Genomic DNA, 57,295 nt, shown 5'->3' with positions numbered 1-57,295 from the left:
CTGTAGTCGCCACCGCAGGTGGTCCCCCAATCGGGGCCGAGGCCGCAAGGGCCGTTACCGCGGTGGCTACCAAACGGTATTACGCCGAACCCGTTAGGGTCCCCTGTGGGCGGGAAATGCCAGAACGGCGCGACAACTAGAGGGGATCGAGCAGTTGAGCAGCGCAAGCCTTGAGTGGAGTGACCTCGACCGGCAGGCGGTCGACGTCGTGCGGGCCCTGGCGATGGACGCCGTGGAGAAGGCGGGATCGGGTCACCCCGGCACCGCGATGAGCCTCGCCCCCGCCGCCTACCTTCTTTTCCAGCGGGTCCTGCGTCACGACCCCTCGGATCCCAAGTGGGCGGGACGGGACAGGTTCGTCCTCTCCTGCGGGCATTCGAGCCTGACGCTTTACATCCAGCTCTACCTGTCCGGCTACGGACTGACCTTGGACGACCTGAAGGCGCTCCGGCAGTGGGACAGCCTCACCCCGGGGCACCCCGAGTACGGCCACACGGCCGGGGTGGAGACCACGACCGGCCCCCTCGGCCAGGGCATCGGCAACGCGGTCGGCATGGCGATGGCGGCCCGCCGCGAGCGTGGCCTGTTCGACCCGGACGCCGCGCCCGGCGCCTCGCCGTTCGACCACATGATCTGGTGCTTCGCCTCGGAGGGCGACCTCGAGGAGGGCATCAGCCACGAGGTCAGCGCCCTCGCGGGTCACCAGAAGCTCGGCAACCTGGCCGTGGTCTTCGACTCCAACCACATCTCCATCGAGGACGACACGCAGATCGCCCTGTCCGAGGACATCGCCAAGCGCTACGAGGCGTACGGCTGGCACGTCCTGGAGGTCGACTGGACCGCCACCGGGGAGTACAAGGAGGACGTCCAGGCGCTGTACGCCGCGCTGGAGGCGGCCCGCGCCGAGACCGAGCGGCCGACGTTCATCAAGCTCCGCACGATCATCGGCTGGCCGGCGCCGAACAAGCAGAACACCGGCAAGATCCACGGCTCGGCCCTGGGCGCCGACGAGGTCGCCGCGACCAAGCGCGTCCTCGGCATGGACCCCGACAAGAGCTTCGTGGTCCCCGCCGACGTGCTCGACCATGCGCGTGATGTCGTCGCGCGCGGCCGCGCCCTGCGCGCCGAGTGGGACAAGGGCTACCAGAGCTGGCGCGAGGCCAACCCCGAGCGGGCGGAGCTGTTCGACCGGATCTCCAAGCGCAAGCTGCCCGAGGGCTGGGACAAGGCGCTGCCGTCGTTCGAGATCGGCTCGCAGGTCGCCACCCGCAAGGCGTCCGGCGAGGTGCTGAGCGCGCTCGCGCCGGTGCTGCCGGAGCTGTGGGGCGGCTCGGCCGACCTGGCGGAGTCCAACAACACCACGATGAAGGGCGAGCCGTCCTTCATCCCGGACGAGTACCAGACCAAGGAGTTCCCCGGCAACCGGTACGGCCGGACGCTCCACTTCGGCATCCGCGAGCACGGCATGGGCGCGATCCTCAACGGCATCGCGCTGCACAACGGCACCCGTCCCTACGGCGGCACGTTCCTGGTGTTCAGCGACTACATGCGGCCGTCGGTGCGCCTCGCCGCGCTGATGAAGCTGCCGGTGACCTACGTCTGGACGCACGACTCGATCGGCCTCGGCGAGGACGGCCCGACCCACCAGCCGGTCGAGCACCTGTGGGCGCTGCGCGCGATCCCCGGCCTGGACGTCGTCCGCCCGGCCGACGCCAACGAGACGGCGGCCGCGTGGAAGGCCGTCCTGGAGCACAACGACCGCCCGGCGGGCCTCGCCCTGACGAGGCAGAACGTCCCCACCCTGGAGGGCGCCGGCGACCCGGACGCCGTCGCGAAGGGCGGCTACGTCCTGCAGGACGCGTCCAACGGCCAGCCGGCCGTCGTGATCATCGGCACCGGCAGCGAGGTCCAGCTCGCCGTCGAGGCCCGCACGATCCTGGAGTCGCAGGGCATCCCGACCCGCGTGGTCTCGATGCCGTGCGTCGAGTGGTTCCGCGAGCAGGACGCCGCCTACAAGCAGACCGTGCTGCCCCCCGCCGTCAAGGCCCGGGTCGCCGTCGAGGCGGGAATCACGTTCGGCTGGCGCGAGTTCGTGGGAGATGCGGGCGAGGTGCTCGGTCTCGACCACTTCGGCGCCTCCGCGCCGTACAAGACGATCTACGAGCAGTTCGGCCTCACCGCCGACCGCGTCGTCGCCGCCGCCAAGGCCAGCCTGGCCAAGACGGGCGCCGACAAGGGCGAGACGACCGGAAACTGAGGGACGAAGGATGAATGAGAATCTGAAGCGGCTGACCGACGCCGGAGTCTCCATCTGGCTCGACGACATCAGCCGGGAGCGGCTGCGCTCCGGCAACCTCGCCGCCCTGATCCGCGACAAGAACGTCACCGGGGTCACCTCCAACCCCACGATCTTCGCCTCCGCCCTGAGCAAGGGCGACGCCTACGACGCGCAGCTGCGCGACCTCGCCACCCGCGGGGTGACGGTCGAGGAGGCCGTCCGCGCGATCACCACGTTCGACATCCGCTGGGCGGCCGACGTGATGCGGCCGGTCTTCGACGCCACCCGCGGCGTCGACGGCCGCGTGTCGATCGAGGTGGACCCGCGCCTGGCCCGCAAGACCGAGGCGACGATCGCCGAGGCCCGCGCGCTGTGGTGGCTGGTCGACCGGCCCAACGTGCACATCAAGATCCCGGCGACGGTCGAGGGCCTGCCGGCGATCACCCAGGCCATCTCCGAGGGCATCAGCGTCAACGTCACGCTGATCTTCTCGCTCGAGCGGTACCGCCAGGTGATGGACGCCTGGCTGAGCGGGCTCGAGAAGGCCAAGGCCAACGGCCTCAACCTGGCCACGATCGAGTCGGTCGCGTCGTTCTTCGTCAGCCGCGTCGACACCGAGATCGACAAGCGCCTCGACAAGATCGGCACGCCGGAGGCCGCCGAGCTGAAGGGCAAGGCCGCCGTGGCCAACGCCCGCCTGGCGTACGCCGCGTACGAGGAGGTCATGAACTCGCCGCGCTGGCAGGCGCTGCGCGCGGCCGGCGCGCACCCGCAGCGCCCGCTGTGGGCCTCCACCGGCGTGAAGAACCCCGACTTCCCCGACACGCTGTACGTCGAGCAGCTGGTCACGGCCGGGGTGGTCAACACCATGCCGGAGAAGACGCTGGACGCCTCGGCCGACCACGGCCGGATCTCGGGCGACACCATCCGCCCCTTCTACCAGCAGGCGTGGGACGTCATGGCCTCGCTCAAGCAGGCCGGCATCGACTACGACGACGTCGTCCGCGCGCTGGAGGAGGAGGGCGTCGACAAGTTCGAGACGTCCTGGAGCGAGCTTCTCGAGACCGTCGACGGCGAGCTGCGGAAGGCCTGAGCTACAGATGACAATCGAGGTGACCCTCGGCGACGAGGCGGACGCCGTCAAGGCGGTCAAGGACAAGCTCGTGGCCGAGGGGGTGCCCGCGGCCCTCGCCGCGGGCGACTCCACGCTGTGGGGCCCGCAGGCGCAGTCCGAGGCCGCGATCCGGCTGGGCTGGCTGGGCCTGCACCGCGCCAGCCGGGAGCTGCTGCCGGAGATCGCCACGCTGGTGGAGCGGGCCCGCGCCGCGGGCCTTGACCACGTGGTGCTCGCCGGCATGGGCGGCTCCTCCCTCGCCCCCGAGGTGATCTGCGCCACCGAGGACGTGCCGCTGACCGTCCTCGACACCACCGATCCGCACCAGGTCCGGCGCGCGCTCGCCGACCGGCTCGACCGCACGATCGTGGTGGTGGCGAGCAAGAGCGGCGGCACGATCGAGACCGACAGCCACCGGCGCGTCTACGAGCAGGCGTTCCGGGACGCGGGCATCGACCCGGCCGAGCGGATCGTGGTCGTCACCGACCCCGGCTCGCCGCTGGAGCGGACGGCCATCGAGGCCGGATACCCGGTCGTGCTGGCCGACCCGAACGTGGGCGGCCGCTACAGCGCGCTCACCGCGTTCGGCCTGGTGCCGAGCGCCCTCGCGGGCGCCGACGTGGCCAAGCTGCTCGACGACGCCGCCGCGGTGGCGCCGCTGCTCGCGCAGGACGAGGGCAACCCGGGCCTGGAGCTCGGCGCGCTGCTCGGCGCGCGGGCGCTGCAGGGGCGCGACAAGCTCATCCTGCGCGACGCGCCCTCCGACATCACCGGCCTGCCCGACTGGATCGAGCAGCTCATCGCCGAGTCGACCGGCAAGGAGGGCAAGGGCATCCTGCCCGTCGTCGGCGCCGAGGCGGCCGAGGCCGGCGACCAGTTCCTCGTCACCATCGGCCCCGACAGCGGCACGACCGTCGACGGCCCGCTCGGCGCGCAGTTCCTCGTCTGGGAGTACGCCACGGCGATCGCCGGCCGGGTGCTCGGGATCAACCCGTTCGACCAGCCGAACGTCGCCGAGTCGAAGGAGAACACCACCAGGATCCTGCAGGAGGCCGGCGACGGCCCGCTGCCGACCGGCACGCCGATGCTCACCGACGGCCCGGTCGAGGTGTACGGCGACGTGCCCGGCGACCTGAAGAACCTGGCCGACGTCCTCACCTGGCTGCTGCGCGCGATCCCCGAGCGCGGCTACCTGGCGATCATGGCGTACCTCGACCGCGAGGCCGCGTTCGACGCCGCGGTGGTCGGCGACGCCTCCTTCGAGGAGATGACCGAGACGTGGGCGAGCGCCGACGTCGCCACCTTGCGGGCACTGCTCGACTACCGCACCGACCACGCGGTCACGTTCGGCTGGGGCCCGCGTTTCCTGCACTCCACCGGCCAGTACCACAAGGGCGGGCCGGAGGCCGGCGTGTTCCTGCAGGTCACCGGGGCCGTGACCGACGACGTCGAGGTCCCCGGCAAGCCGTACACGCTGGGCAGGCTGCAGCTCGCGCAGGCGCTGGGCGACCTGGGAGCCCTGACCTCCCGCGGCCGTCCGGCGGTCCGCCTGCACCTCACCGACCGCGTCGCCGGCGTCCGGCATCTGCTCTCCGTGGCGGAGGAGCTCTGAAAATGCGATGCGTTACAGGCGTAGGGCCCGTCCGCAGGGAGGACACATGACGGAGCAACAGGAGCCGCAGGCCCCCGCCGACGACGCCCGGCAGGCGGGAGGCGAGCTGCCGCAGCCGGCCGTGGACGACCTGACGGCCGCCGAGCGGGCGGTCCTGGCCGCCGCGCAGGCGGCCACGACGGGGACGACCGAGCTGACCATGGCCGCCAACCCGCTGCGCGACCCGCGCGACCGGCGCCTGCCCCGGGTGGCCGGGCCGTGCGTGCTCGTGCTGTTCGGCGTCACGGGTGACCTCGCCAAGCGCAAGCTGCTGCCGGCGATCTACGACCTGGGGAACCGGGGGCTGCTGCCCCCGGGCTTCTCCCTGGTCGGCTTCGCCCGCCGCGACTGGGCGCACGAGGACTTCGCCCAGGTCACGTACGAGGCGGTCAAGGAGCACGCGCGGACGCCGTTCCGCGACGAGGTCTGGAAGCAGCTCAGCGAGGGCATCCACTTCTGCCCCGGCGAGTTCGGCGACGACGGCGCCTTCGACGTGCTCGCCATGATGCTCAAGGAGATCGACGAGACCCGGGGCACCGGCGGCAACTACGCCTTCTACCTGTCGGTGCCGCCGAAGTTCTTCCCGCTCGTGATCGAGCAGCTCAAGCGGACGAACCTGGCCAAGGGGCCCGAGGGCTCCTGGCGCCGGGTCGTCATCGAGAAGCCGTTCGGGCACGACCTGAAGAGCGCGCAGGAGCTCAACGCGATCACCAGCGCGGTGTTCCCGGAGAGCTCGGTCTTCCGGATCGACCACTACCTCGGCAAGGAGACCGTCCAGAACATCCTGGCGCTCCGTTTCGCCAACACGCTGTACGAGCCGATCTGGAACCGCGGCTACGTCGACCACGTCCAGATCACGATGGCCGAGGACATCGGCATCGGCGGCCGGGCCGGCTACTACGACGGCATCGGCGCGGCCCGTGACGTGATCCAGAACCACCTGCTCCAGCTCCTCGCGCTGGTCGCGATGGAGGACCCCACGTCCTTCGACGCCGACGCGCTGCGCCGGGAGAAGGAGAAGGTCCTGCGGGCGGTCAAGCTGCCCGCCGACCTGGCCACCGGCACCGCCCGCGGCCAGTACACGCGGGGCTGGCAGGGCGGCGAGCCGGTCGTCGGCTACCTGGAGGAGCAGGGCATCTCCTCCGACTCCGCGACCGAGACGTACGCCGCGGTGAAGCTGGAGGTGGCCAACCGCCGGTGGGCGGGCGTGCCGTTCTACCTGCGGACGGGCAAGCGGCTCAGCCGCCGGATGACCGAGGTGGCCGTCGTCTTCCAGCGGGCGCCGCACCTGCCGTTCAGCAAGGACGACACCGAGATCCTCGGGCACAACGCACTGGTCATCCGCGTGCAGCCGGACGAGGGCATCACGGTGCGCTTCGGCTCCAAGGTGCCGGGCACGGCCATGGAGGTCAGGGACGTCAACATGGACTTCGCCTACGGCGAGTCGTTCATGGAGTCCTCCCCCGAGGCGTACGAGCGGCTGCTGCTCGACGTGCTCATCGGCGATCCGCCGCTGTTCCCGCACCAGCGGGAGGTGGAGCTGTCGTGGCAGATCCTCGACCCGATCGAGGAGTTCTGGGCCTCCGAGGGCAAGCCCGAGGGGTACGAGTCCGGCTCCTGGGGGCCCGCCTCGGCCGACGCGATGCTGGCCAGGGACGGACGCGCCTGGAGGCGGCTGTGAGCGCGGCTTCCGGCGAGGCGCGTTCCGGGCGGATCGAGCGGAGAGCGGTGTGACGACCTTCAACCTGACCGAGACGACCGCGTCGAAGATCTCTTCGACGCTCACCCGCCTGCGGCACCAGATGGGCGCGCCCGCCGTCGGCATGGTGCTGACGCTCGTCGTGGTGGTGGACGAGGCGGGGCAGTACGACGCCCTGCGCGCGGCCACCGAGGCGGCGCGCGAGCACCCCTCGCGCATCCTCATCGTGATCAGCCGCGACCCGGCCGAGCCCAACCGGCTGGACGCGGAGATCCGCGTGGGCGAGTCGGCGCCGGGCGAGGTCGTGCTGCTGCGCCTGTACGGCGAGCTGACCGAGCACGCCGACTCGGTGATCACGCCGCTGCTGCTCACCGACACGCCGGTGGTGGTGTGGTGGCCGGGCGACTGCCCGGACGTCCCCGCCAAGACCGCGATCGGGCACCTCGGCAGCCGCCGCATCACCGACGCCAGGTCGGCTCAGGACGGCGTGTCGGCGATCGCCGCCCGGGCCGGCCAGTACGTGCCCGGCGACACCGACCTGGCCTGGACGCGGCTCACGCCGTGGCGCAGCCTGCTGGCCGCCGCCTTCGACCAGCCCATCGGGAAGGTCACCGGAGGCGTGGTGGAGGCCGCGGCGGGCAACCCCAGCGCGCCGCTGCTGGCCGCCTGGCTGTGTGACCGGCTGGAGGTGCCGATCGAGGTCGCCGACTCCGCCGGCCCCGGCCTGACGGGCGTGCGGCTGTCCCTCGAGGACGGCGGCGAGCTGACGGTGAGCAGGAGCGACGCGAGGCTCGCCACGCTGTCGCGCCCCGGCAACCCCGACCGCCGGGTCGCCCTGGCCCGCAGGCCGACCTCGGAGCTGCTGGCCGAGGAGCTGCGCAGGCTGGACCCCGACGACATCTACGCCGCCGCGATCCGTCGCCTGGCGGAGATGAAGGGGCGGGGACGGGCGTGAGCGGCGTTCCCACCGTCATCGTCCACCGGGACGCCGAACTGCTGGCCCAGGCCGTGGCCGCCCGCCTCATCACGCGGCTGGTGGACACCCAGGCGGCCCGCGGTTCTGCGCACCTGGTGCTGACCGGCGGCAGCGTGGGCATCGCGACGCTCGCCGCCCTCGCGGGGACGGCGGCGCGCGACGCCATCGACTGGCGGGCGCTCGACATTTGGTGGGGCGACGAGCGGTTCCTGCCGACCGGCGATCCGGAGCGCAACGAGACCGGTGCCCGGCAGGCCCTGCTCGACCACGTCGACGTGGACCCGAGCCGGGTCCACCCGATGCCCGGCCCCGACTCGGGGATGACCGCCGAGGAGGCCGCCGACGCGTACGCGGTCGAGCTGGCCAAGGCGGCCAGGCCCGAGGACCACGGGCCGGTGCCCTCGTTCGACGTGCTTCTGCTCGGCATGGGACCGGACGCGCACGTCGCCTCGTTGTTCCCGGACAAACCCGCGGTCTACGAGGAGGAGCGCTCGGTGGTGGCGGTGCACGGCTCCCCCAAGCCGCCGCCGACCCGGCTGTCGCTGACGTTCCCCGCGCTGCGGGCCGCCAGGGAGATCTGGATCGTCGCCGCGGGCGAGGACAAGGCGCAGGCGGTCCGGATGGCCCTGTCCGACGCCGGGCCGTTCCAGGTCCCGGCCGCGGGGGCGCGCGGGCGGCAGCGCACGCTGTTCCTGCTCGACCGCGCCGCCGCGCACAAGATCCCGCCCAGCCTGGGCAGGATCGCCTCCCCCTGACCGGGAGTCCGCAGCACGTGACGGCCGGGCCGGGCACTCCCCCGCCCGGCCGTTCCACGTCCGCCGTGGCTTCAATCGTGGCCTGATCGGGCCTCGTCCAGGGCGGTGCGGGCCTCATCGGCGCGTACGCGGGCCGAGCGGGCGGCGCGTTCGGCGTTCGTCTCCTCCCGGCGGGCGACCTCCAGCCGGTGTTCGGCCGCGCTCAGCTTGTCCTTGGCCTTGGCCAGCTTGGCCGCGAGCGTCTCGACCTTGGCCGTGCGCCGCTCGTGCTCGCGCACGGCCTCGGCCCGCTCGGCCTCCCAGTCGGCACGGCCCCGCTCCGCCTCCGTCGCGGCTCGTTCGGCCTCGGCGAGCGCGTTCTCGAGGTTCTCGATCCGGCGACGGCGCTCGGCCTCCCGTCGCTCGGCCTCGCGCCGTTCGCGTTCCCGCCGTTCCTCCTCGCCGTCGTGGTGCTTGGGCTTCCCCACGGTTTTCGCGGGTTTCCGCTCCGCAGGCGCGGCCGGTTCGGGGGCGGGCCGTACGACGGGGGCGGGGGTGAAGCCGCTGTAGCTCAGGGGGCGGGTCAGCGTGCCCCGGCGCACCCGCTCGGCCGCGTCCTCGTCCACCACGGCGGCGTCGAGGGTCTGCTCGATCTCCAGGTCGGCCGCGGGGGCCAGGGGATGTCCGGCCGCCTCGGCCTCCTCGCGTACGGACCGGACGAGACGGGCGATGAGCGGGGTCCTGTCCCTGCCGATCTCGGCCAGGGCGTCCGCGTCCTGGGCGCGCCAGGCCTCCCGCAGCCGCCGCCCGAGGTCGAGCAGCCGGCCGAGTTCGTCCCCGCGCTCCCGCGCCGTCCGGTTGACGGCCCAGGCCACCACGGTGGGCCTGCGCAGCGCCTTGATCCGCTTGGCCAGCGCGGCGTCCCCGGCCGCCTTCACTTCCTTCGCCAGCGCGTCGCGGGCCGTGGTGAACTCCTCGGGCACCATGCCGTAGAGCCGCTCGGCCGCCTCGTCGAAGTCCACAGACCACCTGTACCTGAATTCTTCGTCCCGCTCCACCGGCACCGGCGGCATCCTCGGCGGCCGGTGCTCAGCCGCCGACCCTCTCGACCACCAGGAGGACGCCGACGATGACCATTCCGGCTCCGGACAGCCGGTGCACGGCCTGTGCCGCGGCGGGGCGGGGTATCAGGATCGTCCGCGTCACCGAGCCGAGGGCCAGGTAGAAGGCGGCGCAGGTGATCATGAAGACCAGCCCCAGGGCGCCCATCTGCACGGGCAGGGGCCAGTCCCGGTCAGGGCTGGTGAACTGCGGGAGCAGGGCGACGAAGATGAGCAGTCCCTTGGGGTTGAGCCCGCTGACTCCGATGCCCTGCGTGAGCGTCGCCCAGCCGGTTCCCGACGGTGCCTCTGCCGGCCCGCCGACGGTCCCGACGGGCGTGAACGAGGAGGTGAGCGTCCGCGCTCCGTGCCACAGCAGATAGCCGCCGCCGAGGACGGTCAGCGCCGTGAGGGCCATGACGCTCTCCGCGACCAGGGCGCCGACACCCGCCGCGACGACGACGGTCATGCCCGCGTAGCCGAGCACGAGCCCGCCCACGGCCGGGACCACGCGGCCGCGCAGCCCCGCGCCGAGGGTGAACGCCCAGTCCGCTCCCGGCACGACGATGAGCAGCAGGGCGACACCCCAGAAGGCGACGACGGAGCCGACGGGCATGGCATCTCTCCTCGGAGCACGGTTCCGCCGAGGAAACTACCTGCGATCAGCTGGAAAGTGGTGCCGACTTCTTGTCCGCACGGTCACCGGAGTAGAAGGATCCACCCCGTGGACGCCATCGACCGGAAAATCCTTGCCGCGCTCCAAGAAGACGGTCGCCTCACGGTCACCGAGCTCGCCGCACACGTCGGGCTCAGCGTGTCGCCGTGTCACCGCCGGCTTCGCGCACTGGAGCGCAGCAAAGTGATCCGCGGCTACCGGGCGATCGTCGCCCCCGAAGCGGTCGGGCTGCCCTTCCAGGCCCTCGTCTTCGTGACCATGCTGCAGGAGGACCGCGACACCCTTCTGGGCTTCGAGGATGCCGTCGCGAGAATCCCGCAGGTCGTCCAGGCCCAGCGCCTGTTCGGCGACCCCGACTACCTCCTCCGCGTCCTCACCGCCGATCTCGCCGCCTACCAACGCCTGGAGGACGACCACCTCGCCACGCTGCCCGGCATCCAGCGCCTGACGTCCACCCTCGTCATGAAAAGCATCGTCGACGGCCGCCCCGTGCTCGGCCCCGCGGGCTGAGCATCGGCGGCGGCGCGCGCCTGCGGCGACCCGTCCTGGTCCGGTGCCCTGAGCTACACCGGACCAGGAGGACCACCCGTGAGGACGTCAGCTCGGGGTTGCCGTCGCCATCACGCCCACGGCGAGCCGCGCCTCCATCACACCGGGGTCCTCGGTGTGGGTGAGCGTCGCGCCGAGGGAGCCGAGCAGCCTGCGCATGCGCGTGTTGTCGTACAGGAGGGTCGCCCGCACCTCGGCGAAGCCGAGGTCCCTGGCCTGTGCGAGGAGCATGCGGGCCAGGTGGGCACCGAGCCCCCGGCCCTGCCAGCGGTCCTCCACGAGCAGGGCCATCTCCGCTGTGCCCGGGTCCGCCGTGAACATCAACGAGGCGAGTCCGACGACCTGGCCGTCGTGGCCCGCGACGAGCGACTGCCCGCGGGCCCGGTCGCACAGCCGGTCGAACATGTGGGGCGGCAGGGTGGGGTTGGCGGTGAAGTAGCGGAACCTGCGCGTCTCCGGCGAGCAGCGCTCGTGCAGGTCGCGCAGCGCCTCGCGATAGAGCGAAGTCAGCGGCTTGACCTGCACCTCCGCGCCGTCGGCGAGCCGCACCGGCCCCTCGGCCGCGGACGGCTCGGCCGGCGGCTGCGCCAGCCTCACCATCGCGGCGGCGCGGGCCGCCTCGGTCAGGGTGAACGGCAGGCCCGAGCGGCGCAGCCGGATCGACCGCCGCGGCGCCACGGGCACCACCAGCAGGGTCGGGTCGGGCAGCTCCGGCGCCTCCCCCTCGTCCCGCTCGCCGTCCTCGTTCCGCGGGCGTACGGCGGCCGCGCCGTACACCCAGCGGGCGTCGTCGGCGCGCAGCAGCTCGCCCAGGATCTCCGGCAGGCGCCAGGGAGCCGAGCGCAGCCGGGCGGCGAGCAGCAGCGTCCGCGTCGGCTCGTCGGTCAGCTCGTGCGCCGTGGCGGGGACGATCCGCACCCGTCTTCCGCCGGCCGCCTCCAGCGCCTCGCGTACGGCCTCGGGGGAGGCGGGGATGTCGGTGACGAACTCGTCGACCGTGCCGTCGGTGTCGGGCTGCACCGACAGGCCGAGGATGTTGCCGCCCTTGTCGGCCAAGGCCGTGGCCAGCGACGCCAGCCGCCCCGGCCGCTCGTCCACGGTCGTCCGAATCCGGAAGAACCCCATCGGTATCCGCTCCCTCCGTTGCGCTGGTCTTCAGGGTGGCGGAGTGCTGTTACACCTTTGCTACACAGCGGTGAGCCGATCGTTTCCTGTCGATGCGCCACGTTACGACTACGGTTATCCGCATGTGTTCCATCGGATCTCCACGACATCCGTCGCCGAATGGCGAGATGAGCACGGATATAGCAGGATGTGCACCATGACCGCTCCCCTGTCCCCTGACTTCGTCAACGGTGAGGTGTCCTTCTGGTATCGGTCGCTCGGCGTGCCCGATACCGGAGAACCGCTGGGCGGCGACCTGCGGGCCGACGTCGCCGTGGTCGGCGCGGGCTACACCGGGCTGTGGACCGCCTACTACCTGAAGAAGGCGGACCCGTCGCTGCGGGTGGTCGTGCTGGAGAAGGAGTTCGCCGGGTTCGGCGCGTCGGGACGCAACGGCGGCTGGCTGACCGGCGCGCTGGCCGGCTCGCCCGAGCGGTACGCGAAGACCCACGGCCGGGACGCGGCCCGGCGGTTGCAGCGCGCGATGTTCGAGGCCGTGGACGAGGTCATCCGCGTCGCCCGCGAGGAGGACATCGACGCCGACATCGTCAAGGGCGGCCTGCTCACGGTCGCCCGCGGCCCGGCGCAGGCGCTGCGGTTGCGCGAGGAGCTGGCGGCGCAGCGCGAGTGGGGCTGGGACCGCGACGACGTCCGGCTGCTGACCACCGGCGAGATGAACGAGCGGCTGCGGGTGGCGGGGGCGACGGGAGCCACCTGGAGCCCGCACTGCGCCAGGATCCAGCCGGCCAAGCTCGTCCGCGGCCTCGCGCGGGCCGTACGGGACCTCGGCGTCGAGATCTACGAGCGGACGCCCGTCACCGAGATCGCGCCGGGCCGGGCGGTCACGCCGTACGGGACGGTGAGGGCGGACCACGTCCTGCGCTGCACCGAGGGGTTCACCGCGACCATCGCCGGCCACCACCGCGACTGGCTGCCGATGAACAGCTCGCTGATCGTCACCGCGCCGCTGCCGGAGAAGGTCTGGGCGGAGATCGGCTGGCAGGGCCGCGAACTGCTCGGCGACATGGCGCACTACTACATGTACGCCCAGCGGACGGCCGACGACCGCATCGCCTTCGGCGGCCGCGGCAGGCCGTACCTGTACGGGTCGAGGGTCGACGAGCGGGGGCACACGCACACCTGGACCGTCGACGCCCTGTGGGACCTGCTGGTCGCGTTCTTCCCCGCCGTCGCCGGGTCGCGGGTGGAGCACGCCTGGTCGGGGGTGCTCGGCGTGCCGCGCGACTGGTGCTCGGCCGTCCACGTGGACCCCGCGACCGGCCTCGGCTGGGCGGGCGGCTACACGGGCCACGGCGTGACCACCACGAACCTCGCCGGGCGCACGCTGCGCGACCTGGTGCTGCGCCGCGACACCGGCCTGACCCGCATGCCGTGGGTGGACCGGCGGGTGCGCGCCTGGGAGCCGGAGCCGCTGCGCTGGCTCGGCGTCCACTCGATGTACCGTCTCTACCGCCTGGCCGACGCCCGTGAGGGCAGGGGCATGGCCAGGACGTCCGTACTGGCCAGGATCGCCGACAGGATCACCGGCCACTAGCCCCCGTGATCTCGCGCTGTTCGCGGGACACCCGTACATCTCGAAGAAGGACACGACACCCTTGAGCTCCACCATCTTGTTCCGCGGCGGCCGCGTCTTCGTCCCCGGCGGCTTCGCCGAGGCGGTCCTCGTCCGCGACGGCGTCATCGCCGCCGTCGGCGCCGAGGCCGACCTCGTACGGCTGGCGCCGGGCGCCGAGCCGGTGGACCTCGGCGGCGGCCTGCTGACGCCGGGGTTCACCGACGCCCACGTCCACCCGGTGCAGGCCGGGCTGGAGCGGGCCAAGTGCGACCTGTCCGAGGTGTACGGCCTCGACGCCTACACCACGGTGATCGCCGGCTACGCGGCGAACAATCCGGGCAGGGAGTGGATCGACGGCGGCGGCTGGGACATGTCGGCCTTCCCCGGCGGCCTCCCCCACCGGTCCCAGCTCGACTTCCTCGACCGCCCCGCGTACTTCGTGCAGCGCGACCACCACGCCGCCTGGGTCAACACGCGGGCCCTGGAGGTCGCCGGGATCACCAAGGACACCCCCGACCCCGCGGACGGCCGCATCGAGCGCGACCCCGACGGAACGCCGAGCGGCGTGCTGCACGAGGGCGCGATGGACCTCGTCGGCCTGCTCACCCCGCGCCCCACCCCGGCCGACGTCGACGCCGCCCTGATGGACGCGCAGTCCCACCTGTTCTCGCTGGGCATCACCGGCTGGCAGGACGCCATCGTCGGGTCGTACGCCGGGTCGGACGACCAGCTGCCCGCCTACCTGTCCGCCGCCTCCTCGGGACGCCTGCGGGCGCGGGTCGTCGGCGCCCTGTGGTGGGACCGCACCCGCGGCGCCGAGCAGATCCCCGAGCTGGTCGAGCGGCGCGCGACGGCCAAGGGCCTGGACCGTTTCCGGGCGACGTCGGTGAAGATCATGCAGGACGGCATCCCGGAGAACTTCACCGCCGCCGTCATCGAGCCCTACTGCCGCTGCGGCGGCACCGGCCTGTCGTACGTCGACCCGGCGCTGCTCGACGGGTACGTCAAGGAGCTCGACGCCCTGGGCTTCCAGGTGCACTTCCACGCCATCGGCGAGCGGGCCGTGCGCGAGGCGCTCGACGCGCTGACCGGCACCGACCCCGACAACCGGCACCACATCGCGCACGTGCAGATCATCACACCGCAGGACGTGCCGCGCTTCGCCGAGCTCGGTGTGACGGCCAACCTGCAGGCGCTGTGGGCCACCCACCACCTGCAGATGGACGAGCTGTGCATCCCCTACCTCGGCGAGGAGCGCGCGTCCTGGCAGTACCCCTTCGCCGACCTGGTACGGCACGGCACCCGCTTCGCCGGGGGCTCGGACTGGCCGGTCTCCTCGGCCGACCCCCTGGAGGCCATGCACGTGGCGGTCAACCGCACCGAGCCGGGCGGCTCCGTCCACGCGACGTACCCCACGGCCCAGACGCCGTTCCTGCCCGAGCAGAGCCTCGACCTACGGACGATCATGACGGCCTACACCGAGGGCTCGGCCTGGATCAACCGCTCCCCCGCCGGGGTGATCGAGGAGGGCCGCCCGGCCGACCTCGTCGTCCTCGACCGCGACCCCTTCACGCTCGACCCGAAGGACATCTGGACCACCAAGGTCGTCATGACGTTCCTCGACGGCGAGCAGGTGCACGGCTGACGGGGACGGTGCTTGCGCGGCGGTGAGGAGGCCGGCCTGGGCCGGCCGGTACGGCAGGCGCGCCGGGATCGCCCACCGGCGCCGCCGCCCGGCGACGGCGGTCGCCGTGGTGATCGTGGTCACCCTGGTCGAGGTCGTCGCCTCCCCGCAGGCCGGCACGCCCGGAGGAAGGGCGGCCTGGGGCGAGGATCTCGCGTGCGGCGCTCAGGCCCGCGACGAGCGGCCACGTCGCCGCGTACGCGCCGAGCGAGTACGCGGCGACCACGATGGCGAGGAACGCCGGAGCCGTGGACAGGCCGACGCCGCGCGAGACGGAGGTCCGGAGGCTGACGGCCCGGAGGTCTGTCGAACACCGAGATCGCCGCCGAACTGTTCGTCGGCGAGGCCACCGTGAAGACGCATGTCTCCCGGGTCATGGCCGAGCTCGGGGCCCGCGACGGATCCAGGCCGTGGTGCCGGCCTACGGATGCGGCCTCTGGACCCGCTCCCCCGCAGGCCCGCCGGGTGCGCGTCACGCGGGGTGCTCGGCGCACAGGCAGCCGACACCCTTCTCGATCCATTCCCGGCCGGCCCACTCCGGGTGCCGCTCGATCATGAGCGCCCTCACCTCCTCGACGATCGTCTGCTCGCCCACGGCCGAGTCCCGGCGCGCCCAGGTCTCGTCGCGCAGCAGTTCGAGGTAGTCGCGGACGTCGGCGATCAGCCGCGGGCCGCCGACGTCGCCGTGACCGGGCAGCACCACGCGCGGCGACGCGTCGGCCAGCCTCCGCATCACGCTGATCCAGCGGGTGCCCGACACGTCGGTGTCGTACGGCGGGAACCACGGGAAGATGGCGAACTGCCCGGCCTCCACGAGGTCGCCGGTGAACATCACCCCGGCGTCGGGGACCGTGATCACCTGGTCGCCCCTGCTGTGCGCCCGGCCGGCGGCCCGCGGGCGCACCACCCTGCCGCCCAGGTCGAGGTCGTACGCGTCGTCGTAGACGACGTCCGGGGTGGCGATCTCGACGCCCTCAAGCTGCCGGGCGACCGGCTCGCCGAGGCCCCGGAACATGTCGAGGTAGGCGGCGCCCTTCGCGGTCAGGTCCTCGGCCTGCGCCCGGTTGACCAGGAACGTCGCCTCTCCGGCGAACACCTGCGCCCCGAACGCGTGCTCCGGGTGGAAGTGCGTCGTGGTCAGGTACAGCCTGCGGCCGGCCGCGTGCTCCGCCGCGAACGCGAGCACGGTCTCGGCGTTCCGCGGGCCCATTCCGGTCTCGACGACCAGCACGGAATGCGTGCCGCCGATGAGGCCGATGTTGGGCACCAGCTGCACCCGGCGGTTGGGGATCACCACCAGGTCGCGGGCGAGCTCCCGCACCTCCTCGATCCGCACGACGGGCTCGGGCAGCACGTGTTCAGACATGGCATCCACTTCTCGGAGAGCCCGATGATCGGGCCGCTCCAGTCCATTGCCGGATGCTCCGCCGCGTCCAACACCGGTTGCGCACGGCCGATACCGTGCCGGCATCGTCGCCGATGATGGACCTACGCTCGCTGCGCTACTTCGTGGCGGTCGCCGAGGAGCGCCACTTCGGGCGGGCCGCCGCACGCCTGCACATGACCCAGCCGCCGCTGAGCCGTGCCGTCCGGCAGTTGGAAGCCGACCTCGGCGCCCTCCTGCTGCGCCGCTCGCCCACCGGCGTCACGCTGACCGCCGCCGGGGCCGCGCTCTACGACGAGGCACGCGCGCTGCTGGAGCAGGCCGAGCGGGTGCGCGCCCGGGTCGCCGCCGCGGCCGGCGCCCTGACCATCGGCACTCTCGCGGACAGCGCCGAGCAGGCCGGAGCCCGGCTCGCCGCGGCCTTTCGCCGGCGTCACCCGCAAGTGCGGGTTCCGGATCACCGTGTACCGCTCCGCCGACCGGAGGCCCGCGCATACATGAAGGCCCTCCCCGCCTGAGCGGGAAGGGCCTGCACAGTTGCCCGGATCGGTGAACCGGGCGTCCGGATCAGTAGATCGGGCGGGAGGAGGAGCGCAGCCGCTCCAGCGCCTCGGCGAGGATCTGCGCGCCGTCCTTGTCGCTACGGCGCTCCTTCACGTACGCGAGGTGCGTCTTGTACGGCTCGTTCTTCGGCGGAGCGGGCGGGTTCGACTGGTCCTGCCCGGCCGGCAGTCCGCACCGCGGGCAGTCCCAGAACTCGGGAACGGCCGCGTCGCTGGCGAAGCTCGGGCGCGTCTCGTGCATGTTCGCGCACCAGAACGAGACCCGCACACGGGGGGCGGCCTCGCCGCGTTCGGCCTCTCCCATGGGGCCAGCGCCGACTCGGCTGCCACGGATCGCGTTGCCACTACCCACCGAAGAACTCCTTGCTCGATCGCCCCGCGGACGGGGGGAGGTGAATCTCTGTCACGCGTGGCCGGAGGCCGTCCGCTACGGCTTGAGCAGCAGGCCCAGCGCGATGATGCAGACGAACCAGACGATGCCCGTGATGATGGTGAGGCGGTCCAGGTTGCGCTCCACCACCGACGAACCGCCGAAGGACGACGAGAACCCGCCTCCGAACAGGTCCGACAGACCGCCGCCCTTGCCCTTGTGGAGCAGGACGAGCAGCACCATCAGAGCGCTCGACAGGATGAGGGCGATGGAGATTCCGATTGTCACCGTAGACCTGTTCCTATGTCCGGGCGTGCACGACGCGTTGTGCACGATGCCATCGGCGTGACGATTCAATTGTGTTCTTCGAGGGTACGACCTGTTGTCAAGTCGCACCCCCCAAACGGCTCAGCTAGCCGGCGGTCTCGCCGAATCGGCAGATCTTGGCGAATTCTCCCGCGTCGAGGCTGGCCCCTCCCACGAGGGCGCCGTCGATGTCGGCCTCCGCCATGATGCCGGCGACGTTGTCCGACTTCACCGAGCCACCGTAAAGGATACGGACAACAGAGGCCACATCGTCACCGTAGAGCTCGGCGAGTCGCGTCCTGATGGCGCCGCAGACCTCCTGGGCGTCCTTCGGGGTGGCGACCTCGCCGGTGCCGATCGCCCAGACCGGCTCGTACGCGATCACGATGGACTTCACCTGCTCGGCGGGGACGCCCTCCAGCGCGCCGTCGAGCTGCGCCAGCGTGTGCTCGACGTGGCGGCCCTCCTGACGCACCGGCAGCCCCTCGCCCACGCACAGGATGGGCGTCAGCGAGTGCCGGTAGGCGGCCTTGACCTTGGCGTTGCACAGCGCCTCGTCCTCGGCGTGGTACTGCCGCCGCTCCGAGTGCCCCACGAGCACGTAGGTGCAGCCGAGCTTGCCCAGCATGCCCCCGGAGATCTCCCCGGTGTACGCCCCGGAGTCCTGGGCCGACAGGTCCTGGGCGCCGTAGGCGATGCGGAGCTTGTCCGCGTCCACCAGCGTCTGCACGCTACGCAGGTCGGTGAACGGCGGAATGACCGCCACGTCCGCCTTGTCGTAGTCGCGGTCGGTCAACGTGAACGCCAGCTTCTGCACCAGGTTGATGGCCTCGAGATGATTGAGGTTCATCTTCCAGTTGCCGGCGAACAGCGGCTTGCGAGCCATCTACTCCTCCAGCGCCGCGAGTCCGGGCAGCGTCTTGCCTTCGAGGTACTCGAGGCTCGCGCCACCACCGGTGGAAATGTGCGAGAAACCGTCCTCGGGCAGGCCGAGCTTGCGCACGGCCGCCGCCGAGTCGCCGCCGCCGACCACGGTGAACGCCTCGGAGCTCACCAGCGCCTCGGCCACCGCGCGGGTGCCGCCGGAGAACGCCTCGAACTCGAACACGCCCATCGGGCCGTTCCAGAACACCGTCTGGGCGTCGGCCAGCTTCGAGGCGAACAGCTCCCGGGTGCGGGGGCCGATGTCCAGGCCCTCGCGGTCGGCCGGGATCGCGGTCGCGTCCACGACCTCGTACGGCGCGTCGGCGCCGAACTCCGTGGCGGCGAGCACGTCCACCGGCAGCACCAGCTCGACCCCGCGGGAGGCCGCCTCGTCGAGGAAGCCCTTGACCTGGTCGATCTGGTCCTCCTGCAGCAGCGACTTGCCCACCTCGTGGCCCTGCGACTTCAGGAAGGTGTAGGCCATGCCGCCGCCGACGAGCAGGCGGTCCACCTTGGACAGCAGGTTCGCGATCACGCCGAGCTTGTCGGAGACCTTCGCGCCGCCCAGCACGACGACGTACGGCCTGGCCGGGTCCTCGGTGAGCTTGCGCAGCACCTCGACCTCGGCGAGGACCAGGTCGCCCGCCGCGTGCGGCAGCCGCTTGGGCAGGTCGTAGACGCTGGCGTGCTTGCGGTGCACCGCGCCGAAGCCGTCGCCGACGTAGAGCTCGGCGAGGGCGGCCAGCTTGTCGGCGAACTCGCCCCTGACCGCGTCGTCCTTGGACTCCTCGCCCGGCTCGAAGCGCAGGTTCTCCAGGAGGGCGACCTGCCCGTCCTGCAGGCCCGCCACCACGCTCTGCGCGGACTCGCCCACCACGTCGGCGGCGAAGGCCACGTCCTCGCCGAGCAGCTCGGCCAGCCGCCGGGAGACCGGGGCGAGCGAGTACTTCGGCGTGACCGAGCCCTTGGGACGGCCGAGGTGGGCGGCGACGACGACCCTCGCGCCGCGCTCGACCAGCTTCCTGATCGTCGGCACCGACGCCCGGATGCGGCCGTCGTCGGTGATCGTCTCCCCGTCGAGGGGGACGTTGAGGTCGGCGCGCACGAACACGCGCCGGCCCTTCACGTCGAGCTCGTCGATTCCGATCATCAGAGGGAGGCGCCCACGTACTCGATGAGGTCCACGAGGCGGTTGGAGTAGCCCCACTCGTTGTCGTACCAGCCGACGACCTTGACCTGGTTGCCGATGACCTTGGTGAGGCCGGCGTCGAAGATGCAGGACGACGGGTCGGTGACGATGTCGCTGGAGACGATCTCGTCCTCGGTGTAGCTGAGGTAGCCCTTGAGCGCGCCCTCGGCGGCGGCCTTCAGCGCGGCGTTGACCTCCTCGACGGTGGTCTCGCGGCCGACCTCGACCGTGAGGTCGGTGGCCGAGCCCGTCGGGATCGGCACGCGCAGCGCGTAGCCGTCGAGCTTGCCCTTCAGCTCCGGCAGCACCAGGCCGATGGCCTTGGCGGCGCCGGTGGAGGTCGGGACGATGTTCAGCGCGGCGGCGCGGGCGCGGCGCAGGTCCTTGTGCGGGCCGTCCTGCAGGTTCTGGTCCTGCGTGTAGGCGTGGATGGTGGTCATCAGACCCTTCTCGATACCGAAGGTGTCGTTGATGACCTTGGCCATCGGGGCCAGGCAGTTGGTGGTGCAGGAGGCGTTCGAGATGATCGTGTGAGCGGCCGGGTCGTACTTGTCGTGGTTCACGCCCATGACGATCGTCACGTCTTCGTTCTTCGCCGGAGCGGAGATGATGACCTTCTTCGCGCCGTTGTCGGCGTGCACCTTGGCCTTGGTGGCGTCGGTGAACAGACCGGTCGACTCGACGACGACGTCCACGCCGAGGTCGCCCCAGGGCAGCTTGGCGGGGTCGCGCTCGGCGAACGCCTTGATCGCCTTGCCGTCAACGGTGATCTCGTCCGCCGAGGCCTTGACCTCGTACGGCAGGCGGCCCAGGATGCTGTCGTACTTCAGCAGGTGGGCCAGCGTGGCGTTGTCGGTGAGGTCGTTGACGGCGACGACCTCGATGTCCTTGCCGCTGGCCGCCACAGCGCGCCAGAAGTTGCGGCCGATACGGCCGAAGCCGTTGACGCCTACGCGGATGCTCACGGAACCGATCTCCTCGTACGTCGTGCGCCGGACTACCGGCGCCAGGGCTGTGTTAAACCTCAATGACAGACCTTATCGGACCCAAATTGGTGTAGACCACCGGGCCGCACTTTGACGGCGTGTCAGGCCGGACACGCCGGTGAGCGGGTCCTTTCCCATGGCGCGGACCCCGCCGTCCCCCCGTTTCCCGGGACCGCGGGGCCTGCCTCCGCGACGCGCGATCGGGCCGCCGGGGACGGCACGGCGACGCCGTCCCCGGCGTCCGGGGACGGAATCGAACGGGGACCGCTACTGGGCGAGCATGTCGGCGGTGAGGTTGGCCTCGGTGTTGGCGATGCCGAGGTCCTGGGCGCGCTTGTCGGCCATGGCGAGCAGGCGCCGGATGCGCCCGGCGATGGCGTCCTTGGTCAGCGGCGGGTCGGCGATCTGGCCGAGCTCCTCCAAGGACGCCTGCTTGTGCTCGACCCGCAGCCGGCCGGCGATCACGAGGTGCTCGGGGGCGTCGTCGCCGAGGATCTCCAGCGCCCGCTGCACCCTCGCCCCCGCGGCGACGGCCGCCCGGGCCGACCTGCGCAGGTTCGCGTCGTCGAAGTTGGCCAGGCGGTTGGCGGTGGCCCGCACCTCGCGGCGCATCCGCCGCTCCTCCCAGGCCAGCACGCTGTCGTGGGCGCCGAGCCGGGTCAGCAGCGCGCTGATCGCGTCGCCGTCGCGCACCACCACGCGGTCGACGCCGCGCACCTCGCGGGCCTTGGCGTGGATCTTGAGCCGCCGGGCCGAGCCGACCAGGGCCAGCGCCGCCTCGGGGCCGGGGCAGGTCACCTCCAGCGACATCGACCGGCCCGGCTCGGTCAGCGATCCGTGCGCGAGGAACGCGCCCCGCCAGGCCGCCTCCGCGTCACAGGTGGCCCCCGAGACCACCTGCCGGGGCAGCCCCCGCACGGGACGCCCGTGGTTGTCGATCAGACCGGTCTGCCGGGCCAGCGCCTCGCCGTCCTTGTAGACGCGCACGACGTAGCGTGAGCCCTTGCGCAGCCCCGCGGGGGCCAGGACCAGCACCTCGGCCTTGTGCCCGAAGACCTCGCCGATGTCCTTGATCAGCCTGCGGGCGGTGGCGTTGGTGTCGAGCTCGGCCTCGATCACGATGCGCCCGCCCACCAGGTGCAGCCCGCTGGCGAAGCGCAGCAGCGTGGACACCTCCGCCTTCCGGCAGCAGGGCTTGAGCACCGGAAGGCGGCTCAGCTCGTCTTTCACCACACCCGTCATGGCCATCAGCGCGTGTCCTCCCCCAAACAGACTCTGCCCGCCAGTCTCTCGCACCTTGTGCGCACGCAATCACCGCTTCTCGCGGAAAATCTCATCCAGGACAGCGGCAAGACGTGGTCCGTCGTGCCGCGCGGATCCGTCAGAGGCGGCCACATCGGCCAAAACGACCCGGCCGCCCATCGACGACGCCGCCTTCTCCAGCGCCCCCGGGTCGGCGACCACGGCGCCGTCCGCGACCACGGCGTCGACGAGCAGCGCGGGGGCGTGCTCCCTGAGCACCTCCAGGTGCCGTTCGGGCGAGAAGCCGTCGGTCTCCCCCACCTGCGGTGCGAGGTTGAGGATCACCAGCCGCCTGGCGCTCGTCTCGTGCAGCGCCCGGGCGAGCCCGGGCACCTTGAGATGCGGCAGCACGCTGGTGAACCAGGAGCCCGGCCCGAACACCACCCAGTCGGCCGCCTCGATCGCCTCGATCGCCTGTGGGCAGGCGGGCGGGTCGGGCGGCAGCAGCGAGATGGAGCGAACCCGCCCTGGCGTCAGCGCGCAGGCGACCTGCCCGCGCACCGTCGTGATCAGCCCGTCCAGTTCGACCTCGGCCTGGATGTCGAGCGGCACGGAGGCCATGGGCAGCACGCGGCCGTGCGCGCCGAGCAGCCGGCCCACCCACTCCAGGCCGACGACGGGATCCTCCAGCAGCTCCCAGAGCGCGACGATGAGGAGGTTGCCGACGGCGTGGCCGTGCAGCTCGCCCTCGCTCCTGAAACGGTGCTGGACGACCTCGCTCCAGGTCTTGCCCCACTCGTCGTCGCCGCACAGGGCCGCGAGCGCCATCCGCAGGTCACCGGGCGGCAGCACCCCCAGTTCGCGCCTGAGGCGCCCGCTGGAGCCGCCGTCGTCGGCCACCGTCACCACCGCCGTCAGGTCGTCGGTGACGGTCCTGAGGGCCGACAGGGAGGCGTAGAGGCCGTGGCCGCCGCCGAGGGCGACGACCTTGGGACCGCTCGCGGCGGTCTCGGACTGGTGGGGGAACATCGGTCTGCCGGGGGTGGGGGACGTCGGGGGATGTCGGGGGACGGGGGGTTCCGCGGCTTCCGCGGCGGGGTCCTTCATCGTCCTCCTCGCCGCGCCACGAGCGCCGCTCTGCGGAGCCGTGGCGCTCACGTCGTGCTGATCGGTCGCGCCCTTCCGGCCGCCGCGGCCGGGACCGGGCGCGCTCCTCGGCGGCCGCGGTGCGGGCCCGGACCCGTCACGGGCCGGTGCCCGCCACCGTACGCCCTGAGGGGACCGCCTCCGCCGCGCGGCGGCCGGAAGCCGTCACTCGCGGCCCACGTCCCGGTGGCTGACCTGGACGTCCATGCCGCGCTCGCGCAGGCGCGCGCCGAGCTGCTCGGCCATCGCGACGCTGCGGTGCTTGCCTCCGGTGCAGCCCACCGCGAGGGTGGCGTAGCCCTTGCCCTCGCGGGTGTATCCGGCGGCCACGACGCCGAGGACCTCCTCGTATCCGTCGAGGAACTCCTTGGCGCCCGGCTGGCTGAGCACGTAGTCGCGCACGGGGGCGTCGAGCCCGTTCATGGGCCGCAGTTCCGGCACCCAGTGGGGGTTGGGCAGGAACCGGCAGTCCACGACGAGGTCGGCGTCGACCGGCAGGCCGTACTTGTAGCCGAAGGACACCACGTTGACCTTCAGCCCGGGCCGGTCCTCGCCGCCGAAGAACGACACGATCTTCTTGCGCAGTTCGTGGACGTTCAGCAGTGACGTGTCGATGACGAGATCGGCGTTGGCGCGGACCTCGCGCAGGATGCCGCGCTCACGGTCGATGCCGTCGACGAGCCGCCCGTCGCCCTGCAGCGGGTGGGGCCGCCTGACGTTCTCGAACCTGCGGACCAGTTCCTCGTCGCTGGCCTCCAGGAACACCACCCGGACGCCGACGCCGCGCCCGTCGAGCTCCTCGATCGCCGCGTTGAGGTCGGTGGTGAAGGCGAGGCTGCGCACGTCGACCACGGCCGCGACCCGGTCGGTCGCCATGTTCACCCGGCCCGCCTCCTCGGCGAGCGAGGACAGCAGCCCCGGCGGCAGGTTGTCGATCACGTACCAGCCGAGATCCTCCAGAGACTTCGCGGCGGTGCTCCGCCCCGCCCCCGACATTCCAGTGATCACCACGAATGCCGGCTCAGTCGTGCTCATCGCCCGCTCACCGCCTTGCCGCCCATGTCAGCTCGCCCAACGTCAGCCCCGCCCTCGTCCGGCGCCCGCGCCGGGACGGCCGCCGGGACCTGGCGTGCCCCGCGGGGACTCTCTGGTGCCGGAGCATGACACCTCTTCACCTGATCGCGCCACCGCCACGCCGGGCAACTCCCATGGTGCCCTCCCTGCTGCCCCTGCCCTGGTCCGGCTGGGGACGGGACATGCCGCGATGCTCGCGCGGGCACGTCACGACCCCTGCCCGGCCGGGGACGGGCTCTCACCGCGCAGCGCCGCGACGATGGCCTCGGCGGTCGCGCGGCCGATGCCGGGGACCTCGCGGATCTCCTCCGCGCTCGCCTCCCGCAGCCGCTTCACCGAGCCGAAGTGACGCAGCAGGGCCTGACGGCGTGCCGGGCCCAGGCCCGGCACCTGGTCGAGCGCGCTCTCTTTGAGCGATTTCGACCTCTTCGTCCGATGGTAGGTGATGGCGAACCTGTGCGCTTCGTCACGGACGCGCTGTAACAGGTAAAGCCCCTCGCTGCTGCGCGGCAGGATCACGGGCTGGTCGTCGCCGGGCAGCCACACCTCCTCCAGCCGCTTGGCCAGGCCGCACACGGCGACGTCGTCGATGCCGAGCTCGTCCAGGGCACGCTGGGCGGCCGCCGCCTGCGCCGGGCCGCCGTCCACCACCACGAGGTTGGGCGGGTAGGCGAACTTGCGGGGACGGCCGGTCTCCGGGTCGATGGGCGTCCCGGCTCCGTGCCCGGCCTCGCGCTCGCCCGCGTCGTCCGCGTCGGCGTCCAATTCGCCCGTCTCCGCCCGCTCCTCCAGGTAGCGCTTGAACCGCCGGCAGATCACCTCGTAGATCGAGGCGACGTCGCCTTCCGCGGTCCTGATGGAGAAGCGGCGGTACTCGCTCTTGCGGACCAGGCCGTCCTCGAAGACCACCATCGAGGCCACGACGTTCTCGCCCTGGATGTGCGACACGTCGTAGCACTCGATCCGCAGCGGCGCCTGGTCGAGATCGAGGGCGTCGGCGATCTCCTGCAGGGCCCGGCTGCGCGTGGTCAGGTCGCTGGCGCGGCGCAGCTTGTGCTGGGCGAGCGACTCCTTGGCGTTGCGCTCCACCGTCTCCATGAGGCTCTTCTTGTCACCGCGCTGGGGAACGCGCAGGTCGACCCGGGAGCCCCGCTGCTCGCTCAACAGCTCGATCAGCGCGGTCTCGTCCGGGGGCCGCGCCGGCACGAGGATCTCGCGGGGAATCGTCGCCTCGCCGTACATCTGGAGCAGGAACTGCTCCACCAGCTCGCCGGGGGTGGCCTCCTCCACCTTGTCCACCACCCAGCCGCGCTGTCCGCGGATGCGGCCGCCGCGCACGTAGAAGACCTGGACCGCCGCCTCCAGCGGATCCTCCGCGAGGGCGATCACGTCGCAGTCGGTGCCGTCGCCGAGCACGACCGTCTGCTTCTCCAGAGCCCGTTGCAGCGCCTGGATGTCGTCCCGCAGCCGCGCGGCCCGCTCGTACTCCTCCACGGCCGCCGCGTCGCGCATATCGCGTTCCAGCCGCTTGATGAAGCGCCCGGTGTTGCCGGCCATGAAGTCGCAGAAGTCCTCGGCGAGGGCGCGATGCTCCTCGGGGGTGACCCGGCCGACGCAGGGCGCCGAGCACTTGTCGATGTATCCCAGCAGGCAGGGACGGCCGATCTGCCCCGCCCGCTTGAAGACCCCGGCCGAGCACGTCCGCACGGGGAAGACGCGCAGCAGCAGGTCGACGGTCTCCCGGATGGCCCAGGCGTGCGAGTAGGGGCCGAAGTAGCGGGTGCCCTTACGCTTGGCCCCGCGCATCACCTGCACCCGGGGGAAGTCCTCCCCCATCGTCACGGCCAGGTACGGGTACGACTTGTCGTCGCGGTACTTGACGTTGAACCGGGGGTCGAACTCCTTGATCCAGGAGTATTCGAGCTGGAGCGCCTCGACCTCGGTGCCGACCACCGTCCAGTCCACGGACGCCGCGGTCGTGAGCATGGTCTGCGTCCGCGGGTGCAGGCCGGCGAAGTCCGCGAAGTACGAGTTGAGCCGCTGCCGCAGGCTCTTCGCCTTGCCCACGTAGATCACCCGGCCGCCCGGGTCGCGGAAGCGATAGACGCCTGGCGACTCGGGGATCGATCCGGGCGCCGGTCGATAGGTTGCCGGATCCGCCACACCCAAAGACTACTGGGCCTCGCCGACAATCCCGGCCGACCGATCCCGCCGTCCGCGTGGGCCCCTGGGCGGGTCCCCGCGCGTGGGACGTGAGCCCGTCTTTACGATGTAGATCAGATGGTCCGGTCGTCCCCGCGAGTGCCCGGCGGGCACGATCGCGGCCGCCGGCGTGACGTCTCATCTGCCGTCGCGCGGCGGCCGCACCGGTCCCGTGCCCGGGACGAGCTCTCCGGCGCGGCCCGGCCGGCATCGCGCGGGGTTCGCGAGCCGGAGGATTCGCGCCTAAGGGTTCCGCGAGCCGTGGAACCGGAGCCGTCGGGCGACCGCCGCCTCCGCGCGGGATCCCCGCGTCCGGCAGGCGGCGGCGCGCTCTACGGCGCCCCTACGCGAGGGTGATGCTGTCGCCGCTCACCGTGATGGTCTTCTCCGCGAGCGGCTTGGTGGCCGGTCCGTTGGTCACGGCACCGTCCTTGGCGCTGAACTTGCTGCCGTGGCACGGGCAGACGATCTCGTTGTTCGAGACGCTGGCGACCGGGCAGCCCTGGTGGGTGCAGGTCGCGCTGAACGCCTTGAACGTGCCGGCCTCCGGCTGCGTGATGACGACGTCCTGGTCCTTGAAGACCTTGCCGCCGCCCTGGGGGATGTCGGAGGTCTTCGCGATCTCGCCCCCGCCCTGTGCTCCCTGAGACTGGCCGTCCTGGGACGTGCCCTGGCCCGCCGACGCCGTGTCGTCCCCGTCGGAGGCACCGCACGCGCTCAGCGCCACGGCCAGCCCGGCGCCCCCGGCGCCGAAGATCACGGCCCGGCGTGTCGTATCCGTCATGCTCATCCTTCCCTGATGCGGCGGCCCGGGACGTCCACGGCCCCGGGTCTTCCCCTGCGCGACGCGTCACCCTGTGTGCTCTCAGGTACGGCCATCACCCCGTGGCCGGTTCAGGGTGACGCGGTCGGAAGGAGAAGAGTAGGGAGAGAAGATGAGACGAATACTCATACGCCCAGAATCTTGCGGAGGAAGGCGCCGGTGTGGCTCTCCTCGACCCGGGCGATCTGCTCGGGCGTGCCGGCGGCGACGACCCTGCCGCCCCCGGAGCCGCCTTCGGGCCCCATGTCGACGATCCAGTCGGCGGTCTTGATGACGTCGAGGTTGTGCTCGATGACGATCACCGTGTTGCCGGCGTCCACCAGCCGGTTGAGCACGCCGAGCAGCCGCCGGATGTCCTCGAAGTGCAGGCCGGTGGTGGGCTCGTCCAGCACGTACACCGTCCGGCCGGTCGATCGCCGCTGCAGTTCGGAGGCGAGCTTCACCCGCTGCGCCTCGCCGCCCGACAGCGTGGTCGCCGGCTGGCCCAGCCGTACGTACCCGAGACCGACGTCGTGCAGCGTCTGCAGGTGACGGCGGATGGCGGGGATCGCCTCGAAGAACCCCAGCGCCTCCTCGATCGGCATGTCGAGGACCTCTGAGATCGTCTTGCCCTTGTAGTGGACCTCCAGCGTCTCCCGGTTGTACCGGGCGCCGTGGCAGACCTCACAGGGGACGTAGACGTCCGGCAGGAAGTTCATCTCGATCTTGATGGTGCCGTCGCCGGAGCAGGCCTCGCAGCGCCCGCCCTTGACGTTGAAGCTGAAGCGGCCCTGCAGGTAGCCGCGGACCTTCGCCTCGGTCGTGGCGGCGAACAACTTGCGCACGTGGTCGAAGACGCCCGTGTACGTCGCCGGGTTGGACCTCGGCGTGCGGCCGATCGGCGACTGGTCGACGTGGACGACCTTGTCCACCAGGTCGGTGCCGACCACCCGGGAGTGGCGTCCCGGCACGGTCTTCGCGCCGTTCAGCTCCTTGGCCAGCGCCGCGTAGAGGATGTCGTTGACCAGCGTCGACTTGCCGGACCCCGAGACGCCGGTGACCGCGGTGAAGACGCCGAGCGGGAACTCGACGTCCACTCCCTTGAGGTTGTGCTCGCGGGCGCCCTTTACGACGAGCTGCCGCTTCCTGTCCCGCGGGCGCCGGATCTCCGGCACGGTGATCGCCTTTCGGCCCGACAGGTACGCGCCGGTCAGCGACTCCTCGCTGGCGAGCAGCTCCTGCACGGTGCCGGACACGACGACCTGGCCGCCGTGCTCGCCCGCGCCGGGGCCGATGTCGACCACCCAGTCGGCGGCGGCGATCGTGTCCTCGTCGTGCTCGACAACGATCAGCGTGTTGCCCATGTCGCGCAGCCGGATCAGCGTCTCCAGCAGTCGCTGGTTGTCCCGCTGGTGCAGTCCGATGGACGGCTCGTCCAGCACGTACAGCACGCCGACCAGGCCGGAGCCGATCTGCGTGGCCAGCCTGATCCGCTGCGCCTCGCCACCGGCGAGCGTGCCGGCGGCGCGGTCGAGCGTGAGGTAGTCGAGGCCGACGTCGAGCAGGAAGCCCAGCCGGGCGTTGATCTCCTTGACCACCCGCTCCGCGATGTGCATGTCCCGCTCCGACAGCCGCAGGCCGGACAGGAACTTCGCGCAGTCGGCGATCGACATCGCCGAGATCTCGGCGATCGAGGCGTCCCCGACGGTCACGGCCAGCGAGACCGGCTTGAGGCGGCGGCCCTTGCAGGCCGGGCAGGGGACCTCGCGCATGAAGCCCTCGAACCGCTCGCGGCTGGCGTCGCTCTCCGACTCGGCGTGCCGGCGCTGCACCCAGGGGATCACGCCCTCGAAGTCGGTGTAGTACGACCGCTGCCTGCCGTACCGGTTGCTGTAGCGGATGTGGACCTGCTCGTCGTGGCCGTGCAGGATCGCCTTGTGCGCCTTCTTCGGCAGCCGCTCCCACGGCGTGTCGAGGTCGAAGCCGAGCGTGTTGCCCAGCGCCTCAAGCAGCCGCACGAAGTAGTCGCTGGTGTGGCCGTTCGCCCACGGGCTGATCGCGCCGTCGCCGAGCGTGCGCTCGGGGTCCGGGACGACGAGGTCGGGATCGACCTCCATGCGGGTGCCGAGCCCGGTGCACTCGGGACAGGCGCCGAAGGGCGAGTTGAACGAGAACGACCGCGGCTCGAGCTCCTCGAACGACAGGTCGTCGTAGGGGCAGTAGAGGTGCTCGGAGTAGAAGCGCTCACGGTTGGGGTCGTCGTCGGGCAGGTCGACGAAGTCGAGCGTGATGGTGCCGCCGGACAGCTGCAGCGCCGTCTCCACCGAGTCGGTCAGCCGGCGCCGCGCGCTCTCCTTGACCGACAGACGGTCGACGATCACCTCGATGTCGTGCTTCTCGTACTTCTTGAGCGTGGGCGGCTCCTCCAGGCGCACGATCGTGCCGTCGACGCGGGCCCGGGCGTAGCCCTTGGTCTGCAGCTCGCGGAACAGCTCGGCGTACTCCCCCTTGCGGCCGCGGACGATCGGGGCGAGGACCTGGAACCGGGTGCCCTCCTCCAGCTCGAGCACGCGGTCCACGATCTGCTGCGGCGTCTGGCGGGCGATCGGGCGCGCGCACTGCGGGCAGTGCGGCTTGCCGATGCGCGCCCACAGCAGACGCAGATAGTCGTAGACCTCGGTGATCGTGCCGACGGTCGAACGGGGGTTGCGGCTGGTGGACTTCTGGTCGATGGAGACGGCCGGGGACAGGCCCTCGATGAAGTCGACGTCGGGCTTGTCCATCTGACCCAGGAACTGCCGGGCGTACGCGGACAGGGACTCCACGTACCGCCGCTGTCCCTCGGCGAAGATCGTGTCGAAGGCCAGGCTGGACTTGCCGGAGCCCGACAGTCCGGTGAAGACGATCAGAGCGTCTCGCGGGAGGTCGAGCGAGACGTCCTTCAAATTGTGTTCGCGTGCGCCACGCACGATCAGGCGGTCAGCCACGGTGGTCCCGATAGGTCGATGAGGTGAATGGAGGTGCACGGGCAGGCTATCCAGAGCCACCGACAATTTCGGGGGGCATCGTCCGGCGGCCGGAGGGGGCGGCCCCGCGTGCTGTGTGGGACACGCTCCGTGAACCAGGGTATGAGCTTCGTCAAACCGGTGCCTGCCATCCGCAGGAAACCCCTGCTCATACAACCGCCGCGGACGCCGTCCTCTTCCCTGCCGGGTGCGGGGACGGCGGCCGGGGGTGCCAGGGGCCATGATTGCCTCCATGTCCGTTATCGACGAGATCGAGCGGGAGCTCGCCGAGGCGACCGGGCGCCTGCTGGCGACCGCCGCCCGCCTCACCGACGAGGATCTCCGCGCGCCGTCCCTGCTGCCCGGCTGGACGCGGGGGCACGTGCTCACGCACGTCGCCCGCAACGCCGACAGCTACGTCAACCTGCTGTCCTGGGCGCGCACGGGGGTGCGCACCCCGCAGTACGCCTCGGCGCGGGCCCGCGAGGCCGACATCGAGGCGGGCGCGGCCCGCCCGGCCGCCGAGCAGCTCGCCGACCTGCGCGACAGCGCCGAGCGGTTCGCGGCGGCGATCAGGGGGATGCCCGCCGAGGCGTGGACCGCGATGGTCGCGGGGATGAACCCGCCCGACCACCCCGCCTGGTACGTCCCGATCCGGCGGCTCAGGGAGGTCGAGGTGCACCACGCCGACCTCGGGGCAGGCTACGGGTGGGCCGACTGGCCCGAGACGTACGTGAGACGAGAGCTGCACGACACGATGCTCTGGCTCGGCAGTGAGAGCCCGGCGGGCGAGGTCGTCGCCCGCGAGCCGGGCACCGGCGAGGTCGTGAGGACCTGGACGGGCCTCGGCGACGGCCCCGTCGTGGAGGGGACGCCGCGCGAGCTGCTCGCGTGGCTCGCGGGCAGGACCGACGGCGCGGGCCTGCGACTCGGTGCGTCACAGGCGCCTACCGGGCACGGCACCTCCGATGCGCGCCCCCGGCGCGACACTCCCGACGCGTGCCTCCGGCGCGACACTCCCGACGCGCGCCTCCGGCGCGACGCGGCCGGGGGGCCGCCGTCCCCGCCGCCGTGGCCGAGGCCGTCCCCCGCGGAACTGCCCGCCGAACCACCGCCGTCCTGGCCGCCCGCCGGGAACCGGAGCCGGGAACCCAGAGAGGAACGATCATGACCTATACCGGAAACGTCACCAAGGACGGGCCCGCCGACGTGCGCGAGGTCCCGGGGCTGACGATCTCGAAGATCGAGGTCGGCGACTTCGGCAACAACGCGTACCTGCTGCGGTGCGCGGAGACCGGCGACGGGGTGCTGATCGACGCGGCGGCCGAGCCCGACCGGCTGCTCGAGCTCATCGGCGACATGCCGATCAGCGCGATCGTGACCACCCACCGGCACCCCGACCACTGGATGGCCCTGGAGGAGGTCGCGCGGGCCACCGGAGCCCAGACCGTCGCCCACCCGCTCGACGCCCCCGAACTGCCGGTGAAGGTGACCAGGGAGGTCGAGCACGGCGACCGGGTGACGGTCGGCGTGGTGACGCTGGACGTCATCCACCTGCGTGGCCACACCCCCGGCTCGATCGCGCTGCTCTACCAGGACCGCCATCTGTTCACCGGCGACTCCCTGTTCCCCGGCGGCGTCGGCAACACGCAGAAGGACCCGGCCCGGTTCGAGCAGCTGTTCACCGACGTCGTGGAACGGATCTTCGACCGCCTGCCCGACGAGACCTGGGTCTACCCCGGCCACGGCAGGGACACCACCCTCGGTGCCGAGCGGCCGCACCTGCCGGAGTGGAAGGCCCGCGGCTGGTGACTGACGCGGGGCGGGACCGGCCTCCCGCCCCGGGGCGCGTGCTCCGGCGGGGCGGGCGCATGTGATTCGGAGGGCTCCTGCGGGGCAGCGGCTACCGCACGGACCGTCGGAGGAGCCCCCGGATGACCCCCCTCATGACCCCACTCGCCGGCGCGGCCGCGTGGAGCGGCCACGACACCCGCCTGATCGTGGCCGCCCTGGCCGGCATCGCGGTCATCGTGCTGCTGATCACCAAGCTGCGGACCCACCCGTTCCTCGCTCTCGCGCTCGGCTCGGGCGTGCTCGGCCTGGTGGCCGGCATGGCCCCCGGCAAGTTGATCGACAGCTTCTCCGCCGGCCTGGGCTCGACCGTCGCCGGAGTCGGCGTGCTCATCGCCCTCGGGGCGATGCTGGGCAAGCTCCTGGCCGACTCGGGCGGGGCCGACGAGATCGTCGACGGCATCCTGCGCCGCAGCGGCGACCGGACGCTGCCATGGGCGGTGACGCTGATCGCGGTGCTCATCGGGCTGCCGATGTTCTTCGAGATCGGGCTGGTCCTGCTGATCCCGGTCATCCTGCTGGTGGCCCGGCGGAGCGGCCGTCCGCTGCTGCTGATCGCGGTCCCCGCCCTGGCGGGCCTGTCCGTCCTGCACGGCCTGGTGCCCCCGCATCCCGGGCCGCTGGTCGCGATCGACACGCTCAAGGCGGACCTCGGGCTCACGCTCGGGCTGGGCCTGCTGGTGGCGATCCCGACCGTGATCGTGTCCGGCCCGCTGTTCGCCAGGCTCGCCGCCCGGTGGGTGCGACCGGCGCCGCCGGAACGGCTCGAACGCGAACAGACCCCGGAGACGGAGGACGCGGAACCCGAGGACCGGGAGCGCCCCCGGCCCGGCTTCGGCGTCACGGTGGCCACGATCCTGCTGCCGGTCGTGCTGATGCTGGGCCGGGCCGTCGTGGAGATCGTCCTGCCGGAGGACCACGCGGTGCGCACCGTGTTCGAGGTCCTCGGCACTCCCCTGATCGCCCTGCTGATCGGGGTGATCGTGGCGATGTTCACGCTGGGCCGCGCCGCGGGCTTCGGCCGGGCCCGGATCTCCTCGGTGATCGCCGACTCGCTGCCGCCGATCGCCGGAATCCTGCTCATCGTCGGCGCGGGCGGGGGATTCAAGCAGACCCTGGTCGACTCGGGCGTCGGCAAGGTCATCGGCGAGGCCGCGCAGGGCGCGAGCGTACCCGTGCTGGTGCTCGGCTGGCTGATCGCCGTCGGCATCCGGCTGGCCACCGGGTCCGCGACCGTCGCCACGATCTCCGCGGCCGGGATCGCCGCACCGCTGGCCGCCGGCCAGTCCCCTGCCCACGTCGCCCTGCTCGTGCTCGCCATCGGCGCCGGGTCGCTGTTCTTCTCCCACGTGAACGACGCCGGGTTCTGGCTGGTCAAGGAGTACCTAGGGATGTCGGTCGGCGAGACGATCAGGAGCTGGTCGATCATGGAGACGGTCATCTCCGTGGTGTCGTTCTGCTGCGTGCTCCTGCTCGGACTGGTGGTCTGAGACGTCCGTATAGTGAACGGCGCACACCGTCCTTCCCCTGGAGCCGGGCACCTCATGGAGATCACTGGAATCGAACTGCGCCGGATCGCGATGCCGCTCGTCGCACCGTTCCGGACGTCGTTCGGCACCGAGACCGCACGCGACGTCCTTCTCGTGCGGGTGGTGACGCCGGAGGCCGAGGGCTGGGGCGAGTGCGTGGCGATGTCCGAGCCGCTCTACTCCTCCGAGTACGTGGACGCGGCGGCCGACGTGCTGCGGCGTTTCCTGATTCCCGCGCTGCCCCGCGGGCTGGACCCCCAGGCCGTCGGGCCCGCCCTCGCGCCGTTCAAGGGTCACCGGATGGCCAAGGCCGCACTGGAGGCGGCGGTGCTCGACGCGTCGCTCCGAATCGCCGGCGAGTCCTTCGCCGGGTTCCTCGGCGCCACCCGCGACCGCGTCCCCTGCGGCGTCTCGGTCGGGATCATGGGCTCGGTGGCCGAACTGCTCGACACCGTCGGGGCGTACGTCGAGGAGGGGTACGTACGGGTCAAGCTGAAGATCGGGCCGGGGTGGGACGTGGCGCCGGTCCGCGCGGTCCGCGAGCGGTTCGGGGAGGAGCTGCTGCTCCAGGTGGACGCCAACGCGGCCTACACGCTCGCGGACGCCCGGCACCTGGCCCGGCTTGACGACTTCGACCTTCTCCTTATCGAGCAGCCGCTGGCCGACGACGACCTCGTCCAGCACGCCCGGCTCGCCCGGTCGATCCGCACGCCCATCTGCCTGGACGAGTCCGTCGAGTCGGCGGCCCACGCGGCCGCGGCGATCAGCCTCGGCGCGTGCTCGGTGATCAACATCAAGCCGGGACGGGTCGGCGGTTACCTGGAGGCCCGGCGCATCCACGACCTGTGCCGCGCGCACGGCGTCGCGGTCTGGTGCGGCGGCATGCTGGAGACCGGCATCGGCCGGGCGGCCAACGTGGCGCTGGCCGCGCTGCCCGGCTTCACGCTCCCGGGCGACACCTCCGCCTCCCGGCGCTACTTCCACACCGACGTGACCCGGCCGTTCGAGCTGGACGGCGGGCACCTCGACGTGCCGGACGGCCCCGGGCTGGGCGTGGACCCCCTCCCGGACGTCCTGGACGAGGTCACCACGGCGACGGAGTGGATCCGCCTCTGAGCGGGCGAGCGGTCAGGCGCCGCCGGGCGCGGGGGACGGCCGGTCAGGCGTCGCCGAGCGCGGGGTGGGGCCGGGGCTCGCCGGTGGTGAAGACCTTGACGATGCGGTCGGCCGCGAGCGCGGGCTCCTCCGCGCTCTCCACCACGTCGCCCCAGGACCAGCGGTAGAACCAGCCGTCCGACATCGCGACACAGTCGACGGTCTCGGTGAACAGCGCCGCGTCCGGGTCGCGGACCTTCAGCGACGGCGGGTCGGGGCGCAGGGACGCCTCCAGCCCCCGCAGCTCAAGCTCGCGGGCCAGTTTTCCGAGAAAGTACGTCCGGGTGTGCTCACGAGGCATGGCGACCAGGGCTCCATTGGACTAGGCGTTTTCTCCACGTGATTGGCCCGGGCCCGAGATGGCGGGCCCCAGCCGACCGGGGCCCTGTCCGTGCGACGACGTCAGCCCGCGTTCTCCGAGCGTCGTTCCCTGCGTTGCTGCTGTTTGAACATGAGAACCCGAAGCGGAATCGCGGAGACGATCGCGATCTGCATCGTGGCGCCCACCTTGATCAGCTGGTCGCCGCCGGCGAGACCGGCCGCCCAGATCGTCAGGCACGCCACGTTGATCAGCATCCAGGCCAGCACGACGGCCGCCAGGTTGCCCTTCGGCTTGGGGTACTCGATGCGGCTGACCATCAGCCAGGCCACACCGAAGATGGCGGCGATCGTGACGTAGTTCGGCTGGAAGAGCAGCACGATCGACACCACGGTCATGGCGCCCATCGGGATCGGCAGGCCCATGAAGTCGCCGCTCTTGGTCTTCACGCAGGCGAAGCGGGCCAGCCGTACGACGCCGGCGAGCAGGACGGACCCGGCCGCGCACAGCACCAGCCACAGCGGGAGCTTGCCGGAGAACCCGGCCCAGATCATCACCATGAAGGCGGGCGCGAAGCCGAAGCTGATCACGTCGGCGAGGTTGTCCAGCTCGGCGCCCATCGCGGACGCGCGGAACTTCCTCGCCACCAGGCCGTCGAACAGGTCGCAGGTCGCGCCGATGAGCAGCAGCACCACGGCGGTGCCGAAGAAGCGCGGGTCGGGGGCGAACTTGCCGCTGGCCTGCAGGTCGCTGATCGCCGACCAGGCGAGCACGCAGACGGCGAGGAAGCCGCTGAGTGCGTTGCCGAGCGAAAGGGAGTCGGCGGCCGACAGGCGGAAGGCCTTGCCGACGGGGCCGCGCGGCTCCTCGGTCGCCTCCTCCACCGGCCAGGAGGCTTCGGCTCCCAGGTCAGACGTGGTCAAGACGTGTCACCCCCGCGACGGTCCGGGTGCCGACGGTCACCGCCGGCCTGATGCCCTCGGGCAGGTAGACGTCCACCCGGGAGCCGAAACGGATCAGCCCGACCCGCTCGCCCTGGACGACCTTCGCGCCCGCGAACAGGTACGGCACGATGCGGCGCGCGACGGCGCCGGCGATCTGCACCATCTCGATGTCTCCGAGCACGGTGTCGAAATGCCAGACGACACGCTCGTTCTTGTCGCTGTCCTTGTTGAACGCGGGCACGAAACCGCCGGGCACGTGCTCGACCGAGGTGACCGTGCCGGCCGCGGGCGCCCGGTTGACGTGTACGTTCAGCGGGCTCATGAAGATCGCGACCCGGGTCCGGCCGTCCGGCCAGGGGTCAATGCTCTGCACGACGCCGTCGGCGGGCGAGATGAGCCTGCCCTCGCCGGGCACGCGCTCGGGATCGCGGAAGAACCACAGCATCCCGCCGGTGAGTGCGGCGAGTGGCGCCGCGGCCAGCGCCCAACGGGGCGACCTACGAGTGAGAAGGGCGGTGACGGCCGCCGCCGCGGCGGTCGGAGCCAGCCACGGGGAGACCCCACGTGCGAGCCTGACTCGTCCCCGGGCACTTTGCGCGAGCCCGGATTCAGGGCCGCGGGGCAACGATTCGTTGGACACAGATGACCTTTGTACTCTTCTGGCGACTATGGACCGGCATGCGAGCTAACGATCGATATTACCGATCCGGCAGTCAATGCGTGGCACAACGAGAACAAGCAAACAGGGTGACTGCCCGTTTTCGCTAGCCCTGCGGGGCTTCCGCCTGAGAGGCCTCCGCTTGCGAGGCTTCCGCCGGAGTGATGGTTCTGTCGTCGCGGCGAGCCTTGATCAGACTGGCGACGGTGGTCACGGCCATCGTGACGCCGATGACCGCCAGCGACACCCAGATGGGGATCTGAGGCGCCCAGGAGACCTCGTTCTCGTGAAGTGCTTCGAGAATCAGCTTAACCCCGATGAAACCGAGGATGAACGCCAATCCGTAGCTGATGTAGACCAGCCGCTGCAGCAGACCGCCGAGCAGGAAGTAGAGCTGACGCAGTCCCATCAGGGCGAACGCGTTCGCGGAGAACACGATGAACGCCGCCTTCGTGAGGCCGAAGATGGCCGGAATCGAGTCGAGGGCGAACAGCAGGTCCGTGGTCCCGATGGCGATCATCACGATCAGCATGGGCGTCACCATGCGCTTGCCGTCCACCCGCACGGTCACCCGGGAGCCGACGTAGTCGGGGGTGGTCGGGAAGACCCGCCGGGCCCAGCGCAGGAGGATGTTCTCGTTGAACTCCTCGTCCTCCTTGTTGTGGTCCCGGATCAGCGTGTACGCCGTGTAGATCAGGAACACCCCGAACACGTACAGCAGCCAGCCGAAGCGGCTCAGTGCGGCGGCCCCGACGGCGATGAAGATCCCGCGCATGATGAGCGCGAGGACGATGCCCACGAGCAGCACCTTGTGCTGGTAGATCCGGGGCACCCCGAAGCGGGTCATGATGATGTAGAAGACGAACAGGTTGTCGACGCTGAGGCTGTATTCCGTCAGATAGCCCGCGAAGAACTCGCCACCGGTCCCGGGTCCCTCCCAAATCGTTAACCCGATGCCGAACAGCACCGCCAGGCAGACGTAGAAGCCCACCCAGATACCGGCCTGCCGCATCGAGAACTCGCGTGGTTCACCCCGATCCACGATCCACAGGTCGACGGCGACCACGACGAGGAGACCCACGATGACCAGGGCCCACAACCACAGCGGTGCATGTACCACGACTACCTCCGGCGCGCGCTGAACACACTGCCGGAGGTCTCTCCCGCCCGTACGCGCACGGCGGACCGACGGCCCCGGGTGCTGACACCGTGATGACGGAACCGCCGCGAAGGGATACTCCCCCCCAACCCGTCCAGTATATGGATCAGACTTAGCCTCACCTAATCCTTGCCGGAACGTCGGCGATCCTCGACCGAAACCACGACGGCTCACCGGACCGGGGGTCTTGTGTCACCGGCGCGGGAGGGTGTTCGCACCCTCCCGCCACCACGATCCCCGCTACGACGCCAGCCCGTACGCCCTGAGCACCGCGCGCAGCGCCGCGTCCTCGTCGGGCAGTTCCCGGCCCCGGCGTACGGAGGCCTGCGCCAGGCGGGCGGCCAGGGCGGGATCGCCGAGCAGGCGGCCGATTTCCCGGCTCAGCGCGCCCGGGTCCTGCGGCGGCACCAGCAGGGCCGCCTCGCCCACCATCTCCGGGATGCCGCCCACCCGGGTGGCGATGATCGGCCTGCCCGCCCGCAGCGCCTCCTGGACGCTCAGCGGCTGCCCTTCCCATCTGCTGGGCACGATCACCGCCGTCGCGACCTGCAGCAGATCGGCCGGGTCCGCCCAGCCGTACAGGACCACGGGCAGTTCCTCGGCGTCGACACGGGCCTGAAGCTCCGCGCGCAACGGCCCGTCGCCCGCGATCACGAAGACCGGGTCCCCCTTGTACGGCCCTGCCGCCGCGTCGAGCAGCGTCTCCAAGCCCTTCTGCTGGGCCAGCCGGGCGACCGTGAGCAGGATCGGACGCTCCCGCGCGGGCTGTGCCGCGTCCGCCGCGCCGGACAGCCGGGCGGCGATCTCCGCCCGCACCTTCTCGGCCGGGCGGGCGGGTTCCGCGAGCGGCGGCGCGGGCACCACCGCGAGGTCCACCCCGCGCGCGCCCCTCGCCCGCATGCGCTCCGCGACGTCCGGCGAGATCGCCAGAACGCGGTCCGCACGCCGGGCGACGATCCGTTCCAGCAGCCGGTAGACCGTCCCGATCGCCCCGCCCGCCGTGACCGCGTTGTGCAGGGTGACCACGAGACGCGGCCATCCCCGCGCCCCGGTGAGGGCGAGCGCGGCCAGCGCCCCGGACCGCAGCCCGTGGGCATGGACGACGTCCGCGCCGCGGGCGAGCGTACGCAGGCGCAGGGCGGTCCGCAGGTCGTGCGCGGGATGCGGCCGGTCGGCGATCTCGACCTCGGCGAAGCCCGCGCCGATGCCGGTGAAGCCGAAGGCCTCCTCGGTGCTGCCGGGGCCCGCGACCAGCACCCGGTGCCCCCGGGCGACCAGCCCGCCGGCGAGCATCCGCACGTGCCGGCCCACACCTCCCACGCTCGACCCCAGCACGAGCACTATCCGGCTCATGCGACCTCCTCGCCTGCGGCTCGGAGTGGCATGCGCCAGGCACCGCGTCCAACCATTCGCTCGCTACGCTCGCTCATGCGACCTCCTCGCCTGCGGCTCGGAGCGGCATGCGCCAGGCACCGCGTCCAACCATTCGCTCGCTACGCTCGCTCATGCGACCTCCTCGCCTGCGGCTCGGAGCAGCATGCGCCAGGCACCGCGTCCAACCATTCGCTCGCTCACACCGTCTCCTCGGCCGGCGGATCCGCCGGACTCGCGCCTCTTCCGCGTCTGACTCCGGACAGGGCGGCGGCCAGATCCGCGCGGTCCACGAGCGCGGCGACGAGGAGCCCCGCGACCACGGCCGTCAGCCCGGCCAGAGCGGCCGTCAGGAGACCGCCCCACGGCCCCTCCCCCGCCAGGGGAAGCCTTGCGACCGCCGCGCCCGCGAGGAAACCCGCGCCCCCGCCCAGCAGTGCTGCCACAGCGGCCCGCGTGACGCCGTGGACGGCCCGCGCTCCCCGCGCCCGCACGACCGAGGCCAGCAGTAGCGCGGCCCCCACCGTCATGCCGGCCGCCTGGCCGAGCGCGAGCCCGCCCAGACCCCAGCCGTCCGGCAGCACGAGCACGAACGCCACCTGGGCGACGGCCACGACCAGCCATCCGGCGACCTGCCCCCGGGCCGCCGCCCTGCCCTGCCCCGCGGCGTACAGCACCCGGCTGAGGTGGGCCACCAGGCCGTACCCGATCAGCCCCGGCGCGAACAGCGCGATCCCCCGGGCGAACTCGGCCGCGGCGACGTCGGTGTCCGCCTGGGCGAGGAAAACGTGGGCGACCGGTCCCGCGATGGCGGCCAGCGCGCCGGCCGCCAGGCCGCAGACCAGCACGACCGCGCGGGTCGTTCGCGCCGCCAGCGCCGCGAAGCCCTCGCCCTCGGTCTGCGCCCGCGCGGCGAGCGCGGGGAACGCGCTGGTCGCGATGGGCACCGCCAGCACGGCGTACGGCACCTGGTAGATCGCCCAGGCGTAGTTGTACGCGGGCAGCGCGCCCCCGCCGACGCGGTTGGCCACGGGGATCAGGATGGCCGCGGCGGCCTGCTGGGCGACCAGCGCGCTCAGCCCGGCCAGGGCGAGCCGCCGCACCTGTACGGCGACGCCCTCGGGGAAGCGGAGCGTGGGCCGCCACCGCAGGCCGAGCCGCCATGCGGGCCCGACCACGGTGACCACCAGGGCCAGCACGCCGAGTGTCGTGCCCGCCGACAGCGCGATCTCCGCCGGTCCCGGCACCGTGGCGGGGTCCCTGTGGCCACCGCTGAGCGGCCCGAAGGCCAGGTAGGCGATGACGACCACCACGCTCGACACCAATGGCGCCAGCGCCGGCCCCGAGAACCGGCGGTGGGCCTGCAGCACGCCGTAGAGCACCACCGCAATGCCGTACAACGGGATCTGCGGCGCGAAGACCACCAGCATGCGCGCGGCCACGGCCGCGACCTGGCCGACGTCGCAGTGCGCCACCTCGGAGCCGACGAGCAGCCGCGCCACCGGCCCCGCGACCAGCGCGGTCAACGCCGCGAGCGGCACCAGCAGCACGATCACCCAGGTCAGCAGCGCGGAGGCGATCCGGCCGACCTCCGCACGCGCCCCGCCGTCCGATCTGGCGGCGGCCCCGGCGAGCACCGGGACGACCATCCCGGCGAGCGCGCCGCCCACCACGACCTCGAAGACGATGTTCGGCACGTTGTTGGCCGAGTAGTAGGCGGTGGCCAGGCAGTTCGTGCCGACCGTGCGCGCGAACGCCAGTTGCTTGGCGAAACCGGTCACCCGCGCCAGGACCGTGATGACCCCGATGAGGACCGCCGCCCCGGCGATCCCCGCCCCGAGCCGTCTAACCATGCCGCTTACCCACGCCGCTTATCCATGCCGGTGCCGTACGCCTCCGCGGACGACCCTGGTCGTCCAGGTCACCCGCGCGGCCCCGACGTGCCCGGGGCGGCCTGCGGAGCGCGGCGGCCGAGCATGTCCAGGCGGTTGAGCACCCGGTTGCCGGCGATGACCTTGGTGAAGCTGACCTTCTCGGAGGCCGCGGTGAGAGCGGCGACGGCACCGAGGGCGGCGATCCTGCCGGGCCTGCCCAGCCGGGCGGTGGCCGCCAGGCCGAGCAGCGCGCCGAGCGCGTTCGCCCCGGCGTCGCCGAGCATCGCCCGCTCGCCCAGGTCCTCGGGCAGCAGCGCCGCCGCCGCGCCCAGCGGAACGGCGGTCAGCGCGGCCGCCTGGCGGGAGCGCGGGCCGTACGGCGCCGCGACCGAGGCGGCCAGCAGAGGTGCCCCGGCGAGCAGCCCGACCTTGATCGCGCGGCCGGGCCGCAGGTCGAACAGGTTGGCCAGGTTGGCGCTGCCGGCGATCAACGCGCCGTCGACGAGGGTGTCGAGAGACCGCGTCACCATGCTCCGGCCGTCGCGGGGGGCGAGCGCCGCCGCGGCGAGCCCGGTCGCGCCGATGCCGAGGATCTTGACCGCGCCACTGGTCACCTCGCCGCGTGCGAGCGCGGCCAAGTGGCCCTTGAACCCCTTCGACGAGGTCGAGCCGAACAGGTCGTCGTAGGCGCCGAGGACGCCGCTGCCCGCGCCGGCGAGGACGGCCGCCGCGCGGGCGCGCATGGGCAGTCCGGGGGCGAGGGCGGAGGCGGCGACCGCGCCGGCGGCGAACGCCGGCCCCTCCAGCAGCGTGACCGGTTCGCCCCGGTGGTTGACCCGGGTCCAGTACTCGTCGGCGGTCTTCTCGTCGCCGATCGGCGGGCGGCGCCGGAACGCGGCGAACGCGGCACGCGCGGCGACGGCGCCGAGCGCGGCGCCGACGGCGGCCCCGAGCGCCGCGGCGGCGCGGGTGCCGGCCTGGGAACGTGTGGCCACGGCTGTTGCCCTTCTCTCCGTTGGTGTGCCGGCCGGCGGCTCAGCCCCGGCTCGCCACCGGGGTGGGGGTCTCGCTGGGCGCGGTCACCGCGGGCTCGAACGCCGTCGCGCCGCTGCCGACGCCGTACGCGCCGGACCTGCCGGTCAGTTGCTCCCGCAGAGCGTAGACCACGACCACACGGCCCGCGGCGAAATCGACGGTGTCGACCGTCGAGACGGCGGAGGCCACGCCGCCGGTGTCGTGCAGGGCCGCGATGACCCCGCCCGTGCCGGAGGCGGTGACGGTGCCCGCGAGGACGGTGCCGAGAGCGCCGGTGTCGAGCCCGGCCGCCACCGAGACGACCGCGTTCGTCTGCCGGTCGGCGTCCTCTCCCTCGTACGGCTGGGACGGCGCGAGCAGGATGGCCATCGTGGCGCGCTGCTCCGGATCGCCCTTCAGGGTCAGGAAGTCGCCGGCCTGGAACGCCTCCAGCACACCGGTGGCCGCGGGATTGGCCCGGCCCGCCTGCGCACGGTCGTTGGTCACGATCGCGCCGGCGAGCATCGCCGCGGCCTTGTCGTACGGCGTGGCCCCGTCGGGGAATACCGTGCCGGCCGGGGCGAGATTGACGGCCAGCCCGTCCACCACGTTCGCCTGCTCGGCGTCGATGAACTTATCGGTCAAGCTGACCCTGCCGCTGTAGACGGCGCCCGCGCTCGTCACGAGCTTCTCGATCGGGTCGCGCAGGGCGGCCGACGCGCCCGGAGCCTCGACGAGCACGACGCGCTCCCCGGCGAGGTGGCCGCGCACGAGCTCGGGCAGGTGGGTCGTGACCAGCGAGTCGCTGCCCTCCTCGCGGCTCTGCAACTGCGAGATCTGGGCCAGGTTGCTCTCGTTGGCCTTCCGCAGTGACGCGGTCATCTCCTCGGCCGACTTGAAGAACGTGGGCTCGAGCACGGTGCTGCCCAGCACGATGCCGACCGTGAGCGCGAGGAAGATCGCCACGATCGAGACGAGGTGATAACGGAAATCGATCACGAGAAAAGTCCGACCAGCCAGAAGATGAAGCCGTTCCAGGCCACGCGCAGGCCGTTCAGCCACACCTGGCCGATCGGCGACACCGAGAGCACGACGCCGATCGTGACCAGCGTGGTGGCCACGAGCAGCAGGAGGGAGGGGGTGGAGATCCGGCTGCGGTAGAGCCTGCTCACGCCCTTGGCGTCCACCAGCTTGCTGCCCACCCGCAGGCGGGTGAGGAACGTGCTCGCCGCGCCCGACCTGCCCTTGTCCAGGAACTCGTCGAGCGTCCAGTGAGTGCCCACCGCGACGATCAGCGTGGCGCCCTTGTCGTCGGCGAGGAGCATGGCGATGTCCTCGCTCGTCCCGGTCGCGGGGAACACGACCGCCTCCTGGCCGAGCTTGTGCACCCGCTCCAGCCCCGGAGCCCGCCCGTCGCGGTAGGCGTGGACGACCAGCTCGGCGCCGCAGCACAGCGCCTTCTCCGAGACGGAGTCGAAGTCGCCAACGATGATGTCGGGCACGTACCCCGCGTCGAGCAGCGCGTCCGCCCCGCCGTCCACGCCGATCAGCACCGGGCGGTACTCCCGGATGTACGGCCGCAGCGTGGCGATGTCCTCCTTGTAGTGGTAACCCCGCACCACGATGAGGGCGTGGCGGTTCTCCAGGGAGGTGCGGATGTCGGGCACGCCGACCCCGTCGATCAGAAGGTCGCGCTCACGCCGGACGTACTCCATCGTGTTCGCGGCGAATGCCTCGATCTGTACGGCCAGGCCCGCGCGGGCCTCGGTCATCGCCGCCTCGACGCTCTCGGCGGTCTGCGGCTGCCCCTTGCCGATGAGTTCCTCGTCGAGGTAGACCATGCCCTCGTGGACGCGGATCACGTCGCCGTCCGCGATCCGCTCGAACAGGTCCGGCGACGCGTTGTCGATCAGAGGGATGCCCGCGTCGATGAGAATCTGCGGCCCGAGGTTGGGGTAACGGCCGCTGATGCTCGCGGCGGCGTTGACCACAGCCGCCACACCGCATGCGACGAGAGCCTCCCCGCTGACCCGGTCGATGTCGACGTGATCGATAATCGCGATTTCCCCGGGCTTGAGGCGCTTGGTCAGCCTCTTCGTCCGCCTGTCGATTCTCGCCACTGCCGTCACCCCGGGAAGGCCGTCGGCCTTCCTGCGGCGGAGGCCCGGAACATTCAAGCTCGGGACCTTCATCATGACCATCCTGCCAGAGGCGGCGACCGCCACGCTTCCACACCCCACGGCTCGTCTGTTTTCTCACTGCAAGTCAGGGATGTTGCCGAGGTGCGCCGACCGGGGGCAGCCGGGGTTGACGCACACCTTCCGCGACGCCGTCCGACCCCCGTTCCTCGCCCCCTCGTTCCCGGGGCTTGACTGCTTCCCGGCGCGCCCCGACCCAAACGTCACCCCCGCGCGCGCCCCGCCGAGTGTATGCCCCGGGCGGGCCGGGGACGGACTCGGAGCGCACACGCTCAGCCGGGACGCCGGCGCGCGGCGCTCAGCCGGCGCTTCGGCGGCCCGGGCGCTTGGACCCGCCCGAGGCCTGCTTCTCCCAGGCGGTCTTGTCGGCGGCGGCGATGGACAGCAGCTCCGCCGCGTGCGCCCGGCCGAGTTCGGAGTCCTCCAGGCCGGCGAGCATCCGCGACAGCTCCCGCTCGCGCCCCTCCCGGTCGAGGGTCACGACGCCGCTGCGGACCACGCTGCCGTCGCTCGCCTTCTCGACCACGAGGTGCTGGTCGGCGAAGGCCGCCACCTGCGGCAGGTGGGTGACCACGATGACCTGCGCGGTCCTGGCCAGCTTGGCCAGCCGTCTGCCGATCTCCACGGCAGCCTTGCCGCCCACGCCTGCGTCGACCTCGTCGAACACGAACGTCGGCACGGGGTCGGCGCCGGCGAAGACCACCTCGATGGCGAGCATCACCCGGCTCAGCTCACCGCCCGAGGCGCCCTTGGTCAACGGCAGCGGCGGCGCGCCGGGGTGCGAGGCCAGCCGGAGCTCGACCTCGTCCACGCCGTGCGGGCCGAAGCCGTCGATGGCGGTGATCGCCACGCTCACCCGCGCGTGCGGCATGGCGAGGGCGGTCAGCTCCTCGGTCACCGCCTTGCCGAACCGGTCGGCGGCGGCGGTGCGGATGGCTGTCAGCTCACCCGCCAGCTCGCCCAGCCGCTCGGTGAGCTCGCCGTGCTCCCGCGTCAGCTCCTCGATGCGCTCGTCGTCGCCTTCGAGCTCCGTCAGTCTCTCGGCGGCCCGCTGCGCCCACGCGAGAACCGCCGTGACGTCCTCGCCGTACTTGCGCATGAGCCCGTTCAGCGCGGCCCTGCGCTCCTGCACCGCGGCGAGCCGCGCCGGGTCGGCCTCGACCGACTCGGCGTACGCGGCCAGCTCGGTGGCCACGTCGGAGACCAAATAACCTGCCTCGGCCAGACGGTCGGCGAGCCCGGCGAGCGCGGGATCGAAGTCGCGCACCGACTCCACGGCCGCCTTGGCATGACCGAGCAGCGACACGGCGTCCTGCACGTCCTGCGCGCCCGACATCGGATCACCGAGCAGTGCCGTGTGCGCGGTCGTGGCGGCGGTGCGCAGCGCGTCGGCGTGGGAGAGCCGCTCGGCCTCCTCCTTCAGCTCGGCGTCCTCCCCCGGCCGGGGCTCCAGTTTCTCGATCTCGTCCAGGCCGAACCGCAGCACGTCGGCCTCCTGCGTCCGCTCCCTGGCCTTGACGGTCAGTTCGTGGAGCAGCTCGCCCACCTGCTTGTGCCGCTTGTATGCCTGCTCGTAGGCCCGCAGGGGTTTGATCAGCTCGTCGCCGGCGTAACGGTCGAGCGCCGCGCGCTGCCTGCCGGGCTGCAGCAACCGCTGCTGGTCCATCTGGCCGTGCACGGCCACGAGGTCGTCGGCGATGTAGGTCAGCGTGCCCACCGGCACGGCACGACCGCCCAGCCAGGCGCGGGAGCGGCCCTCGGCGGAGACCGACCGGGAGATGATGAGCTGCCCGTCCTCGACCTCGCCGCCGACGTCGGCGACCTGCTGGGCCACGCGGCCTCCCGGCTCGATGACGAGCGTGCCCTCGATCGTGGCCTTGTCGGCGCCCGGCCGGACCCTGGCCGGGTCGGCCCGCCCTCCGAACAGCAGGCCGAGACCGGTGACGACCATCGTCTTGCCGGCTCCCGTCTCACCCGTGACGACGGTGAATCCCGGTGACAGCTCCAGGATGGCTTCGTCGATCACGCCGAGCCCCTGGATGCGGACCTCCTCGACCCGTGGCCGCACTGGTCCCTCCCGTTTTGCCGACCGAACTCGCCAGAGATCCTACGCGTAACTCGTCAAGATTTTCGAGGACGGCGTGTCCATCCCGCGACCCGAACGAGAATCTGTGGACACGAAATGCCTGGTCATCCGGCATATCACCACCAACCGGCACACTGCGCTGTGGACTGCGGCGCCTTTACGGTCAGCCGGTGCGCACCCGGCCCCGCCAGCCCTGCACCGGCAGGCCGAACTTCGCCACCAGACGGTCGGTGAAGGGCGCCCCGGTGGCCTCCACGCCGAGCAGGCGGGCCAGCCGCACCGGCACCTCGCCCCTGCGGACCTCCACGCGGGCGCCGGGCGGGATGTCGAAGCGGCGGCGCCCGTCGCACCACAGCACGCCGGCGCTGGTCTCGGGGAGGATCTCCAGCGCGAGCGTGGACTTCGGCGACACCACCATCGGCCGGGCGAACAGGGCGTGGGCGCTGTTGGGCACGAGGAGCAGCGCCTCCACCTCGGGCCAGACCACCGGGCCGCCCGCCGAGAACGCGTACGCCGTCGACCCGGTGGGGGTCGCGCAGATCACACCGTCGCATCCCCAGCGCGACAGCGGACGGCCGTCGATCTCGGCCACGACCTCGAGCATGCGGTCCTTCTTCTCGACCGACGCCTCGTTGAGCGCCCAGGTCCGGGCGAGCACCGAGCCGTTGAGGCGCACGACGACCTCGACCGTCATGCGCTTTTCGACCTCGTAGCTGCCCTCGACCACCCGGTCCACCACGGACGCCAGGTCCTCCACCTCCGCCTCGGCGAGGAAGCCCACATGGCCAAGGTTCACGCCGAGCAGCGGCACCGCGGCCGGACGGGCCAGTTCCGCCGCGCGCAGCAGCGTGCCGTCACCGCCCAGGACGATGATCAGCTCGGCCCCCTCCAGCGCCGCACCGTTCTCCGGGACGACCTCCGCGTGGACGAGGCCGAGCTCCGCGGCCTCCTCGTCGAGCACCCGGACGTTGATGCCCGCCTCGATCAGCCGTTCCACGACCAGGCGGGCGCTGCGCACGGCCGCGTCCCGTCCCGTGTGTGCCGTCACCAGGACGGTCCTCTTGGCGTCCGCCCGGTCGCCCGCCGCGCCGCCCGTGCTCATCGCGTTCATCGTCTCCACGCCTCGCCGTCCGCGCTCACCGGGGTCCCTCCGCGATCGCCGTGTCGATCGCGGCGTCCACGTCGGGCACGGGCTCGTGTCCCTGCCCCTTCCCGAGCCACAGCACGTATTCCACGTTTCCGGACGGCCCCGGCAACGGGCTCGCCGTAACGCCCTTGACCGTCAGGCCCAGCGAGCGCGCCGACGCCGCGACGTCCCGCACCGCCTGCGCCCGCAGGGCCGGGTCGCGTACGACGCCTCCCGACCCCACGCGCTCCTTGCCGACCTCGAACTGAGGTTTCACCAGCATCGCGAACTCCGCCACATCGGCCGCGCAGCCCGCCAGGGCCGGCAGGACGAGCCGGAGGGAAATGAAGGACAGGTCCCCGACGATCAGCGTCGGCGGCTCGCCCACCATCTCCGGGGTCAGGTCGCGGACGTTGACCCGCTCCATCACCGTGACCCGCTCGTCGGTGCGCAACGACCAGGCGAGCTGGCCGTACCCCACGTCGACCGCGAGCACGTGGGCGGCGCCGTGCCTGAGCAGCACGTCGGTGAAGCCGCCGGTCGAGGCTCCCGCGTCGAGGCATCGGCGCCCCTCGACGCGCAGCCCCTCGAACGCGCGCAGCGCGCCGAGCAGCTTGTGCGCGCCCCTGGACACGTAGTCGGGGCCCTGCGCCGCCTCGGCGACCACGATGGGTGCGGCGGTGTCCACCTGGGTTGCCGCCTTGCCCGCCACCCGGCCTCCGACACTGACCCGGCCCGCCTCGATGAGCTGGACCGCCTGCTCCCTGGAACGGGCGAGCCCCCGGCGTACGAGCTCGCTGTCCAGCCGGACGCGCTTCACCGGACCCGTCCCGCCGCGCGGGCGCGTGCCGGGTGTCTCCGGCTCCCGGCGATCGCGGCCGCTCTCGTGGCGCTCACCGGTCGCTCTCTTCGTTGCCGCCGGCTCCGGTCTGCGGTCCCCCGGCATCCTCCACGGACGCGAGCACCGCTTCGAGACCGGCCAGGACCTGCTCGAAGACGCCCACGTGCTCGGACACCGGCACGTGAGCCAGCCGTCCGAGAGGCGACAGCGCGGCCTGCACGCCGTCGGCGCCCGAGGCGAGGTGTTCCCCGGCCGCGATACCGCTGTCCGTCATGGTCCCTTCCCGCTGGGCTGCCCCGTCATGATCTCCCGCGCGCGGCGCCACGCTCACACCGGGGCCTCGGCCCGTGCTCTCGCCGGGACCGGCCCCGGACGTGTCGTACGCGCACACGGCCAATACCGCCAGGTCCCCGGTACGGGCCCGCGACGGCGCTGGTCGCCTCGACGCTATCGGACGCCACCGACGATCGTGCGCCATCCGGCCGTTCGCCGTGAACGGCGGGACATTCCCTCGCATGCTCTCACCCCCGTCGCCGTTGCCGTTCCGTGACCCGGCGCGGATTTCGCGCAGCCCACCGGTGGAAAGCTACTGTCGGTAGGTAGAGGGGAAATCACATCGTCGACCGGTGATCCGCGCACGGCACGAGGAGAAGCGGTTCACGAGGGGACACGGTCCGCGAGGAGAGAGGCAGGCGCATGGCGACCGTCGAGGAATGCCGGGCGGCGCTGGACAAGCTCGTCGAGCAGTTCGACGAGATCAGCGAGGAGGACCGTGCCAAGCACGTGGTCGAACGCCGGCTGGCCTGCCGGATCTCCGATATCGGCGTGACGTTCTACGGCCGCCTCCACCGGAACGGGCTCGACCCCTTCAAGGAGGTGCCCCCGGAGGACGGGCGGCCCGCCGAGGTCAAGCTGACGCTCAAGAGCGAGGACCTGATCTCGATGGTGAACGGCGAACTCGACATGGGCCGCGCGCTGCTCGGCGGCCGGGTCAAGATCGACGCCAGCCTCGGCGACCTGCTGCGCCTGCGCAAGCTCCTCTGACCGCTCCCTCGCGTACCCGCCGAGCGGGCGTCGGACAGCGAGACGCGCCATACCTCGGCGGCCGGTTCGAAGCGGCGGCCGTCACCTCGTGAACGGCCGCCCTGGCGAAAACACACCCGCCCACCACGTGAATCAGTGATCGCGTGAAGCCCCGAGTGGCACCTGGGGCGTGCACGGCCGCCGCTCTCAACCCCGGTCAGCTGTCGAGCGACGCCAGGGCGCCCTTGACCGCGTCCTCGTCCGCTTGACCGTCCCCCGCGGCTTCCCAGGTGGCGGCGCACGCGGCGCGCAGCCCCTCGACGGGGTCGCCCTCCCCGGCCAGCACGAGCTTCCCGTCCTGCCAGGCGGCCGTCCATCCGCCGCAGGTCCAGCCCCCCGAACCCCGCCGTACGGGAACCACGGGCGTGTGCAGACCGGACAGGTCGGCGGCGATGTGGGTGGGCCGGTGCCGGGGCGCGGCGGTGAGCACGTCGAGGGGGCCGGCGACGCCGGTCAGCACGAGCAGGCTGTCGACGCCGGCCCGGGTGGCGCCCTCGATGTCGGTGTCGAGCCGGTCCCCCACGATCAGCGGCCGCTCCGCGCGGGTGCGGATCATCGACTCGCGATGCAGCGGCGGCTCCGGCTTGCCCGCGACCACGGGCTCGACACCCGTGGCTGTGGCGATCACGCGGCTCATCGCCCCGTTCCCTGGCTGTTTGCCCCGGCCCGTCGGCATCGTCGTATCGCCGTTGGCCGCGACGAACCAGGCTCCCCGGCGTACGGCGAGTGCGCCCTCGGACAGCAGCCCGTAGGACAGGTTCTCGGCGATCCCCTGCACCACGGCGGCGGGAGCGTCCAGGGCCGTCGTGACGGGACGCAGGCCGTGCTCGCGCAGCGCCATCCGCAGTCCCATGCCGCCCACGACCAAGACGGCCGAGCCCGCCGGCACATGTTCCGCGATCAGCCGGGCGGCCGCCTGGGCGGATGTGACCACATCCGCCGGGGCGGCCGGAACGCCCAGATGATTGAGGTGCTGTGCGATCGCCCCCGGTGTGCGGCTCGCGTTGTTCGTCACGAACGCGAGCCGCACACCCAGGTCCCGGGCCTTCACCAGCGCCTCGGGGGCACCGGGGACCGCCTGTCTCCCGAGATAGACGACACCGTCGAGGTCCAGCAACAACGTGTCGTAGGCGTCCGCGAGAGTGCCGGTGATTTCAGACATGGCGGAAGTATGGCCTACGGTCACGCACGCCTCGCGCGCAGCGTGGCCCGGACCTGCTTCAGCGCGGACACGTAGTGCCGGAGGTCGGGGCGCATCGCCACCGCAACCGCGAGCGGCTCCTGCGCTCCCTCGACGTCTCCGCTGCGCCACAGCGACAGGCCCAGACCGAAGTAGGCGTAGTCCTCGGCGGGATTGGCGTCGACGATCCAGCGGAAACTGCCCGCGGCCTCGTCGTATCGCTTGGAGTTGAACTGGGCGCGGGCGAGGGCCTCACGGATGCTGCGCGAGTCGGGCTCGGCCCGTGCGGCGTGCTCCAGAATCGCCGCGGCCGCGGCCGGGCTGCCCTCCTCGAGCAGTCGCATGCCGCGCTGGAACCACTCGTAGACACCACCGGAAGGCGTACCGCCCGGATCATTGGAAGAAGCAGATGCCTCGTTTCGTCCTTCGATCATCGGGTAAGCCCTCCTGCACTCCGATTTCGCAAGCAACCGGGCACCGCAGCGTCGGGGAGTCCGGGCACTTATGGCAACATGCCCGGTATGGAGAGTTCTGAACGGGCGGGACTGGTGCTACGTCCGTTCCACGGCGTCCGATACGCGGTGGACGACTTGGCCGCTGTCACCTCCCCGCCGTATGACCTCATCTCCCCCGAGGAACTGCGGGAACTGCTCAGTCGTCATGCGAACAACGTAGTGCGCCTGATCCTTCCCGGTATCAGCCATTACGGGGAGGCGAGCGCCGCGCTGGACGAGTGGCTCGCCGAGGGAGTCCTGGCGGTCGACTCCCTGCCCGCCCTGTACGTGTACGAGCAGAGCGGGGTCGGTTTCCTGCAGCGGGGCCTGATCGGCGGCGTGGGGGTCGGGTCGGCCTCGATCCTTCCGCACGAGAACGTGCTGCCGGAGCCCGTCGCCGACCGGCTCGCCCTGATGCGGGCCACGCAGGCCAACTTCGAGCCGATCTTCCTGTTGTACGAGGGCGGCGGCACGGCCTCCCGGCTCGTCGACGACGTGGCGACACAGCGATTCCCCCTGATGGACGTCCGCACCCGTGAGGGCGTGCACCACCGGCTCTGGGCGGTCACCGATGCCCACGAGATCGACGCCGTGGCGGAGGACCTGCGTCATCGCCAGGCGCTGATCGCCGATGGTCACCACCGTTACGCCACCTACGAGGCGCTGCAGAAGGACCACATCGGGCCCGGGCCCTGGGACTACGGCCTGGCGTATCTGGTGGACTCCACGGTCTACCCGCCCGACCTCAGGGCCATCCACCGGGTCATTCCCGGGCTGCCCCTGCAGGAGGCCGCCGCCCGGGCCAAGGGCGCCTGGCAGGTCCACGAGTTCCCCCTGGTCGAGGACGCCCTCGCGGGTCTCGCCACGGCGACCGGCCCCGCCTTCGTGCTCGCCGGTGACGGCCCCGCCCACCTGCTGACGGATCCGGACCCGCTGCAGGTCGAGCACGCCATGCCGTCCGAGCAGTCCGCGCGGTGGCGGATGCTCGACACCTCGATCCTCACGGCGTTCCTCCTGCCGAAGGTGTGGGGGATCACCGACAGCGAGCAGTCGGTGATGGTCGTGCACCATGACGCGCTCGCCGCCGTGGACAGGGCGCGCCGGCTCGGCGGAACGGCGGTGCTGCTGAATCCGCTGTCCACTGAGGACGTCCTCACCGTCGCGGCGCAGGGCGAGCGGGTGCCGCGCAAGTCGACCTCGTTCGGTCCCAAGCCCAGGACGGGCCTGGTCATGCGGACCTTCGCCACTGACTGACCGTCTCGCCGGCGGGCCGCGAGGAGCCGGCGACATGCTGCCCGCAGGACGACGGCGCGGGAGACACCGCAGCCTGCCCGCCGGGAGAACCCGGAAGTCCGGCGGGCTGAGCCGCGCGGCCGGAGGACGCCTCTGCAGTCTCGCTCCGCGCCACCCCTTCGCGACGCACCACCCCCTCCCGACGCACCACCCCCTCGCCACGCGCCACGGCCTCGCCACGCGCCACGGCCTCGCCACGCGCCACGGTCTCGCCGACATCAGTCGCCTCAGCGCCGGCGCATGCCTGAGCCACCTCAGTCCCGGCACGTGCCTGAGCGGTTTCGCCCCGCACTGTAGCCTTGCGGGCATCAGTGGCCGCAGCGCCGGCGCATGCCTGAGCGGTCTCAGCCTCGGCGTCAACTCGGGCGGTCCCAACGGTGCTGTCCCCAATGGCGGCGTCCCCGGTGGCGGTGGTGTCATCGGCGCGGGGAGTTTTCCTGCGCCGTCTCCCGGCGGGCACGGCCTGTTCGATGCGGCGTGCCCCACGCACCTCGACCTCGTAGCGACTGCCGCCCCGCCACCAGCGGCGGCGCAGCGCGCCTTCCACCTCGATCAGATCATCGACCTGCCACCCGGCCACCATGTCGCGCACCCCGTCGTCGAACGTCGCGCATTCGATCGCGTCGGACCGCTGGAAGCCCGGGCGGTCTCCGGGCCTGCGGACCGCGAGGCGCCACTGTGTCAGCAGGGCTCCACTCGGCAGTTCCCGGTGCGCCGGTTCCTTGGACAGCCGCCCCGCGAGCGTCACCTCGTTGCGGTGCATGTGATCTCCTCTCTGCCACGGAGATCATCGTGCGCGACCAGGTTGGGCCGGCAACGTCCTGAATGCCATTCTGTGGATACCGGTTCTAGTTACAGGAGTGGGCTGTGGACAACGTGACTCCACTCGGCGGCGACGTCTACGAGATCGACACGCGGATGGCGGGCTACTCCGGCATCACCGCCGGCTACCTGATCCTCGGCGACCGTCCGTGCCTGGTCGAGACCGGCACCTCGACCTCGGCTCCCGTGGTCAGGGACGCTTTGTCGTCCCTCGGGGTGGGACCGGACGATCTCGCGACCGTCGTGGTGACCCACATCCACCTGGATCACGCGGGCGGCGTGGGAGACATCGCGAGCTACTACCCGTCCGCCGAGATCGTCGTCCACGAGAAGGGCGCCCGCCATCTCGCCGACCCGTCCCGGCTCATGGCGAGCGCCAAGATGGTCTGGGGCGACAAGCTCGACGTACTGTTCGGCACTCTCGCGCCCACCGACGCTGCCCGCATCCGGGCCCTGGGCGACACCGGGACGATCGACTTGGGCAACGGCCGCACCCTGGCGAGCCACTACTCCCCCGGTCACGCCAAGCACCATGTGGGCCTGCTGGACTCGCTCACGGGGGACCTTTACGTGGGCGACGCCGCCGGCGTGTATCTGCCCGAGACCGGAGACCTCCGGCCCGCCACGCCGCCGCCGGACTTCGACCTCGACGTCGCTCTCGACTCGATAGCGCTGTTCACGGCGCTGAAACCGCAGCGGCTGCTGTTCAGCCACTACGGGCCCGTGGCGGACGTGCCCACGACCCTCGAACGGTCCGCCGAGGAACTCCGGCTCTGGGTGGACCTCACGAAGCGCGCCAGGGCCGAGGGCCTCGACCTCGACCACGCCGTCGCCATGGTGCGCGACCGGACGCGGGAGCGGTACGCCGCGCTGCGCGCCGACGCGGCCACCGCCGAGCAGTTCGAACTGCTGAGCGGCGCGCCGTCGAACGTCGCGGGAATCATGCACTGGCTGGACCGCGCTCCGCGCTGACCTCGGCCTCTCGGTCGGAGGCGGAGGCTGCGGGCGGCTTCTGCCGGGGCAAAAGGAAACGGGCGCCGCCAACGCGACGCCCGTTCGAACAGCTCAGGGCTGGCGCTTCACCCGGTCCTCGGAGTCCTCCGGATCGTCGAGCACGTCCCCGAAGTTCGGTTCGATGAACGCGGGGCCGTAGGACGGCCCGCTCTCCTTCTCCGAAGGCCGGTCGGTCTCGTCGGCACCGGACGCCTCCTTCGCGGTCGAGGACTTCGCGGGTACGTGCGCGTCCTCGTCCGCCGAGCCGTCATCCGCGGACCTGTCGTCCGCGGGCTCGACGGCCGCGACGACCTCGCCGGCAGAGTCGCCGGAGGAGCCATCCCCGGGGATCCCGGTCTGCTCCTCCTCGTCCTCGACGGTCTCCGCGGTGTCCTCGTCGCCGGTCTCCTCCCCGTCTTCCTCCTCCTCGTCGGGGAGGTCGTCGAGGATGTCGCCGCCCTCGGGAGCGGACTCGTCGTGGTCCTCCTCCAGGTCCTCGATGAGTCCGCCGGTCAGCTCGGCGTAGCGTTCGGCCGCGTCGGTCTCGCCGTCCTCGTCGAACGCCATGGCGCGGGCGAACCAGTCGGTCGCCGCCTCCTCGTGGCCCGCGTCGGCAAGGGCGTCCGCGTACGCGAAGGCCAGCCGCGCCGACCAGGGCTTGGGCTGAGGGTCACGCAGTTCCGGAACCCGCTGCAGCGTGATGACCGCGGCGTCGTGCTGACCGAGGTCACGACGGGCCCCGGACTCCACGATGGCCAGCTCGATCCGGCCCGCGCGGTCCAGCCGTTCGGCCTCACGAGACCGGACGAGGTCGAGTGCCCGCTCGGGCCGTCCAAGGCCGCGCTCGCAGTCCGCCATGATCGGCAGGTACTCGTCCGAGCCGGTGATCCGCCTCGCGGCGCGAAGGTCGCCGAGCGCCTCGGCGTACTGACCCGCGTGGTAGGCGGCGATCCCGGTCGCCTCACGGACCACGCCGATCCTGCCCGCGAAGCGGCGGGCCACCTTGGCGTGCTCGTACGCCTTCTCCGGTTCCTCCGCCGTCAGCGCGCGGGCGGCCGCCACCAGATGGCTGGCCACGAGGTCCGCGAGGTCGTTCGGCAACGAGCGGAGCTCCGCGCGCGCCTCCCGGTCCAGTTCGTCCGGCGTGATGTCCGGCTCGAGCGGGGGGATTTCCTCGCGGGTCCTCGGCCTGCTGGGCTCATCCGGCCTGCCGTAGCGGGCCCGGCTGCCACCCCGGTCGTCACGGCTGAAGGGACGCGCCGCGCCGCGGTCGCCACCGTAGGACCTGGACTCGTCACGATCTCTGCCGAAGGGACGGCCACCGCGGTCGCCGCCGGACTCGCGCCGCGGCCGGTCACCGGAACCGGGCGCACGCCCACGGAACGTCCGGGTCCCTTCCTCACGGTCACCGCCGGAACGTCTGTCGTCACGGTCGCGGAAGGACCCGCCAGGCCTATCCGTCGACGTACGGTGCGGCCTGTCGCGGAAGGAGGAGTCCCGGTCACGGTAACGGTCACCGCCGCCCGCGTCCTGCCGGTCGGCGTAGGAACGCCTGGGCCTGTCCTCGCCGCCTCTGGCGTCGCGGTCGCCGAACGGACGGCGCGGCCGATCTCCTCCCCCGAATCCTCGATCCGGGCCCCGGTCCCCGCCTCGGTCGCCGTAGGGACGCCGGGGGCGGTCCGGGCGCTCGTTGCCCCTGCCACCCCTGTCGTCACGGCCGTAACCGCGCTCCTGGTCCGGACGCCGCGGCGGGCGACTGCCGGACCCGTCACGATCGTCACGCTCGTACCGAGGCGTGTAGGAGCGGCCTTCCCGGCTCTCCCGGCCCTCGCGATTGTCGCGATTGTCGCGGCTGTCGCGGCTGTCGCGCTCGCGGAAGCCGTAACGTCCGCCGAAGCCGCCGCCCTGGCGCTGGGGCCGGTCTCCGTACCCTCCGCCTTCCCGGCGATCGGTGCGGCGCTCGCCGTACGGCCGGCTGCCGCGATCATCGGACCGGGACGGGCGGCCGCCGCGCTCGTCGCGGTCGCGGGAGCCCTGGCCCCCGCGGAAGTCGTCGCGGTCCGCATAGGAGCGACGCGGCCGGTCGGTCCTGGAGGCGTCCCTGTCCTGGTAGGTGCGATCCCGCCGTCCCTCGAAGCCGCCGGCTCCGCGCGGCCGGTCGCCGCCGCGGTCGAAGTTCCGCCCCCCGTCGCGGTCGCGGTACCCGCCGCGATCGTCGGTACGGCCGCCCGCACGATCCGAGGCGCCGAAGGGACGGCGACCGCGGTCATCCCGGTCGCGGTAGCCGCCGCTCCTTTCACGATCTCCGTAGGAGCCGATCGGCCTGTCATCGCGATCGCGTGAACCGAACCGTCGACCGGACTGACCCCCCTGGTCGCGGGAGCCGCGACTGTCGGAGTGGAACGGGCGCTCGCCACGCTCGCCGCGGTCGCTGCGGAAGCCTTCTCGCCGCTCTCCATAACGACCGCCGAAGCCGCCGCTTCCTCCGTTACCGCGGAATCCTCCGGCGCGCTCGCCCCGGTCTCTGCTCTCTTCGCGGTTGTCTCCGCCACGGCCCGCGCCGTCGCGCCCGTCTTCTCTGTTCACTTCTGTCCTCTGTTGCTTGCTCACCGCGTCCGGTTCGCCGGCCGCAGGGCTCTGTCTTCCCGATGTCCTGACTATTGGGGGATGCACCCCATACCCGATGAGTTCCAGGGAAGACACGTTGTTTCGCCGCAGGTCCGCTGAGATCGCGTCCGCCGCAGCCTTCGCTTCTCGTCCGATGCGACGAAGGCCACCCGTGGGGTGGCCCGGCACTGCCAGCCTAGCGCGCCGCCACCACCGCCCGAGCCTCTATGGGCGCTTTCGCTCCCGTCCGCCAGCTCTACCTGACGTTGGAGAGACGACATGACTCCACAAACAAAAAAGGGGT

At 72.0% G+C, this 57,295-nt stretch carries 51 protein-coding genes; 19 read left to right on the top strand and 32 right to left on the bottom strand.

Features of this window, described 5'->3' with window-relative positions; genetic code table 11:
• Nucleotides 1–223 precede the first annotated feature (223 nt).
• The 6 genes from tkt to pgl all read left to right on the top strand — a co-directional run bounded on the left by tkt (nucleotide 224) and on the right by pgl (nucleotide 8,473).
• Nucleotides 224–2,257 carry a transketolase gene (gene tkt / locus AAH991_RS28155; RefSeq protein ID WP_428834044.1) on the top strand — a complete coding sequence of 678 codons (2,034 nt, stop codon included), beginning with the start codon at nucleotides 224–226 and terminating at the stop codon, nucleotides 2,255–2,257.
• A 10-nt stretch (nucleotides 2,258–2,267) separates the two neighbouring features.
• Nucleotides 2,268–3,371 carry a transaldolase gene (gene tal, locus AAH991_RS28150; protein ID WP_346228928.1) on the top strand — a complete coding sequence of 368 codons (1,104 nt, stop codon included), beginning with the start codon at nucleotides 2,268–2,270 and terminating at the stop codon, nucleotides 3,369–3,371.
• A 7-nt stretch (nucleotides 3,372–3,378) separates the two neighbouring features.
• A complete protein-coding gene (locus AAH991_RS28145; protein ID WP_346228927.1) occupies nucleotides 3,379–5,004 on the top strand; it encodes a phosphoglucose isomerase-related protein in 1,626 nt (541 codons plus the stop codon).
• Nucleotides 5,005–5,203: 199 nt separating this feature from the next.
• The gene (gene zwf / locus AAH991_RS28140) at nucleotides 5,204–6,724 is read left to right on the top strand and encodes a glucose-6-phosphate dehydrogenase (protein WP_346228972.1); all 1,521 of its coding nucleotides are present in this window, start codon (nucleotides 5,204–5,206) and stop codon (nucleotides 6,722–6,724) included.
• A gap of 49 nt (nucleotides 6,725–6,773) precedes the next feature.
• Nucleotides 6,774–7,697 (top strand): glucose-6-phosphate dehydrogenase assembly protein OpcA, encoded by a 924-nt coding sequence (locus tag AAH991_RS28135; RefSeq protein WP_346228926.1) that lies wholly within the window; start codon nucleotides 6,774–6,776, stop codon nucleotides 7,695–7,697.
• Complete coding sequence (gene pgl / locus AAH991_RS28130; RefSeq protein WP_346228925.1) at nucleotides 7,694–8,473, top strand: 6-phosphogluconolactonase; 780 nt, start codon at nucleotides 7,694–7,696, stop codon at nucleotides 8,471–8,473. The genes AAH991_RS28135 and pgl overlap by 4 nt, the downstream gene beginning before the upstream one ends.
• A gap of 71 nt (nucleotides 8,474–8,544) precedes the next feature.
• Here the strand turns inward: pgl and AAH991_RS28125 are convergent, their stop codons facing one another.
• Nucleotides 8,545–9,474: a hypothetical protein gene (locus tag AAH991_RS28125; RefSeq protein ID WP_346228924.1), complete on the bottom strand. Its 930-nt coding sequence runs from the start codon at nucleotides 9,472–9,474 to the stop codon at nucleotides 8,545–8,547.
• A 67-nt stretch (nucleotides 9,475–9,541) separates the two neighbouring features.
• Nucleotides 9,542–10,168, bottom strand: a complete 627-nt coding sequence (locus AAH991_RS28120; protein ID WP_346228923.1) for a LysE family translocator — start codon at nucleotides 10,166–10,168, stop codon at nucleotides 9,542–9,544.
• A 108-nt stretch (nucleotides 10,169–10,276) separates the two neighbouring features.
• Here AAH991_RS28120 and AAH991_RS28115 point away from each other — a divergent pair, with 108 nt between their 5' ends.
• Nucleotides 10,277–10,738, top strand: coding sequence for an Lrp/AsnC family transcriptional regulator (locus AAH991_RS28115; RefSeq protein WP_346228922.1), 462 nt, complete (start codon nucleotides 10,277–10,279; stop codon nucleotides 10,736–10,738).
• An 87-nt stretch (nucleotides 10,739–10,825) separates the two neighbouring features.
• Here the strand turns inward: AAH991_RS28115 and AAH991_RS28110 are convergent, their stop codons facing one another.
• On the bottom strand, nucleotides 10,826–11,902 hold the full coding sequence (locus AAH991_RS28110) for a GNAT family N-acetyltransferase (protein ID WP_346228921.1): 1,077 nt from the start codon (nucleotides 11,900–11,902) through the stop codon (nucleotides 10,826–10,828).
• Between the two features lie 196 nt (nucleotides 11,903–12,098).
• On the opposite strand from AAH991_RS28110, the gene AAH991_RS28105 reads away from it, so the two are divergent.
• From AAH991_RS28105 to AAH991_RS40530, 3 genes are all read left to right on the top strand, one after another.
• Nucleotides 12,099–13,496 carry an NAD(P)/FAD-dependent oxidoreductase gene (locus AAH991_RS28105; RefSeq protein WP_346228920.1) on the top strand — a complete coding sequence of 466 codons (1,398 nt, stop codon included), beginning with the start codon at nucleotides 12,099–12,101 and terminating at the stop codon, nucleotides 13,494–13,496.
• Between the two features lie 61 nt (nucleotides 13,497–13,557).
• The gene (locus AAH991_RS28100) at nucleotides 13,558–15,162 is read left to right on the top strand and encodes an amidohydrolase (protein WP_346228919.1); all 1,605 of its coding nucleotides are present in this window, start codon (nucleotides 13,558–13,560) and stop codon (nucleotides 15,160–15,162) included.
• Nucleotides 15,163–15,504: 342 nt separating this feature from the next.
• Nucleotides 15,505–15,759: a helix-turn-helix domain-containing protein gene (locus AAH991_RS40530; RefSeq protein ID WP_428834043.1), complete on the top strand. Its 255-nt coding sequence runs from the start codon at nucleotides 15,505–15,507 to the stop codon at nucleotides 15,757–15,759.
• On the opposite strand, the gene AAH991_RS28090 is transcribed toward AAH991_RS40530, so the two are convergent.
• Nucleotides 15,674–16,567, bottom strand: a complete 894-nt coding sequence (locus AAH991_RS28090; protein WP_346228918.1) for an MBL fold metallo-hydrolase — start codon at nucleotides 16,565–16,567, stop codon at nucleotides 15,674–15,676. The genes AAH991_RS40530 and AAH991_RS28090 overlap by 86 nt on opposite strands.
• A 113-nt stretch (nucleotides 16,568–16,680) precedes the next feature.
• Here AAH991_RS28090 and AAH991_RS40525 point away from each other — a divergent pair, with 113 nt between their 5' ends.
• The gene (locus AAH991_RS40525) at nucleotides 16,681–17,103 is read left to right on the top strand and encodes a LysR family transcriptional regulator (RefSeq protein WP_428834039.1); all 423 of its coding nucleotides are present in this window, start codon (nucleotides 16,681–16,683) and stop codon (nucleotides 17,101–17,103) included.
• Nucleotides 17,104–17,152: 49 nt separating this feature from the next.
• On the opposite strand, the gene AAH991_RS28080 is transcribed toward AAH991_RS40525, so the two are convergent.
• The 11 genes from AAH991_RS28080 to uvrA form a co-directional block, all read right to left on the bottom strand.
• Entirely contained in the window at nucleotides 17,153–17,500 is a 348-nt protein-coding gene (locus AAH991_RS28080) for an RNA polymerase-binding protein RbpA (protein WP_079319880.1), read from the bottom strand.
• 75 nt (nucleotides 17,501–17,575) lie between these two features.
• On the bottom strand, nucleotides 17,576–17,806 hold the full coding sequence (gene secG, locus AAH991_RS28075) for a preprotein translocase subunit SecG (RefSeq protein ID WP_076441471.1): 231 nt from the start codon (nucleotides 17,804–17,806) through the stop codon (nucleotides 17,576–17,578).
• 124 nt (nucleotides 17,807–17,930) lie between these two features.
• Entirely contained in the window at nucleotides 17,931–18,710 is a 780-nt protein-coding gene (gene tpiA / locus AAH991_RS28070) for a triose-phosphate isomerase (RefSeq protein WP_346228917.1), read from the bottom strand.
• Nucleotides 18,711–19,898 carry a phosphoglycerate kinase gene (locus AAH991_RS28065; protein ID WP_169985996.1) on the bottom strand — a complete coding sequence of 396 codons (1,188 nt, stop codon included), beginning with the start codon at nucleotides 19,896–19,898 and terminating at the stop codon, nucleotides 18,711–18,713.
• The gene (gene gap, locus AAH991_RS28060) at nucleotides 19,898–20,902 is read right to left on the bottom strand and encodes a type I glyceraldehyde-3-phosphate dehydrogenase (protein WP_346228916.1); all 1,005 of its coding nucleotides are present in this window, start codon (nucleotides 20,900–20,902) and stop codon (nucleotides 19,898–19,900) included. Before gap ends, AAH991_RS28065 begins: the two co-directional genes overlap by 1 nt.
• A gap of 288 nt (nucleotides 20,903–21,190) precedes the next feature.
• A complete protein-coding gene (whiA, locus tag AAH991_RS28055) occupies nucleotides 21,191–22,171 on the bottom strand; it encodes a DNA-binding protein WhiA (protein WP_079319876.1) in 981 nt (326 codons plus the stop codon).
• A gap of 63 nt (nucleotides 22,172–22,234) precedes the next feature.
• Nucleotides 22,235–23,194, bottom strand: a complete 960-nt coding sequence (locus tag AAH991_RS28050) for a gluconeogenesis factor YvcK family protein (protein WP_346228971.1) — start codon at nucleotides 23,192–23,194, stop codon at nucleotides 22,235–22,237.
• 282 nt (nucleotides 23,195–23,476) lie between these two features.
• Complete coding sequence (gene rapZ / locus AAH991_RS28045; RefSeq protein ID WP_346228915.1) at nucleotides 23,477–24,346, bottom strand: RNase adapter RapZ; 870 nt, start codon at nucleotides 24,344–24,346, stop codon at nucleotides 23,477–23,479.
• A 246-nt stretch (nucleotides 24,347–24,592) separates the two neighbouring features.
• Nucleotides 24,593–26,548, bottom strand: coding sequence for an excinuclease ABC subunit UvrC (gene uvrC / locus AAH991_RS28040; RefSeq protein WP_346228914.1), 1,956 nt, complete (start codon nucleotides 26,546–26,548; stop codon nucleotides 24,593–24,595).
• A 382-nt stretch (nucleotides 26,549–26,930) separates the two neighbouring features.
• Nucleotides 26,931–27,371: a Rieske (2Fe-2S) protein gene (locus AAH991_RS28035; RefSeq protein WP_346228913.1), complete on the bottom strand. Its 441-nt coding sequence runs from the start codon at nucleotides 27,369–27,371 to the stop codon at nucleotides 26,931–26,933.
• A 164-nt stretch (nucleotides 27,372–27,535) separates the two neighbouring features.
• Complete coding sequence (gene uvrA, locus AAH991_RS28030; RefSeq protein WP_346228912.1) at nucleotides 27,536–30,376, bottom strand: excinuclease ABC subunit UvrA; 2,841 nt, start codon at nucleotides 30,374–30,376, stop codon at nucleotides 27,536–27,538.
• 271 nt (nucleotides 30,377–30,647) lie between these two features.
• Between uvrA and AAH991_RS28025 the strand changes: the two genes are divergently transcribed.
• From AAH991_RS28025 to menC, 4 genes are all read left to right on the top strand, one after another.
• Complete coding sequence (locus tag AAH991_RS28025) at nucleotides 30,648–31,565, top strand: maleylpyruvate isomerase family mycothiol-dependent enzyme (protein WP_346228911.1); 918 nt, start codon at nucleotides 30,648–30,650, stop codon at nucleotides 31,563–31,565.
• Entirely contained in the window at nucleotides 31,562–32,206 is a 645-nt protein-coding gene (locus AAH991_RS28020) for an MBL fold metallo-hydrolase (protein ID WP_346228910.1), read from the top strand. Before AAH991_RS28025 ends, AAH991_RS28020 begins: the two co-directional genes overlap by 4 nt.
• 122 nt (nucleotides 32,207–32,328) lie before the next feature.
• A complete protein-coding gene (locus tag AAH991_RS28015) occupies nucleotides 32,329–33,735 on the top strand; it encodes a GntT/GntP/DsdX family permease (protein ID WP_346228909.1) in 1,407 nt (468 codons plus the stop codon).
• Between the two features lie 54 nt (nucleotides 33,736–33,789).
• On the top strand, nucleotides 33,790–34,890 hold the full coding sequence (gene menC / locus AAH991_RS28010) for an o-succinylbenzoate synthase (RefSeq protein ID WP_346228908.1): 1,101 nt from the start codon (nucleotides 33,790–33,792) through the stop codon (nucleotides 34,888–34,890).
• 43 nt (nucleotides 34,891–34,933) lie between these two features.
• Here the strand turns inward: menC and AAH991_RS28005 are convergent, their stop codons facing one another.
• From AAH991_RS28005 to AAH991_RS27945, 13 genes are all read right to left on the bottom strand, one after another.
• Nucleotides 34,934–35,230: a hypothetical protein gene (locus tag AAH991_RS28005; protein ID WP_030507339.1), complete on the bottom strand. Its 297-nt coding sequence runs from the start codon at nucleotides 35,228–35,230 to the stop codon at nucleotides 34,934–34,936.
• A gap of 101 nt (nucleotides 35,231–35,331) precedes the next feature.
• A complete protein-coding gene (pssA, locus tag AAH991_RS28000; protein WP_346228907.1) occupies nucleotides 35,332–36,171 on the bottom strand; it encodes a CDP-diacylglycerol--serine O-phosphatidyltransferase in 840 nt (279 codons plus the stop codon).
• A complete protein-coding gene (locus AAH991_RS27995) occupies nucleotides 36,158–36,817 on the bottom strand; it encodes a phosphatidylserine decarboxylase (RefSeq protein WP_346228970.1) in 660 nt (219 codons plus the stop codon). The genes pssA and AAH991_RS27995 overlap by 14 nt, the downstream gene beginning before the upstream one ends.
• 139 nt (nucleotides 36,818–36,956) lie before the next feature.
• The gene (locus tag AAH991_RS27990; RefSeq protein ID WP_346228906.1) at nucleotides 36,957–37,970 is read right to left on the bottom strand and encodes a TerC family protein; all 1,014 of its coding nucleotides are present in this window, start codon (nucleotides 37,968–37,970) and stop codon (nucleotides 36,957–36,959) included.
• Between the two features lie 279 nt (nucleotides 37,971–38,249).
• Nucleotides 38,250–39,362 (bottom strand): glycosyltransferase family 4 protein, encoded by a 1,113-nt coding sequence (locus AAH991_RS27985; protein ID WP_346228905.1) that lies wholly within the window; start codon nucleotides 39,360–39,362, stop codon nucleotides 38,250–38,252.
• Nucleotides 39,363–39,580: 218 nt separating this feature from the next.
• On the bottom strand, nucleotides 39,581–41,233 hold the full coding sequence (murJ, locus tag AAH991_RS27980) for a murein biosynthesis integral membrane protein MurJ (RefSeq protein ID WP_346228904.1): 1,653 nt from the start codon (nucleotides 41,231–41,233) through the stop codon (nucleotides 39,581–39,583).
• Nucleotides 41,234–41,301: 68 nt separating this feature from the next.
• Nucleotides 41,302–42,249, bottom strand: coding sequence for a hypothetical protein (locus AAH991_RS27975; protein ID WP_346228903.1), 948 nt, complete (start codon nucleotides 42,247–42,249; stop codon nucleotides 41,302–41,304).
• Between the two features lie 40 nt (nucleotides 42,250–42,289).
• On the bottom strand, nucleotides 42,290–43,267 hold the full coding sequence (locus AAH991_RS27970) for a copper transporter (protein WP_346228902.1): 978 nt from the start codon (nucleotides 43,265–43,267) through the stop codon (nucleotides 42,290–42,292).
• On the bottom strand, nucleotides 43,264–44,460 hold the full coding sequence (gene steA, locus AAH991_RS27965; protein WP_346228969.1) for a putative cytokinetic ring protein SteA: 1,197 nt from the start codon (nucleotides 44,458–44,460) through the stop codon (nucleotides 43,264–43,266). The genes AAH991_RS27970 and steA overlap by 4 nt, the downstream gene beginning before the upstream one ends.
• Nucleotides 44,461–44,764: 304 nt before the next feature.
• Entirely contained in the window at nucleotides 44,765–46,534 is a 1,770-nt protein-coding gene (gene recN / locus AAH991_RS27960) for a DNA repair protein RecN (RefSeq protein ID WP_346228901.1), read from the bottom strand.
• Nucleotides 46,535–46,715: 181 nt separating this feature from the next.
• Complete coding sequence (locus AAH991_RS27955) at nucleotides 46,716–47,663, bottom strand: NAD kinase (RefSeq protein ID WP_346228900.1); 948 nt, start codon at nucleotides 47,661–47,663, stop codon at nucleotides 46,716–46,718.
• A gap of 25 nt (nucleotides 47,664–47,688) precedes the next feature.
• Nucleotides 47,689–48,498: a TlyA family RNA methyltransferase gene (locus AAH991_RS27950; RefSeq protein ID WP_346228899.1), complete on the bottom strand. Its 810-nt coding sequence runs from the start codon at nucleotides 48,496–48,498 to the stop codon at nucleotides 47,689–47,691.
• 73 nt (nucleotides 48,499–48,571) lie between these two features.
• Nucleotides 48,572–48,793 (bottom strand): hypothetical protein, encoded by a 222-nt coding sequence (locus AAH991_RS27945; RefSeq protein ID WP_346228898.1) that lies wholly within the window; start codon nucleotides 48,791–48,793, stop codon nucleotides 48,572–48,574.
• 422 nt (nucleotides 48,794–49,215) lie between these two features.
• Here AAH991_RS27945 and AAH991_RS27940 point away from each other — a divergent pair, with 422 nt between their 5' ends.
• Nucleotides 49,216–49,563, top strand: a complete 348-nt coding sequence (locus tag AAH991_RS27940; RefSeq protein WP_346228897.1) for an SCP2 sterol-binding domain-containing protein — start codon at nucleotides 49,216–49,218, stop codon at nucleotides 49,561–49,563.
• A 196-nt stretch (nucleotides 49,564–49,759) separates the two neighbouring features.
• On the opposite strand, the gene AAH991_RS27935 is transcribed toward AAH991_RS27940, so the two are convergent.
• Nucleotides 49,760–50,764, bottom strand: a complete 1,005-nt coding sequence (locus AAH991_RS27935) for an HAD-IIA family hydrolase (protein ID WP_346228896.1) — start codon at nucleotides 50,762–50,764, stop codon at nucleotides 49,760–49,762.
• Nucleotides 50,765–50,784: 20 nt separating this feature from the next.
• Nucleotides 50,785–51,216 carry a tetratricopeptide repeat protein gene (locus AAH991_RS27930; protein ID WP_346228895.1) on the bottom strand — a complete coding sequence of 144 codons (432 nt, stop codon included), beginning with the start codon at nucleotides 51,214–51,216 and terminating at the stop codon, nucleotides 50,785–50,787.
• An 87-nt stretch (nucleotides 51,217–51,303) separates the two neighbouring features.
• On the opposite strand from AAH991_RS27930, the gene AAH991_RS27925 reads away from it, so the two are divergent.
• Nucleotides 51,304–52,530 (top strand): DUF1015 family protein, encoded by a 1,227-nt coding sequence (locus AAH991_RS27925; protein ID WP_346228894.1) that lies wholly within the window; start codon nucleotides 51,304–51,306, stop codon nucleotides 52,528–52,530.
• On the opposite strand, the gene AAH991_RS27920 is transcribed toward AAH991_RS27925, so the two are convergent.
• Nucleotides 52,505–53,332, bottom strand: a complete 828-nt coding sequence (locus AAH991_RS27920) for a single-stranded DNA-binding protein (protein WP_346228893.1) — start codon at nucleotides 53,330–53,332, stop codon at nucleotides 52,505–52,507. The two genes, AAH991_RS27925 and AAH991_RS27920, sit on opposite strands and share 26 nt — an antisense overlap.
• 104 nt (nucleotides 53,333–53,436) lie before the next feature.
• On the opposite strand from AAH991_RS27920, the gene AAH991_RS27915 reads away from it, so the two are divergent.
• On the top strand, nucleotides 53,437–54,363 hold the full coding sequence (locus AAH991_RS27915) for an MBL fold metallo-hydrolase (RefSeq protein ID WP_346228892.1): 927 nt from the start codon (nucleotides 53,437–53,439) through the stop codon (nucleotides 54,361–54,363).
• Nucleotides 54,364–54,456: 93 nt separating this feature from the next.
• On the opposite strand, the gene AAH991_RS27910 is transcribed toward AAH991_RS27915, so the two are convergent.
• Nucleotides 54,457–55,485: a tetratricopeptide repeat protein gene (locus tag AAH991_RS27910; RefSeq protein WP_346228891.1), complete on the bottom strand. Its 1,029-nt coding sequence runs from the start codon at nucleotides 55,483–55,485 to the stop codon at nucleotides 54,457–54,459.
• Between AAH991_RS27910 and AAH991_RS27905 the strand changes: the two genes are divergently transcribed.
• Nucleotides 55,450–56,727: a hypothetical protein gene (locus tag AAH991_RS27905; RefSeq protein ID WP_346228890.1), complete on the top strand. Its 1,278-nt coding sequence runs from the start codon at nucleotides 55,450–55,452 to the stop codon at nucleotides 56,725–56,727. The two genes, AAH991_RS27910 and AAH991_RS27905, sit on opposite strands and share 36 nt — an antisense overlap.
• Nucleotides 56,728–57,295 lie beyond the last annotated feature (568 nt).

Source organism: Microbispora sp. ZYX-F-249 (genome assembly GCF_039649665.1).
Lineage (GTDB): Bacteria > Actinomycetota > Actinomycetes > Streptosporangiales > Streptosporangiaceae > Microbispora > Microbispora maris.
This window is presented reverse-complemented; position numbering and strand designations above follow the sequence as displayed.

Bases quoted from the DNA above. Each gene is read 5' to 3' on its own strand.
- murJ (WP_346228904.1), bottom strand. From the start codon at position 41,233: ATGGTTAGACGGCTCGGGGCGGGGATCGCCGGGGCGGCGGTCCTCATC.
- AAH991_RS28065 (WP_169985996.1), bottom strand. From the start codon at position 19,898: ATGATCGGAATCGACGAGCTCGACGTGAAGGGCCGGCGCGTGTTCGTG.
- AAH991_RS28105 (WP_346228920.1), top strand. From the start codon at position 12,099: ATGACCGCTCCCCTGTCCCCTGACTTCGTCAACGGTGAGGTGTCCTTC.
- steA (WP_346228969.1), bottom strand. From the start codon at position 44,460: ATGAAGGTCCCGAGCTTGAATGTTCCGGGCCTCCGCCGCAGGAAGGCC.
- AAH991_RS27930 (WP_346228895.1), bottom strand. From the start codon at position 51,216: ATGATCGAAGGACGAAACGAGGCATCTGCTTCTTCCAATGATCCGGGC.
- AAH991_RS28005 (WP_030507339.1), bottom strand. From the start codon at position 35,230: ATGCCTCGTGAGCACACCCGGACGTACTTTCTCGGAAAACTGGCCCGC.
- AAH991_RS27985 (WP_346228905.1), bottom strand. From the start codon at position 39,362: ATGAGCCGGATAGTGCTCGTGCTGGGGTCGAGCGTGGGAGGTGTGGGC.
- AAH991_RS27920 (WP_346228893.1), bottom strand. From the start codon at position 53,332: ATGCACCGCAACGAGGTGACGCTCGCGGGGCGGCTGTCCAAGGAACCG.
- AAH991_RS28025 (WP_346228911.1), top strand. From the start codon at position 30,648: ATGTCCGTTATCGACGAGATCGAGCGGGAGCTCGCCGAGGCGACCGGG.
- AAH991_RS28110 (WP_346228921.1), bottom strand. From the start codon at position 11,902: ATGGGGTTCTTCCGGATTCGGACGACCGTGGACGAGCGGCCGGGGCGG.
- AAH991_RS28090 (WP_346228918.1), bottom strand. From the start codon at position 16,567: ATGTCTGAACACGTGCTGCCCGAGCCCGTCGTGCGGATCGAGGAGGTG.
- AAH991_RS28145 (WP_346228927.1), top strand. From the start codon at position 3,379: ATGACAATCGAGGTGACCCTCGGCGACGAGGCGGACGCCGTCAAGGCG.
- whiA (WP_079319876.1), bottom strand. From the start codon at position 22,171: ATGGCCATGACGGGTGTGGTGAAAGACGAGCTGAGCCGCCTTCCGGTG.
- tpiA (WP_346228917.1), bottom strand. From the start codon at position 18,710: ATGGCTCGCAAGCCGCTGTTCGCCGGCAACTGGAAGATGAACCTCAAT.
- AAH991_RS28120 (WP_346228923.1), bottom strand. From the start codon at position 10,168: ATGCCCGTCGGCTCCGTCGTCGCCTTCTGGGGTGTCGCCCTGCTGCTC.
- AAH991_RS27940 (WP_346228897.1), top strand. From the start codon at position 49,216: ATGGCGACCGTCGAGGAATGCCGGGCGGCGCTGGACAAGCTCGTCGAG.
- tal (WP_346228928.1), top strand. From the start codon at position 2,268: ATGAATGAGAATCTGAAGCGGCTGACCGACGCCGGAGTCTCCATCTGG.
- zwf (WP_346228972.1), top strand. From the start codon at position 5,204: ATGGCCGCCAACCCGCTGCGCGACCCGCGCGACCGGCGCCTGCCCCGG.
- AAH991_RS27935 (WP_346228896.1), bottom strand. From the start codon at position 50,764: ATGTCTGAAATCACCGGCACTCTCGCGGACGCCTACGACACGTTGTTG.
- menC (WP_346228908.1), top strand. From the start codon at position 33,790: ATGGAGATCACTGGAATCGAACTGCGCCGGATCGCGATGCCGCTCGTC.
- AAH991_RS27925 (WP_346228894.1), top strand. From the start codon at position 51,304: ATGGAGAGTTCTGAACGGGCGGGACTGGTGCTACGTCCGTTCCACGGC.
- AAH991_RS28020 (WP_346228910.1), top strand. From the start codon at position 31,562: ATGACCTATACCGGAAACGTCACCAAGGACGGGCCCGCCGACGTGCGC.
- AAH991_RS28035 (WP_346228913.1), bottom strand. From the start codon at position 27,371: ATGACGGATACGACACGCCGGGCCGTGATCTTCGGCGCCGGGGGCGCC.
- AAH991_RS27945 (WP_346228898.1), bottom strand. From the start codon at position 48,793: ATGACGGACAGCGGTATCGCGGCCGGGGAACACCTCGCCTCGGGCGCC.
- AAH991_RS27905 (WP_346228890.1), top strand. From the start codon at position 55,450: ATGGCTGGCCACGAGGTCCGCGAGGTCGTTCGGCAACGAGCGGAGCTC.
- AAH991_RS27955 (WP_346228900.1), bottom strand. From the start codon at position 47,663: ATGAACGCGATGAGCACGGGCGGCGCGGCGGGCGACCGGGCGGACGCC.
- AAH991_RS40525 (WP_428834039.1), top strand. From the start codon at position 16,681: ATGATGGACCTACGCTCGCTGCGCTACTTCGTGGCGGTCGCCGAGGAG.
- AAH991_RS28015 (WP_346228909.1), top strand. From the start codon at position 32,329: ATGACCCCCCTCATGACCCCACTCGCCGGCGCGGCCGCGTGGAGCGGC.
- AAH991_RS28050 (WP_346228971.1), bottom strand. From the start codon at position 23,194: ATGTTCCCCCACCAGTCCGAGACCGCCGCGAGCGGTCCCAAGGTCGTC.
- tkt (WP_428834044.1), top strand. From the start codon at position 224: ATGGACGCCGTGGAGAAGGCGGGATCGGGTCACCCCGGCACCGCGATG.
- rapZ (WP_346228915.1), bottom strand. From the start codon at position 24,346: ATGAGCACGACTGAGCCGGCATTCGTGGTGATCACTGGAATGTCGGGG.